The sequence below is a fragment of the Aquisalinus luteolus genome (assembly GCF_009712425.2).
Classification (GTDB): Bacteria; Pseudomonadota; Alphaproteobacteria; order Caulobacterales; family Parvularculaceae; genus Aquisalinus; species Aquisalinus luteolus.
In genome coordinates this window covers 510,243-566,504 of sequence record NZ_VCJR02000001.1, presented here as the reverse complement: position 1 = coordinate 566,504, position 56,262 = coordinate 510,243, and the positions used below count along the sequence as shown (strand labels likewise).

The 56,262-nt window shown below is 60.1% G+C and carries 55 protein-coding genes, 1 tRNA gene and 1 pseudogene (2 of these 57 running past the window's edge); 20 read left to right on the top strand and 37 right to left on the bottom strand.

Translation table 11 applies throughout. The annotated features are described in order from the left end of the window. Positions 1-319: the start of an alpha/beta hydrolase gene (locus tag FF098_RS02595; protein ID WP_166426280.1), read on the bottom strand. The gene continues 638 nt to the left of window position 1, outside the view; 319 of the gene's 957 nt are visible here — the first part of the coding sequence; its start codon is at positions 317-319; its stop codon lies off the left edge, out of view. A gap of 163 nt (positions 320-482) precedes the next feature. Here FF098_RS02595 and FF098_RS02590 point away from each other — a divergent pair, with 163 nt between their 5' ends. Then, positions 483-1,898, top strand: a complete 1,416-nt coding sequence (locus tag FF098_RS02590; protein WP_155136949.1) for a sensor histidine kinase — start codon at positions 483-485, stop codon at positions 1,896-1,898. A gap of 51 nt (positions 1,899-1,949) precedes the next feature. Here the strand turns inward: FF098_RS02590 and FF098_RS02585 are convergent, their stop codons facing one another. From FF098_RS02585 to FF098_RS02555, 7 genes and pseudogenes are all read right to left on the bottom strand, one after another. Then, a complete protein-coding gene (locus tag FF098_RS02585; protein ID WP_155136946.1) occupies positions 1,950-3,398 on the bottom strand; it encodes a class I SAM-dependent methyltransferase in 1,449 nt (482 codons plus the stop codon). Positions 3,399-3,628: 230 nt separating this feature from the next. Next, positions 3,629-4,495 carry an HpcH/HpaI aldolase/citrate lyase family protein gene (locus FF098_RS02580; RefSeq protein WP_155136943.1) on the bottom strand — a complete coding sequence of 289 codons (867 nt, stop codon included), beginning with the start codon at positions 4,493-4,495 and terminating at the stop codon, positions 3,629-3,631. Beyond that, positions 4,495-4,968, bottom strand: a pseudogene (locus FF098_RS02575) (MaoC family dehydratase); the annotation flags it as partial. The pseudogene FF098_RS02575 and the gene FF098_RS02580, both read right to left, overlap by 1 nt. A gap of 88 nt (positions 4,969-5,056) precedes the next feature. After that, positions 5,057-5,305 carry a hypothetical protein gene (locus tag FF098_RS02570; RefSeq protein WP_166426279.1) on the bottom strand — a complete coding sequence of 83 codons (249 nt, stop codon included), beginning with the start codon at positions 5,303-5,305 and terminating at the stop codon, positions 5,057-5,059. Between the two features lie 110 nt (positions 5,306-5,415). Then, positions 5,416-5,865, bottom strand: coding sequence for a phage holin family protein (locus FF098_RS02565; RefSeq protein ID WP_155136934.1), 450 nt, complete (start codon positions 5,863-5,865; stop codon positions 5,416-5,418). Positions 5,866-5,882: 17 nt separating this feature from the next. Then, positions 5,883-6,221 (bottom strand): Pumilio-family RNA binding repeat-containing protein, encoded by a 339-nt coding sequence (locus FF098_RS02560; protein ID WP_155136931.1) that lies wholly within the window; start codon positions 6,219-6,221, stop codon positions 5,883-5,885. 163 nt (positions 6,222-6,384) lie between these two features. Further along, a complete protein-coding gene (locus FF098_RS02555; RefSeq protein WP_155136928.1) occupies positions 6,385-7,851 on the bottom strand; it encodes a TolC family outer membrane protein in 1,467 nt (488 codons plus the stop codon). Between the two features lie 232 nt (positions 7,852-8,083). Here FF098_RS02555 and FF098_RS02550 point away from each other — a divergent pair. Both FF098_RS02550 and FF098_RS02545 read left to right on the top strand, forming a co-directional pair. Beyond that, a tRNA-Met gene (locus FF098_RS02550) sits at positions 8,084-8,160 on the top strand. A 167-nt stretch (positions 8,161-8,327) separates the two neighbouring features. Then, positions 8,328-8,936: a trimeric intracellular cation channel family protein gene (locus FF098_RS02545; RefSeq protein ID WP_155136925.1), complete on the top strand. Its 609-nt coding sequence runs from the start codon at positions 8,328-8,330 to the stop codon at positions 8,934-8,936. A gap of 63 nt (positions 8,937-8,999) precedes the next feature. Here FF098_RS02545 and FF098_RS02540 read toward each other — a convergent pair whose 3' ends face one another. Then, entirely contained in the window at positions 9,000-10,376 is a 1,377-nt protein-coding gene (locus tag FF098_RS02540; protein ID WP_155136922.1) for an NAD-dependent succinate-semialdehyde dehydrogenase, read from the bottom strand. 142 nt (positions 10,377-10,518) lie between these two features. Between FF098_RS02540 and FF098_RS02535 the strand changes: the two genes are divergently transcribed. After that, positions 10,519-12,351 (top strand): ABCB family ABC transporter ATP-binding protein/permease, encoded by a 1,833-nt coding sequence (locus tag FF098_RS02535; RefSeq protein ID WP_155136919.1) that lies wholly within the window; start codon positions 10,519-10,521, stop codon positions 12,349-12,351. A 382-nt stretch (positions 12,352-12,733) separates the two neighbouring features. On the opposite strand, the gene FF098_RS02530 is transcribed toward FF098_RS02535, so the two are convergent. The 5 genes from FF098_RS02530 to FF098_RS02510 form a co-directional block, all read right to left on the bottom strand. Further along, complete coding sequence (locus tag FF098_RS02530; RefSeq protein WP_155136916.1) at positions 12,734-13,840, bottom strand: NAD(P)/FAD-dependent oxidoreductase; 1,107 nt, start codon at positions 13,838-13,840, stop codon at positions 12,734-12,736. Between the two features lie 10 nt (positions 13,841-13,850). Next, positions 13,851-14,219 (bottom strand): YkgJ family cysteine cluster protein, encoded by a 369-nt coding sequence (locus tag FF098_RS02525; RefSeq protein ID WP_155136913.1) that lies wholly within the window; start codon positions 14,217-14,219, stop codon positions 13,851-13,853. A gap of 98 nt (positions 14,220-14,317) precedes the next feature. Continuing rightward, positions 14,318-14,701, bottom strand: a complete 384-nt coding sequence (locus FF098_RS02520) for a hypothetical protein (RefSeq protein WP_155136910.1) — start codon at positions 14,699-14,701, stop codon at positions 14,318-14,320. Between the two features lie 23 nt (positions 14,702-14,724). After that, positions 14,725-15,489, bottom strand: coding sequence for a monofunctional biosynthetic peptidoglycan transglycosylase (mtgA, locus tag FF098_RS02515; RefSeq protein WP_155136907.1), 765 nt, complete (start codon positions 15,487-15,489; stop codon positions 14,725-14,727). A 6-nt stretch (positions 15,490-15,495) separates the two neighbouring features. Then, positions 15,496-15,909: a DUF1761 domain-containing protein gene (locus FF098_RS02510; protein ID WP_155136904.1), complete on the bottom strand. Its 414-nt coding sequence runs from the start codon at positions 15,907-15,909 to the stop codon at positions 15,496-15,498. A 159-nt stretch (positions 15,910-16,068) separates the two neighbouring features. Between FF098_RS02510 and FF098_RS02505 the strand changes: the two genes are divergently transcribed. Next, complete coding sequence (locus FF098_RS02505) at positions 16,069-17,004, top strand: hydrogen peroxide-inducible genes activator (RefSeq protein ID WP_205967348.1); 936 nt, start codon at positions 16,069-16,071, stop codon at positions 17,002-17,004. A 317-nt stretch (positions 17,005-17,321) separates the two neighbouring features. On the opposite strand, the gene FF098_RS02500 is transcribed toward FF098_RS02505, so the two are convergent. Beyond that, entirely contained in the window at positions 17,322-18,566 is a 1,245-nt protein-coding gene (locus tag FF098_RS02500) for a mechanosensitive ion channel family protein (protein ID WP_205967347.1), read from the bottom strand. A gap of 68 nt (positions 18,567-18,634) precedes the next feature. After that, on the bottom strand, positions 18,635-19,723 hold the full coding sequence (locus FF098_RS02495) for a DUF6607 family protein (protein ID WP_229714503.1): 1,089 nt from the start codon (positions 19,721-19,723) through the stop codon (positions 18,635-18,637). A gap of 157 nt (positions 19,724-19,880) precedes the next feature. Between FF098_RS02495 and FF098_RS02490 the strand changes: the two genes are divergently transcribed. Further along, positions 19,881-22,016: a TonB-dependent hemoglobin/transferrin/lactoferrin family receptor gene (locus tag FF098_RS02490; RefSeq protein ID WP_155136898.1), complete on the top strand. Its 2,136-nt coding sequence runs from the start codon at positions 19,881-19,883 to the stop codon at positions 22,014-22,016. An 11-nt stretch (positions 22,017-22,027) separates the two neighbouring features. Next, positions 22,028-22,603: a cytochrome b gene (locus tag FF098_RS02485; RefSeq protein ID WP_155136895.1), complete on the top strand. Its 576-nt coding sequence runs from the start codon at positions 22,028-22,030 to the stop codon at positions 22,601-22,603. Positions 22,604-22,612: 9 nt separating this feature from the next. Here FF098_RS02485 and FF098_RS02480 read toward each other — a convergent pair whose 3' ends face one another. From FF098_RS02480 to FF098_RS02450, 7 genes are all read right to left on the bottom strand, one after another. Beyond that, entirely contained in the window at positions 22,613-22,981 is a 369-nt protein-coding gene (locus FF098_RS02480) for a YbjQ family protein (RefSeq protein ID WP_155136892.1), read from the bottom strand. Positions 22,982-22,993: 12 nt separating this feature from the next. Next, the gene (locus FF098_RS02475; protein ID WP_155136889.1) at positions 22,994-23,203 is read right to left on the bottom strand and encodes a hypothetical protein; all 210 of its coding nucleotides are present in this window, start codon (positions 23,201-23,203) and stop codon (positions 22,994-22,996) included. 56 nt (positions 23,204-23,259) lie between these two features. After that, entirely contained in the window at positions 23,260-23,853 is a 594-nt protein-coding gene (locus FF098_RS02470; RefSeq protein ID WP_155136886.1) for a DUF6265 family protein, read from the bottom strand. A 19-nt stretch (positions 23,854-23,872) separates the two neighbouring features. Beyond that, a complete protein-coding gene (locus tag FF098_RS02465; protein WP_155136884.1) occupies positions 23,873-24,529 on the bottom strand; it encodes a hypothetical protein in 657 nt (218 codons plus the stop codon). Then, a complete protein-coding gene (locus FF098_RS02460) occupies positions 24,526-24,858 on the bottom strand; it encodes a PadR family transcriptional regulator (RefSeq protein WP_155136881.1) in 333 nt (110 codons plus the stop codon). The genes FF098_RS02465 and FF098_RS02460 overlap by 4 nt, the downstream gene beginning before the upstream one ends. 147 nt (positions 24,859-25,005) lie before the next feature. Then, positions 25,006-25,941 carry a glycine--tRNA ligase subunit alpha gene (locus tag FF098_RS02455; protein ID WP_155139337.1) on the bottom strand — a complete coding sequence of 312 codons (936 nt, stop codon included), beginning with the start codon at positions 25,939-25,941 and terminating at the stop codon, positions 25,006-25,008. A 51-nt stretch (positions 25,942-25,992) separates the two neighbouring features. After that, the gene (locus FF098_RS02450) at positions 25,993-26,880 is read right to left on the bottom strand and encodes a hypothetical protein (RefSeq protein ID WP_155136878.1); all 888 of its coding nucleotides are present in this window, start codon (positions 26,878-26,880) and stop codon (positions 25,993-25,995) included. A gap of 117 nt (positions 26,881-26,997) precedes the next feature. On the opposite strand from FF098_RS02450, the gene FF098_RS02445 reads away from it, so the two are divergent. After that, positions 26,998-27,639, top strand: coding sequence for a flavodoxin family protein (locus FF098_RS02445; RefSeq protein WP_229714501.1), 642 nt, complete (start codon positions 26,998-27,000; stop codon positions 27,637-27,639). A 198-nt stretch (positions 27,640-27,837) separates the two neighbouring features. Next, positions 27,838-28,752: an EamA family transporter RarD gene (gene rarD, locus FF098_RS02440; protein WP_155136876.1), complete on the top strand. Its 915-nt coding sequence runs from the start codon at positions 27,838-27,840 to the stop codon at positions 28,750-28,752. 12 nt (positions 28,753-28,764) lie between these two features. On the opposite strand, the gene FF098_RS02435 is transcribed toward rarD, so the two are convergent. Together FF098_RS02435 and FF098_RS02430 are read right to left on the bottom strand one after the other, a co-directional pair. After that, complete coding sequence (locus FF098_RS02435; protein WP_155136873.1) at positions 28,765-30,450, bottom strand: hypothetical protein; 1,686 nt, start codon at positions 30,448-30,450, stop codon at positions 28,765-28,767. A gap of 163 nt (positions 30,451-30,613) precedes the next feature. Next, a complete protein-coding gene (locus FF098_RS02430) occupies positions 30,614-31,267 on the bottom strand; it encodes a TlpA family protein disulfide reductase (protein WP_166426278.1) in 654 nt (217 codons plus the stop codon). Positions 31,268-31,340: 73 nt separating this feature from the next. On the opposite strand from FF098_RS02430, the gene argH reads away from it, so the two are divergent. From argH to FF098_RS02415, 3 genes are all read left to right on the top strand, one after another. Continuing rightward, entirely contained in the window at positions 31,341-32,747 is a 1,407-nt protein-coding gene (argH, locus tag FF098_RS02425) for an argininosuccinate lyase (protein WP_155136867.1), read from the top strand. A gap of 119 nt (positions 32,748-32,866) precedes the next feature. Further along, the gene (gene lysA, locus FF098_RS02420) at positions 32,867-34,138 is read left to right on the top strand and encodes a diaminopimelate decarboxylase (RefSeq protein ID WP_155136864.1); all 1,272 of its coding nucleotides are present in this window, start codon (positions 32,867-32,869) and stop codon (positions 34,136-34,138) included. A 54-nt stretch (positions 34,139-34,192) separates the two neighbouring features. Then, a complete protein-coding gene (locus tag FF098_RS02415) occupies positions 34,193-35,335 on the top strand; it encodes an FG-GAP repeat domain-containing protein (protein WP_166426277.1) in 1,143 nt (380 codons plus the stop codon). On the opposite strand, the gene FF098_RS02410 is transcribed toward FF098_RS02415, so the two are convergent. Then, positions 35,332-35,718 (bottom strand): DUF5658 family protein, encoded by a 387-nt coding sequence (locus FF098_RS02410; RefSeq protein ID WP_155136860.1) that lies wholly within the window; start codon positions 35,716-35,718, stop codon positions 35,332-35,334. The genes FF098_RS02415 and FF098_RS02410 overlap by 4 nt on opposite strands. A 190-nt stretch (positions 35,719-35,908) precedes the next feature. Between FF098_RS02410 and FF098_RS02405 the strand changes: the two genes are divergently transcribed. Next, on the top strand, positions 35,909-38,452 hold the full coding sequence (locus tag FF098_RS02405) for a TIGR02302 family protein (protein ID WP_166426276.1): 2,544 nt from the start codon (positions 35,909-35,911) through the stop codon (positions 38,450-38,452). 5 nt (positions 38,453-38,457) lie between these two features. On the opposite strand, the gene FF098_RS02400 is transcribed toward FF098_RS02405, so the two are convergent. The 3 genes from FF098_RS02400 to FF098_RS02390 form a co-directional block, all read right to left on the bottom strand. After that, entirely contained in the window at positions 38,458-40,881 is a 2,424-nt protein-coding gene (locus FF098_RS02400) for a response regulator (RefSeq protein WP_155136855.1), read from the bottom strand. 103 nt (positions 40,882-40,984) lie between these two features. Continuing rightward, positions 40,985-42,973: an ATP-binding protein gene (locus tag FF098_RS02395; protein WP_155136852.1), complete on the bottom strand. Its 1,989-nt coding sequence runs from the start codon at positions 42,971-42,973 to the stop codon at positions 40,985-40,987. A 10-nt stretch (positions 42,974-42,983) separates the two neighbouring features. Beyond that, complete coding sequence (locus tag FF098_RS02390) at positions 42,984-44,564, bottom strand: carboxyl transferase domain-containing protein (protein WP_155136849.1); 1,581 nt, start codon at positions 44,562-44,564, stop codon at positions 42,984-42,986. Positions 44,565-44,713: 149 nt separating this feature from the next. Between FF098_RS02390 and FF098_RS02385 the strand changes: the two genes are divergently transcribed. The 3 genes from FF098_RS02385 to FF098_RS02375 all read left to right on the top strand — a co-directional run bounded on the left by FF098_RS02385 (position 44,714) and on the right by FF098_RS02375 (position 46,716). Further along, entirely contained in the window at positions 44,714-45,892 is a 1,179-nt protein-coding gene (locus tag FF098_RS02385) for an acyl-CoA dehydrogenase family protein (RefSeq protein ID WP_205967346.1), read from the top strand. 6 nt (positions 45,893-45,898) lie between these two features. Beyond that, on the top strand, positions 45,899-46,501 hold the full coding sequence (locus FF098_RS02380; protein ID WP_205967345.1) for a TetR/AcrR family transcriptional regulator: 603 nt from the start codon (positions 45,899-45,901) through the stop codon (positions 46,499-46,501). 62 nt (positions 46,502-46,563) lie between these two features. Then, positions 46,564-46,716 carry a hypothetical protein gene (locus FF098_RS02375; RefSeq protein WP_155136843.1) on the top strand — a complete coding sequence of 51 codons (153 nt, stop codon included), beginning with the start codon at positions 46,564-46,566 and terminating at the stop codon, positions 46,714-46,716. 48 nt (positions 46,717-46,764) lie between these two features. Here the strand turns inward: FF098_RS02375 and FF098_RS02370 are convergent, their stop codons facing one another. Next, positions 46,765-47,148 (bottom strand): hypothetical protein, encoded by a 384-nt coding sequence (locus tag FF098_RS02370; RefSeq protein ID WP_155136840.1) that lies wholly within the window; start codon positions 47,146-47,148, stop codon positions 46,765-46,767. Between the two features lie 91 nt (positions 47,149-47,239). Between FF098_RS02370 and FF098_RS02365 the strand changes: the two genes are divergently transcribed. Continuing rightward, positions 47,240-47,431: a hypothetical protein gene (locus FF098_RS02365; protein WP_155136837.1), complete on the top strand. Its 192-nt coding sequence runs from the start codon at positions 47,240-47,242 to the stop codon at positions 47,429-47,431. Positions 47,432-47,437: 6 nt separating this feature from the next. Here FF098_RS02365 and FF098_RS02360 read toward each other — a convergent pair whose 3' ends face one another. Continuing rightward, a complete protein-coding gene (locus FF098_RS02360; protein ID WP_155136834.1) occupies positions 47,438-47,920 on the bottom strand; it encodes a peroxiredoxin in 483 nt (160 codons plus the stop codon). Positions 47,921-48,006: 86 nt separating this feature from the next. Here FF098_RS02360 and FF098_RS02355 point away from each other — a divergent pair, with 86 nt between their 5' ends. Continuing rightward, positions 48,007-48,648: a YqgE/AlgH family protein gene (locus FF098_RS02355; protein ID WP_166426275.1), complete on the top strand. Its 642-nt coding sequence runs from the start codon at positions 48,007-48,009 to the stop codon at positions 48,646-48,648. Positions 48,649-48,661: 13 nt separating this feature from the next. On the opposite strand, the gene FF098_RS02350 is transcribed toward FF098_RS02355, so the two are convergent. The 4 genes from FF098_RS02350 to FF098_RS02335 form a co-directional block, all read right to left on the bottom strand. Next, the gene (locus FF098_RS02350) at positions 48,662-50,830 is read right to left on the bottom strand and encodes an EAL domain-containing protein (protein WP_155136828.1); all 2,169 of its coding nucleotides are present in this window, start codon (positions 50,828-50,830) and stop codon (positions 48,662-48,664) included. A 149-nt stretch (positions 50,831-50,979) separates the two neighbouring features. Continuing rightward, positions 50,980-51,576, bottom strand: a complete 597-nt coding sequence (locus FF098_RS02345) for a GNAT family N-acetyltransferase (protein ID WP_155136825.1) — start codon at positions 51,574-51,576, stop codon at positions 50,980-50,982. Positions 51,577-51,642: 66 nt separating this feature from the next. Beyond that, entirely contained in the window at positions 51,643-53,046 is a 1,404-nt protein-coding gene (gene thrC / locus FF098_RS02340) for a threonine synthase (protein WP_155136822.1), read from the bottom strand. 30 nt (positions 53,047-53,076) lie between these two features. Further along, complete coding sequence (locus tag FF098_RS02335; RefSeq protein WP_155136819.1) at positions 53,077-54,150, bottom strand: strictosidine synthase family protein; 1,074 nt, start codon at positions 54,148-54,150, stop codon at positions 53,077-53,079. Positions 54,151-54,358: 208 nt separating this feature from the next. On the opposite strand from FF098_RS02335, the gene rpmE reads away from it, so the two are divergent. After that, positions 54,359-54,577 carry a 50S ribosomal protein L31 gene (gene rpmE, locus FF098_RS02330; protein ID WP_155136816.1) on the top strand — a complete coding sequence of 73 codons (219 nt, stop codon included), beginning with the start codon at positions 54,359-54,361 and terminating at the stop codon, positions 54,575-54,577. A gap of 83 nt (positions 54,578-54,660) precedes the next feature. On the opposite strand, the gene FF098_RS02325 is transcribed toward rpmE, so the two are convergent. Together FF098_RS02325 and FF098_RS02320 are read right to left on the bottom strand one after the other, a co-directional pair. Beyond that, the gene (locus FF098_RS02325) at positions 54,661-55,209 is read right to left on the bottom strand and encodes a DUF1465 family protein (protein ID WP_205967344.1); all 549 of its coding nucleotides are present in this window, start codon (positions 55,207-55,209) and stop codon (positions 54,661-54,663) included. A gap of 310 nt (positions 55,210-55,519) precedes the next feature. After that, positions 55,520-55,726: a DUF1192 domain-containing protein gene (locus FF098_RS02320; RefSeq protein WP_155136813.1), complete on the bottom strand. Its 207-nt coding sequence runs from the start codon at positions 55,724-55,726 to the stop codon at positions 55,520-55,522. A gap of 105 nt (positions 55,727-55,831) precedes the next feature. On the opposite strand from FF098_RS02320, the gene FF098_RS02315 reads away from it, so the two are divergent. Next, positions 55,832-56,262, top strand: partial view of an NAD(P)H-quinone oxidoreductase gene (locus FF098_RS02315; RefSeq protein ID WP_155139330.1) — the 5' end (the start) only. 544 nt of this gene lie beyond the right edge of the window; 431 of the gene's 975 nt are visible here — the first part of the coding sequence; it begins with the start codon at positions 55,832-55,834; its stop codon lies off the right edge, out of view.

Sequence of the window (56,262 nt, the reverse complement as noted above, 5' to 3'; positions counted from 1 at the left end):
CCGCGCTGGCATTGTCTTCTGGAGAACCGCAAACAAAGGCGCCTGCGTGAATATACAGGATTACAGGTCCAGCCCTGTCAGATGCAGGCGACTTGCACTGCAAGCCCTCGACACCGCCAAGGGTGATCGCACTCATGGAATAGGGAAAGTCGATTTCCTCAAGCGTCTGGCGCCAGCCACTATTTATGATACGGCGCCCGAGCCGGCGCATCACCGGATTTCCGATGGTGTCGAAGCCGCCATAGCTTTTGAGAGAACCGTAAAGCCCCTTCGCCTCGCTGCTGATCGCCGGGCTGACCTTGACCGATTTTCCGAACATTAGCCCCCCACGAGCCTCTAGAAATCCATACCTGCCTTTCATCGCGAAAATTGTGTAACAAATGGTAACTACAACCGCCGAAATTTCCGCCTATTTCCGAAAATCGTGGCTTAAATAAAATTCAAGACTTGTGTCCTATAGGTTGTCCTGAATTGGAAACGGTATGGACACTGTCAAACCAGCAAAGAACCGGATAACGGCGACATTCGCCGACCCTGAGCTTGAAAAGGCTTATCAGGGATATTCACGCATGTTCTTTGCCGACAAGGATCGGCTGATGCTGTATGCGGCAGTCGCGATCTATGGCCTGTTCGTCTTTCTCGACTTTTTCGTGCTGCAGAACGCGCGCACCGAGATCATCTCCATCCGGCTGCTCATGATGGTCGGCGCGATTGGCATCATCTGGATGACGCGCCTGGAGATCGGCAAGAAATACTTCCAGGAGATCGCCTGTTTCCTGATGACCATGGCCGGCGTATCGATCGCCTTCATGATCTGGCTGGAGGGCAGCGTTTCCCCACCCTATTATGTCGGCCTGGTGATGACCGCGATGATCATGACCAATCTGGTTCGCATCTATTTCATGCTGTCGATCGGTGCGCTGTCCCTGATCTATCTCAGCTTTGCCCTCGCCGTCGCCCCCATGGGCTGGACGAATTACGTCTATGCGGCACATTTTTTCACTGCCAGCTCCTTCGTCCTGATCATCATATCCAGCTACATCATGGAGATCGGACGGCGGGACGAATACATCCAGTATCGCGAGAACCAGAACTTCGCCGGCCAGCTGCAGGACATGTATGACGACGCCAAACGCTCCATCAAGCGCAAGAATGCCGTCCTCAATACCTTGACCCATATCTTCAAGACACCGCTGCACCAGATCATCGGCTATGCCCAGATCCTGGAGCAGGAATCCCTCGGGCCGCACGAAGCGACAGAGTACAAGGAATTTTCCAGCAATATCCATGCGGCCGGCCAGGGCCTGTTGCGGACGGTGCAACGTATACTGACCTATTCGCGCCTTGATTCCGGCAGCATCAAACTCAGCCGCCAGTCGACGACGACGGCAGAACTGATCGACTGCGCCCTGTCGCGTCTGGTGGATGATATCGAGACAAAGAAGCTGGAGCTAGAAAAGCCAGAACGCCATTTCCGGATAAAGGTCGATGGCGCCCTGATGGAACAGGCCGTTTATGAACTACTGGCCAATGCCGTTGAGGCATCACCGGAGAAGGGCACGATCAGGATCTCTACGGAGGAAACAGACGAGACCGTCAGTCTGGTCATCACCGATCAGGGCACGGGTATCGATCTTGGCAAGCTGGACGAGATCGAGAACACGCTCGAGCGGACAGAGGAATTCCTCGGCGTCAGCGACAAGATCAGCCTCGGCATCACGCTGACGAGCAAGATCGTACAGATCCACACCGGGAAGCTGTCTTTTGTCCATGCCGGGGATGGCGGGACCGTTGCAAGACTGACCCTCAACCGGCAAGAAAACGAAGCAGCCTTCAAGGAACCCGCAGGGGCAACGGGCACTGACAGGCAGGATGCTGCCCTGAAACAGGCATCATGAAAAAGCCCGGCATCGACCGGGCTTTTTCGTCACTTGAAACCAGCCGCGTTTCTAGGCTGGCTTGGTGATCTTCAGCATGTAGACAGCGCCGGATTCATCCATGTCGACATCCACTTCCGCGCCCTTGCAGCCCGCAGACATATCCAGCATCTGCTGTCTGTTGCGGAAATAGAGCGTCCAGTCGAGGATGAATTCCATTGGCCAGTAGGTCCCGTTGGAAGCGTCATTGACGTTGCCGATCAGCAGCGTGCCGCCTGGGCGCAGGTAATCGTAAAGCTTAGCGCAAAGGCGACGCGACAGGCCGGGATTGAGGTAGTCGAGCAGGCCTGCGGAATAGATCAGGTGCTGTTGCGGGATATGCCGGAACGTGCTCATCGGGCGCAGCATCTCCGTGAACGATGTATGCATGCCGGAAACGATGACATTGGACTGGCTCGGCGTCAGGCTGCGATAGGCAGTCGTGATCGCGTAATCAAGCGCCTGCTTTTCCTGGTCGACCAGCGTGAAGGAATATCCCTCCCCCGACTGATAGGTCGTCTCGAGGAAGCGCTGCACCTCACGCGCCGGGCCGGAGCCGATGCTCATGACGTGATAGAGATCGCTCTTGTCTTCCTGCTGGTTCAGCCGGTCGAGTGCCTCGGAGATATATTCCATGCGCGAGACGATCGGGCGACCGCTGATCAGACCCAGAATATGCAGATAGCGGCTGTAGATCGAGGTGCCTTCCGGACGATGATCATACATGTAGTTCATGATCTGGAAGTCGCCGGGATAGCCCATCGGTTTGAAATAGCTGCGATGCCAGTTGCGCCCGCCAACGAGTTCACGCGTGACCAGTCTTTCGGTAAAGGTCTTCAGATCCTGCTTGGCCTTGGCATCGTCGATGAAAGGCAGGACCAGTTCATTGCCGCGGAACCAGATATCGGACCAGCCAGCCTTGCTGCTCTGTTCAAGTTGCTCGCAAAGCTCATGCGTCTCGACCTCGGACAGGCCATCTTCATACGGAGCGATATGCGTATCGATGAACTGGCGCTGGTCGGCGATATAGTCGAGCACTTCGGTACAATAGACCTTGTACTCCATCGGCACCTTGTAGGTGATGGCGGGCTTTTTCGACTTCGCCTTTGTCCGGGCGAGCGCCATGGAATTCTTGCGGGCAATCTGGTTGATATCGATGCCGCGCTCGTCAAACAGCACGCGCAGCTCGGTCTTGTCTACGGCGCCGCCAGCGATCACGACCTTGCATTCGAAAAACGTCTCACCGCCCTGTTTCAGCTCCAGCATCTGCGCTGTACGGATTTCTGTCACGCACAGACCTTCAGGGACACTTAGCGTCAGCCCGGTGGAGGAAATGCTGGATACGGTAAAATCTATGTTCAGGAAACTGGCGCGCGGCACTGCGCCCTTGAACAGATCCTCAGCAGCGTAAACGGGTGCAGAAACGCGCACCTCGTCAGAACCGCTTCCTTGCAATTCCTGATAATGTTTGATGCTCGACATGACTGATTACTTCTCCACAAGAGAGGGCCTGAAATCTTCTTGCGGATTCCCCTCATAGGCCCTGGTTCACCCAATAATGTGGATAATGAAGGATTAACCTTGAAAAGCAAACAAAAACGATCCGCGTTAACCCTTTTTCAAGGATTGTGTGGATTTTCCGTTAACCTTGATTAACAAGCATTTATATGTGTTATATTTTGATACAAGCTGTGTTCCGCATGGAACGTATTTTAACTTTTTCCGCTGCCTTCGGCCTTGGCGAGTATCTTCTGTGCAATGCGCAAATGCGGCATATCGAGCATTTTTCCATCAAGGGATGCAACGCCGCTTCCGGATTCCCTCAATAGGGTAATGACTTTCTTCGCCCACTCGATCTCCTCCGGCGTTGCCTGGAAAGCCTCATTGATCGGGTTGACCTGCGCCGGATGAATTGCCGCCTTCGCCTCGAAACCGTCGCGGCGGGCCTTCTGGCAGAGGCTGGTCAACCCTTCCTCATCCCTGAAGTCGGCAAACACAGTGTCTATGGGCACGACGCCAGCGGCACGCGCTGCGATCAGGCACAGATTGCGGGCCAGCCTGAACGGCTCAGTGTAATCGCCATTGTCGTAATTGACGGTCGCGCCGATCTCTGCCGACAGATCCTCCGCCCCCCACATCATGCCGGCTAGGCGCGGCTGCACCCAGCCGGGATTGGTCAATGCCAGCACACCCTGCGGCGTCTCGGTAACGATAGCGATGATCTTGGTACGCCCGATCGCCTCTTCCGTTTCATGACTTGAGATCAGCGCATCGAGCGACTTGATGTCGTCAGCACTGTTGCACTTGGGCAGAACGATGCCATCGGGCCGCGCCGGCACGACAGCTGCGAGGTCTTCCTTTATCAACTCAGTGTCGAGGCTGTTGACCCGCACATAATATTTACACAGGGACCGGTCTGCATTCTTCAGGGCCGAGCGCGTTATCTGCCGCGCTTCCGCCTTGCGCTCGGGCACGACGGAATCCTCCAGGTCGTAGATCAGGATATCGGCGCCGGAGCCGGCTGCCTTTTCGATCTTGCGCTCGCTGTCACCGGGAACGAACAGAAGGGACTTGAACATCAGGCTGTCTCCGCCGGTTTGGCACGCATCAGTGCGGCACGCTCACACAGGGCCACAACGTCGCCCTTCTGATTTAACGCTTCATGCTTGAAGGTAACGATACCCTGCCCCGGTCGCGACTTGCTTTCCCGAACAGATAGTACGGTTGTGCGTGCACGGATTGTGTCGCCATGAAAGACGGGCGCGGGAAACTTTACCTCGCTCATGCCGAGATTGCCGATGGTCGTGCCCAGTGTTGTGTCGCCAACCGTCATGCCGATCAGGAGACCGAGCGTGAACAGCGAGTTGACCAGTGGCTTGCCCCATTCAGTCCTGGAGGCGAAATCCGCATCGATGTGCAGCGGCTGCGGGTTCATCGTCATCAACGAGAACTGCATGTTGTCGTATTCGGTGATCGTGCGGGACAGGGCATGATCGAAAACCATGCCTTCCTCGAATTCTTCCAGCCACAGACCGGCCATAGGCGACTCCCTTGATTCTACCCGCTTCTAGCACAGGCAAAGGGGCGTATCACACCCCTCAAGGGATTGGAATTGCAGGCCATGGCGGCAAGCGCAGAGGTCAGCTCGTCTCAGTGCCGTCCGGTGTGGTCTTTTCAAGGGGAATGCGCAGAAAGCCCGGCAGCCATTGCTGGGCCTTGCGGATCTTCTCTTCCATGTGGGGATGGCGGCTACGGAAATGGCGCAGCCAGAAAGCGAAAGCGGCGTTGGTCGTAATCAACATGCTCAGGCCGATCAGGATCAGCACGATCCCGAACGGAATTGGCGATGGCATCACGACGAGACCAACGAGGATGAAAAAAATGGCCACAAATGTCGCGGCTATATGAAGAAACTTCGAAAACATTGTCGTGCAGTGTCCTGCAAGTTTGTCCGAAAACCGGCGAGCGAGCTGACCTCGCAGGGGACGGGTCACGCTCATCAGTCGGACTCGTGTGCCTCCATCATGCCCATGACAGCCCCCGCAGCAACAGCCGCCGCCACCATACGCACCGGATGTTCCTTGAACTGCTTTTCCAGCAGACCGCCCCCGATGCCCTGCAACAGCAAGGCTTCGTAATTGGCCCCCTGTGAAGAGGCAGAAGAAGACGACAGGGAGGATGGTCTGGATTTGCTGCTGGCGGCGTGCCCGTGATGGCCAGCCTGAGCCTGGGCCGCGAAAAAGAATATACCTGCCAGTAACAACAGGAAAATGCCACCGCACAACACAGCCAGCCCCTGCCCGATCAGCGGGGACAGGGAAAGAACAATGGCGACGGTCACGAACAGGCTGGCCATCGCGGCAAACAGTCCGGCATAGACCAGAAGCGCCCCCCGCGTCGCTACGCGGGCGGCGTCCTGTTTCGTCGATCTGATCAAACCATTCAGCATGGGAACCGATCTATCCGTTACTTCAAAATTGCGCGGCCGAGGATCATACCTGCGGCAACGGCGAGGCCGAGTGACGCGACAGGGTTATCGCGAACGGTATCGCGCAGCGACTCGGTCTGTTCTTCAGCCTCGTGCTTGAATTTCTTGGCCTTGTCGCGGCTCATCTTGATGACCTTGTCGGTTGCTTCTTCAACCTTGTGCTGGGCATTGTGCACGCTGGCCGACCCGAACTTGCCGGCGTCCTTCTGCAGCGTGTGCATATCCTTGCGCAGGGTATCGATATCACCGCGCAGCTCCTTCAGCAGCGCTGCAAGATCTTCTTCGTTCCTGGTGGAAAGCTTGTCTGTAAAAGCCATAAGTCACCTCCGTTTGCTATGCAGGGAAGCGATGCAGAAAACAGCGCACCCCCGCCGAATAATACACTTGAAACACACAATGTTCGGGGTCAGTTCCATTGCGTGACTATAAGCTCTTATAGCAAAGCCTTTGTTTATGCGGCGTTAAGACCTGATCGCGCTCTTAGTCCCGCTCTGGTCCGGTGCCGAACCAGCGCCGGGCTACGTCGTCGCGATTGGCGTCGGGGTCGTAATACACGACGTCCAGTGCCAGCGCTTCTGCTGTCAGCAGGCCGGTGGCTTGAAGCAGGCGGAAAGCAGCAAGGTAATAGGCTTCCCGCGCCTGCAGTCGTGACAGGCGAACACGGAGCAGTTCCGCTTCGCCATCAAGCACATCCAGCGTCGTGCGCTGACCCAGACGCCCCTCCAGTGTCAGCCCTTCAAGGGCCAGTTCGGCTGCTGACAAGGCGGGGTCTGTTGCCTCCCATGCAGCGCGCGCTGCTTCAAGTTGCAGCCAGGCCGACTCCACCTGTTCACGTAACTGGCGCTCAGCCTCCCGAAGCCGCCAGCGATCGGCGCTGTGGGCTTCCCGCGCCTGACGAATACCGGAATAGGTCGCGCCGCCCTGATAGAGCGGGATGGTGATCTGCGCGCCTAGCGTCGCATTTTCCGACTGGTCGCCTTCGATGAACTGGTTCTGGGCATAGCCATAACTGGCCCGCGCGGTGACCGTGGGGGCGAGATAGCCCTTGGCAACCTTGACTGCATGGGCCGACGCCCGCTCCTGCTCGCGAGCCGCGACGATGGACGGGTTCCCGTCCATGGCGATCTCCAGCGCCTCATCCAGTGTCGCTGGCATGGGCGGCAGCGGCGGGGTCGTCTCCAGTGTGCCCGGCATGCGGCCAGTGATCCGCTCGAACCGCGCCCGCGCCGTCGTCAGCGTTGCACGGGACCGGATCAGGTCGGCATTGGCCTGTGCTGCCCGCGCTTCCGCCTGGGCGATATCGGTGCGAGTCGCTTGGCCATTGTCGAACCGGGCCTCGGCAAAATCCCGCTGCCCCTGCAGGGAGGTCAGCGACGCCTCGGTAAATCCGATGGCTTCTTCCGCCGTGATCACACCGAGATAGGCGCTGATCGCATCATAGAAGAGCTGCTGCTCCGTCGCGACCAGCTCGGCCTGCGCTGCATCGATCTGTGCTTCAGAGCGCTTGATGGAGTTCTTGACCCGGAAGCCCTGGAAGATCGGTTGCTGCAGCTCCACGCCGATCTGCCGCGTGCCGGTGCCGCCATTGCCGGTCAGCGCCTCGTTAATCAGCTCCTGCTGTTCACCGTCACCCATATCCGGCGGAATGCCGCCCTCACCACCGCCAAAGAGTTCAGAAAGATCGCGGCCCGGGTCGTAATTCCCTTCGGCAGTCTCATAGGAAAGCTGCCCGTTCAGGGTCGGCCGCCCCTCGGCCCGCGCCTGGGCACCCAGTTCGTCGGTCGCACGCAACTGGGCCCGCCCCGCTTTCAGGGCCGGGCTCGTCTCATAGGTCAGCTCCAGCACTTCCCGCAGTGTCTGCGCCTGCGCAGGCACGAAGCCAGTTGCACCTGCGATTACGGCGCAAGCCACTGAAGTAAAAAGAGTTTTTTCCGTCGCTCGTGCCATTGTCCTGCCCCGGCATTACATAGGTGCCCCGACCCTACACGCTGCCCGTAAGCATGCGATTAACGGCCCTTTACTGTATGCTACTTAGGCGAATGACCGCCTCGCCGCCAGCTTCCCGGGTGCAGAACGGCTATGCGCCATTCGTCAGTTGACAAAGCCAGCGGGATCGCCTTTATACCGTCGCTCTGTCCGGCAGCGCCGGAACAGGCCGTTAAGGCATTGGGCCCTTTGGGGTGGAGTAGCTCAGTTGGTGAGAGCGCAGGATTCATAACCCTGAGGTCGGCGGTTCAAGCCCGCCCTCCACTACCAGCCTTCGCTCTTACGAGCTTCGGCTCGGCAAGCCAGCCATCATCCAGCCATGTCAAGCTCGTAAGAGCGAAGGCTGTCGCGCCGAAGCGCAGCGTAGGCGGACGCGGCACGCGCTGACTTATGAGTGGGAATCCCCTACTTTGCGCAAGCAGCTTCCGGACACGCCCATGCCCTTTGACCTTTTTCTTGAAATCGCCGACCGCGTTGGGGTCTTCGTCTTTGCCCTGTCCGGCGGGATCGCGGCGGTGCGCCGGGACATGGATATTTTCGGCGTGGTCGTTCTCGCCTTCCTGCCCGCCGTTGGCGGGGGCACGCTGCGCGATCTCATCCTCGATGTGCCGGTCTTCTGGCTGGAGGACAATCTTTCGCTCCTGCTCGCCGGCCTTGGCGGCATCACCGCCTTTTTCCTGCACAAGACGATAGAGGACTTCAAACCGCTGCGCTGGGCCGATGCGGCCGGACTTGCAGTCTTCGCTGCGACAGGCGCGGCCAAGGCAGCAGAACTCGGCCACTCCTTTGCCATCGTCATCGTCATGGGCGTGATGACGGCAACGGTCGGAGGGATTGTCCGGGACATCGTCGCGGGGCGCGAGAACCTGCTGATGAAAGAGGAGATTTACGCGACCGCCGCCCTGCTCGGCTCGACCGTTTTCGCCGGGCTCTATTTCACAGGCTTCAATGACCGCATCTGCCTGATCGCCTGCATCGTCAGCGCCTTTGCCCTGCGTGGCTGCGCCATCATCTTCCCGCTGTCCCTGCCCAAGGCACGGCAGTAAGGCATGGAAAAAGCCCCGCCGCAGGTGCAGGGCTTTTTCTTGACGCGATGGAAAATCCGTATTTCAGAAGACGGAGATCGCCTTAATATTCACGAACTCCTTCATACCGAAGCCGCCATGTTCGCGGCCATAGCCGGAATTCTTCACACCACCGAAAGGCATGTTCGGCGTCGCGATGCTGAACCCGTTAATAAACACCATGCCGGTGTCGAAGTGATCACGCGCCAGCTCGATCGCCTTGTTCTCGTCTTTTGAGAAGATGCCGCCGCCAAGGCCATAGCGGCTGTCATTGGCGATGCGCATCGCGTCTTCATCGTCCTTTGCCCGGATCACGGAGGCAACCGGTCCGAACAGCTCGTCATCATAGGCCGGATGACCCGGCTCGACATTGTCGAGCACCGTAGACGGATAATAGAAGCCCTTGCCGTCCGGCACTTCTCCGCCGCAACGGATACGCGCGCCATTCTTGACGCTTTCCTCGACCTGTCCGGCGAGAGTGTCGCGTAAGTCTCCACGCGCCATGGGGCCCAGCTGCGTCTCATCATCCGTCGGGTCACCCATCTTGATCGAGGCCATCTTCTCCACGAACCTGTCGACGAAGGCATCATAGATCTTGTCGGCCACGATGAACCGCTTGGCATTTACGCAGGTCTCGCCATTGTTGAAGATGCGGCCCTTCACGCAGTGCTCGACAGCAAGATCAAGGTCGGCATCTTCCAGCACCAGATAGGCATCATTGGAACCCAGCTCGAGCACCATTTTCTTCAGCGCCTTGCCGGCCACCTCGCCGACATGCTTGCCCGCGCCTTCGCTGCCGGTCAGGGTAACGCCGCGCACCAAATCGTTTTCGATGATCCTGTCCGACTGGTCGTGATCGATCAGCAGCACGGTGAACAGATCCTCAGGCAGTCCAGCCCGCTCATACAGCTTTTTCAGGAACAGCCCGCTACCGGTGCAGGATTCGGCATGCTTCAGCAGGATGCCATTACCCGCCATCAGGCTGGCGATGGAATAGCGCACGGCCTGGTAGGCCGGGAAATTCCATGGCTGGATACCATAGACGACGCCGACGGGGCTGTAGGTGATGATACCTGCCTTCGCACCATCGACCTCGCGCTCCTCATCCTGCAGGGCCTTAACCCCGGTCTCAGCGGTATATTCGCAAATACCAGCACACAGTTCGATTTCGGCTGCGCCATCGCCGACCAGCTTGCCGGTCTCGTTTGTCATCAGCTGCGCAAATTCATCGCTGTTGTCGCGCAACTCCTTGGCGATGTTCTTTATGATGGCGGCCCTGTCTTCGAGGGTGCGATGGCGCCATTTCAGAAACGCCTCGTGACAGCGCTCGACGGCGGCAAAGGCCTCCTTGTCGGACATGCGGTCGTAGGTATTGAGAGTTTCGCCTGTCGCCGGGTTAACGGTAGTGAGAGTGTCGCTCATTATAGTCTCCTGAAATATCGGTTGTTTATCCAATACTTCAGGGAGACGCTCGTTCCGTCACGGGCGCGTTACCGTCAGGCCATGGGGACGCCTTTGACAGCTGCCCCTTCCCTTTTGCGCCCGTACATCCTACCTCACCCCCATGCCAAGGGGATCCAAACGAGAATACGGCCTGCATGACGGCGAGGCGAGTTCGCTGAAGGAGCAGCTTGCCTCCGTGCGCGCGCTGCTGCCGCATCTGTGGCCGAAGGACAAGCCGAGCTACAAGCTGCGCGTCGTTGCCGCCTTCATCGTCATCCTCTTGGGCCAGGTCGTCTCCCTCGGCGCGCCGATCCTGCTGGAGGAAGTCGTCAACGGCCTCGACCAGTCGGACCCCGCGGTTATCGCCGTCGCAACAATCCTCTCCCTCATTATCGGCTATGGTATCTTGCGCCTGCTCAGCGTTGCCGTACCGCAGCTGCGCGAATTCCTGTTCGCCCGCGTCGGTCAGAACGCCCAGCGCGAGGTTGCAATCGACGTCTTCCGCCATCTCCACGCGCTGTCGCTGCGCTTCCATCTGGAGCGGCGCACCGGCGGGCTGTCACGCATCATCGAACGCGGCATCCGCTCCATCGACTTCCTGTTCCGCTTCCTCCTGTTCAACATCATCCCGACCTTCATCCAGCTCGCCATCATCGCCGTCCTGTTCTCCATCCGCTACGACCCGGTCTATGCCGTCATCGCGGCAGTGACAGTCATCGTCTATGTCTGGTTCACGATCTCTTCGACTGAATGGCGACTGAAATTCCGCAGGGAGATGAACCAGCAGGACACGGAGGCGAACACCCGCGCGGTCGATTCCCTGCTCAACTACGAGACGGTGAAATATTTCAACAATGAGCGCTGGGAGGCGGACCGCTATAACGATGCCATGGCGCGCTATCAGGAAGCGGCCATCCGCTCCAACAACTCCCTCGCCATCGTCAATATCGGCCAGGCGCTGATCTTCAATGCCGGCATCGTCGCGATCCTGCTGCTCGTCGCCCGGTCCATCGCAGCAGGCGAGATGGAGGTCGGGGTCATCACCGGTGTCTCACTGATCATGATGCAGCTCTATCAGCCGCTGAACATTCTCGGCTTCGCCTATCGCGAGATCAAGCAGTCGCTGATCGATATGGAAAAGATGTTCAGCCTGCTGAACGTAAAGCAGGAAGTCGAGGACCGGCCCGATGCCCGCCCGCTGCAGGTCGATGGCGCGGCCATCGCCTTCGACAATGTCCATTTCCGTTACGAGGAAGACCGCCCGATCCTGAAAGGCGTCTCCTTCACGGCCCGCCCCGGCGAGAAGATCGCCATTGTCGGCCATTCCGGCGCGGGCAAGTCGACCATCAGCCGCATCCTCTATCGCTTTTACGATATCGACGAGGGCAGCGTGACGATCGACGGGCAGGATATCCGCGATGTCACGCAGGACTCACTGCGCGCCGCCATCGGCATGGTGCCGCAGGACACGGTGCTGTTCAACGAGACGATCGGCTACAACATCGCCTATGCCAAGCCCGGTGCGACGCAGGACGAGATCGAACAGGCCGCGCAGATGGCGCAGATCCACGACTTCGTCACCGGCCTGCCCAAGGGCTATGACACCGTCGTCGGCGAGCGCGGGCTGAAACTGTCAGGCGGCGAGAAACAGCGCGTCGCCATCGCCCGCACCATATTGAAGAACCCGCCGATCCTGATCCTCGACGAGGCGACCTCGGCCCTCGACAGCGTGACCGAGCAGGGCATCCAGACCGCCCTGCGCAATGTCGCGGAGAGCCGTACAACCCTCGTCATCGCCCACCGCCTGTCGACCATCATCGACGCCGACCGCATTCTTGTGATGGATGACGGCCAGATCATCGAACAAGGGACCCATGCGGAGCTTCTTGCCAAAGGCGGTGATTATGCAGAGCTGTGGCAGCGCCAACAGGAAGACCGGCAGGCAGCGGAGTAAATCGTTTAACAGCGTAAAGCACTCGTCTCATGTCGAATGCTTTCGACTCCGTATCTGGCCAAGCCACCACCAATGCGGAAAGACTATTACAAACACCCAAACAGCAAAAATAGCTTCTGAAAAGAATCTATGTTCAGCGATTTCTGTATCGGCGAATACATATCGTAGTGATGCAGCGTAGATAACGCTGATAACGACAAGGGAGGTCATCCAGAGACCAATACGCCAAACGGTTTTCATCTCGCCTTTACCTTCAATCTCTTCAAGGTCTGTAAGGACAGACCTGTCCTTACAGACCTTGTCGGCATTTTGATTTCAGGGGACTGAGGATGTCAAGGCCGCGGCTTTGCCGCGCCGCGTAGCGGGTGCCGCCTTGACATCCTCAGTCCCCTGAAATACCCGCCACATACTCCCCAATCGCCATGCTCGCCGTCAAGCCCGGCGATTCGATGCCGAATAGCTGGATCATTCCCGGCACGCCGTGGGCCGCCGGCCCCTCTATGCGATAATCCGCCCACACGCCGGGCGTCGTGATCTTCGGCCTGATACCTGCGTACGACGCGTACAGCTTGTCCTTTTCCAGCCCCGGCCAGAACTTCACCGCGTCCTGCCAGAACTGGTCCCGGGCCCCCTCATCGACATCGTAATCGCCGAGCTCCACGCCCCAGACCACGTCCGGCCCCAGCCGCCCCTGCCCGCCGAGGTCACGGGTATAGTGCGTGCCCTGACTGTCCGCCGTCGGCATGGGATAGATCAGCCGCTCGAACGGCGCCTTGCCGGAATAGGTGAAGTACCGCCCCTTGGCGTATCGCGTCTCCGGCACCTTGTCCGCCGGGAAGCCTTCGATCAGCTGCGCCACTCGGCTCGCATGCAGCCCGGCGCAGTTGACGACCAGCGCCGCATCCAGCTTCACACCCGCCTCGCCGCCGACATTGATTTCGACGCGCTCCTCCCGGACACGCCCGCCAACAACTGGCGCATTGAACACGGCCATGCCGCCCGCATTTTCGATATCGCCCAGCAAGCTGAGCATATAGGTATGGCTGTCGAAAATGCCGGTCGAGGGCGACCAGATCGCCGCTTCGCAGGCAAGCGCCGGTTCCATCGCCTTTGCTTCCTCCGCACTCATCAGCTGCAGATCATGGACGCCATTGGCCTCCGCCCGCGCCATCAGCGCCTTCAGGCCCGGCACCTCGGCGGGCGACGTCGCGACGATCAGCTTGCCGCAGTTCAGATACGGCACGCCGCGCTCCGCGAGATAAGGATAGAGCACCTCCTTGCCGCGCACGCATAACTGCGCTTTCAGGCTGCCCGGCTCGTAATAGATGCCGGCATGGATGACTTCGGAATTGCGCGAGGAGGTTTCGGTGCCGAAGGCGTCGTGCTGTTCCAGCACCATTACCTCGCGCCCAGACAGCGCCAGCGCGCGCGCCACGGCGAGGCCGACGACCCCCGCCCCGATGACGACGCTGTCGACGCGCTCGCCCATCAGCGGGCGCCTAGCTGGTCGTGGCGATCCATTCGTCGTCGTCCTGCACTTCGCGTTCGAACATCAGGAAATCGTAATAGCCGCAGCGGTTCTGCGTCGGGAAGGTGCGGCAGATTTCAGGGCGCGCCTCATAAATCGTGCAATTGCGCGTCTCCAGGTCGATAAACTGGCAGATCGTGTCGAAATGCTCGTCCTCCTGATGGCGCAGCACGAGCGGGCTCTCGTCATCGCCCTTCTTGATAAATTTCTTGCGAGCCTTTTCCCATGACACATCGAAATATTTTGCCAGCCGGGTGATGTCTTTGTCCGTCACCGGAATATGCGCATAGGAGCAGCAATAGGCGGGACATTCGAGACAATCATACTTCTTCTTGGCCATCACAATACTTTCGGGGAGACTTTCGAGGCATCACACAGGCGTCAAGCATTATGCCGCGCTGCACCCATGGTCAAGAAGAAGGGCGTCTAGCGCGGTATCTACCCATCCAGCCTGTCGTCGAGATCGCCGCTGCCGGTCTTGCCGAAGAAGGATGAGATGTCGAACCAGACTTCCTCTGTATACCCGTCTTCGGTGACGAGCGTGACGACATCCACCGGCGTAGAGCCGCAATAGGTCATGTACTGGTCGGCCTTGCGCGCGCCCGGATATTTGGTGGCGAGGTAAGCGTTTTCCTTGGCGATACCATCCTGCGTGGTCTGGGCGAAGATCGGTACGACCTGCGCACAGCCATCCTGTGACGGTGCCGCCGTGCGGGCCGGCCCGCGCAGATCGACCGGTGCGGGCGCCTGCCCCTGCATTGGCGTGACGCAAGCTGAGAGCGCCAGCAACAGGGCACCGCCCGTGAAAATTGATCTGATCATTACTGTCTCCCTTCTCTCATCATTCAGTCTAGCACACATTTATCGAGGCCCTCATTGCGGACCACCGCCATGCGCGCGCGGATCGTGCCGGCCTGGCGCGAGACATACGGCCCCGGCGGATTGGCCGACCACTTGTTCGGGCTCGGCAGCACGGCGGCGAGCAGCGATGCCTCATAGGCCGTCAGTTCGGCCGCCGACTTGCCGAAGCGTCCCTGCGCTGCAGCTTCGGCCCCGAACAGCCCGTCACCCCATTCGGCGACGTTGAGGTAAACCTCCATCACCCGCCGCTTGGGCCAGATCAGCTCTTCCAGCCCTGTAAAATACGCCTCCGCCAGCTTGCGCACCGGGTCGCGACCATTCCACAGAAAGGCATTCTTCGCAGTCTGCTGAGAGATGGTCGAGGCCCCGCGCCAGCCGGACCCGGCCTGAACATCCTTCCACGCCAGCCTGATCTGCTCCATATCAAACCCGAAATGTTGGCAGAATTTTGAATCTTCGGAGGCAATCACCGCCCGTACCAGATGCGGCGAGATTTCATCGAGTGGTACCCAGTCATGGCGCACCTCCTGCCCCTGCAGGGCGCGCCAGCCCATCTGGGTGGTGCCAGGCACGGGCACGACGAGGTAGAGCACGGTCCAGAGGATCGACAGGAACAGACCGCCACCAACAAGGCGCAATACTGTTTTTCCCACCAGGGGCCAGTCGAGATAGAGCGCGCCCGACTTCCGTCGGCGCTGCCGCTTGCGCGCGGTCGCCCGTCGCCTTATTGCCCCCTTGTTATCTGCCATCACACATCAATCCCGACGCATCGCCGTCAGCACCAGCGCCGACGCGATCCAGGCAAGTATAAGGTGACCGGCATCGATGACAAACGCGATCACATTATGGGAGGGCAGGTTTACGGGATCGTAAGCCAGCACCGGCACGGCGAAGAGCAGCGCCACGATCAATGCCGTCGCGATCGTCCCGCCGATATCCGGCCAGCCGCGCCATTGCAGCACAAGTCCCAGCCCGATCACCTGCGCGAAGGCCAGCAGCGGGCTGACCATGCGCCAAAGCGGTGAGCCGGAATGGGCTGCCGCTTCGGCAAAGCCATGGGAAACGATCCATTCATCGCCGAAGAAGTACGCATACCAGCCAAAGCTGATCACGTTGAAGATGACACCGGCGACGATGACCGGGATCAGGGGAAGACCGAAGATGCGCAAGGACTGTGCCTCCTTTCAGACAGCACCTGATGCTAGGGCGCTTTTTATGTCAGACAATATAGGGCGGCAGCATCCTCAGTTAAGCTGCAACTGTTTTTCGATGGCAGAACTTATCAAGAGATATACATTGATAGGAAAAACCACTTCGGAGAACTGATTTTGGCGACCGATCCATTCCTGACACTGAAGCAATTGCAATGCCTTCTGGCTGTCGAAGAAACCAGTCATTTCCGGCAGGCGGCGGAGCGGATCGGCATCACCCAGCCATCGCTTAGCGCCCAGATACAGAATCTTGAAAATGTGCTGGGCCTGCAGCTCGTCGAGCGCAACCGCAGTGGTGTCACCCTTACCCCCGCCGGACGGGAGGTCGCCGACCATGCCAGCCGCATCACCGACGAAGTCCAGAGCATCATGGATTTCTCCGCCGGGGCGCGTCACGGCCTGTCCGGCACCATCCGGCTCGGCACCAGCCCGACCGTCGGCCCGTATCTCCTGCCCGGCGTCGTCGCGACGCTGCACAAGCATCACGCCGGCCTCAATCTCTATATTCGCGAAGGCGCCACCCGCGACCTCGAGTTCGAGCTTTCGCGCGGCATTCATGATGTGATCCTCACCCAGCAGGGATCGGACAATCCGGACTTCGTCAGCGCACCGCTTTTCCGCGAACCCCTATATGTGGCGCTGGCCGCCGACCACCCCCTTGCTGATCACGAGACGCTCGCCCCGGAGGACCTCAAGGGAATGGACGTCCTGTCGCTCAATCCGCACTATCACCTGCATGACCAGGTGATGCGCCTGTGTGAAACCTTTGGCGCCCGCCTGTCCCGGGATTATGAAGGCACCAGCCTCGATGCCCTGCGCCAGATGGTCGGCATGGGCATGGGGTTGAGCTTCCTGCCGGCTCTCTACGTTCAGTCAGAGATCCGCACACGAAGCGAAGTTGTCATCAAGCGCATGAAGGGGCGCAGCCTGACCAGGTCCCTTGCCCTGATGTGGCGCAAGCGCGCCGGTCGCGGCGAAGCCTATCGCAGGATAGCCGACATCATCCGCGATATCGCCAGCCGCAAGCACAAGGATCTGACGTTGATAGGCTGATAGCTTATTCCTATCAAAAATTATTTTACTTGGTTATTGTTCCTATCGTGGTGTCGCTTATCTCCTTGTTGTCAAACGCTTAACGCTTTAACGAAAGGAGATAAACACATGGCCCGTTTTCTGGGGGCTGGTATCGCAGGCATGGTCCTGACCGGCTATGCCGTCGCGCTGGCACCCCTGCTCTGACGGTTTTCGAAGGCGGAGAGTAAACCCGGTTAGTCCCTGATCCCCTCACAAGCCAGGGACACTTCACCCAGCAGGTGCGCCTTGTCATCCTGACGCCCTGCGATCCCACCCTCGACCGGTTTTCCGTTTTCCTACTGCTGCCGGCTATCCTCGTGGCCGGCAGCTTTTTTTTCGTCAGTACCCTCTCCATCTTCAGGGTGCTGGATCTGATCGGAGATATTCCTGTCCTTGCCGCTATCGGCGGATGGTCGCTCTTCCTCTGTGATGGCAATATCGCTTTGGTCGATCTGCAGCTGGCCACGACGGCGCGGCAGCGCACCCGGGCATTCAGCCTGCAACCAGGAAATCATCTTCTCACGGATCTCGCAGCGCAGATCCCAAGCCGTGGGTGAGTTCTTCGCGCTCATCAAAGCACGCAGTTCCATCGTCTCTTCGCTGGTCTCGATCACCTGCAGCACCTGCACATCACCATCCCACAGCTCTGACTCGTCGAGAAACTCCTTCAGCTTCTCTCGCATCCTGCCGACAGGCGCGGTATAATCCAGATGCCAGACGACGCTGCCGATGATCGACGCGGTCTCGCGCGTCCAGTTCTGGAAAGGCTTTTCGATGATCTGCGTCAGCGGCACGACGAGACGCCGCCAGTCCCAGATTTTCACGACCACATAGGTCGAGGTGATCTCCTCGATCCAGCCCCACTCGCCTTCCATGATCACCGCATCGCCGATGCGGATAGGCTGGGTCAGCGCGATCTGGATACCTGCGAGCAGGTTGGACAATACGGGCCGCGCTGCAAAGCCGATGACGATCCCGGCGACACCGGCGGATGCGAACAAAGACACGCCGATGGCCCGCACGCTGGGGAAGGTCATCAGCATGGTCGCGACCGTGACCAGCAGGATGACCATGGTCATCATCTGGCGCAGCACCCGCATGCGCGTCGCGATACGCCGTGCCTCCAGGTTATCCTCGGCATTGATATCATAGCGCGACATCCGCGCATCCGTCAGGGCACGGAGCACGAGTATTACCAGCCAGCCGCAAACTCCAATGAGGAACAGGTTTACCATCCTGTCGACAAAGATACCGACCGCTTCCGGCATGGTGATCAACGGCAGGGTCAGCTCGACGGCAAGTATCGCGACAGCGATGGTCGCCACGACGCGCGAGCGGTGCAGGATACGCGTCAGCATCTGCTGCTTGCCGCGCCGGGCCGCCTTCGTCGCGAGAGTCCACACGACGGATTTGATGAAGACAGCAACCAGGACGGCACCAACCAGGACACCTGCGCCGACAAGATTAGACATCTCCATGCCGTCAATGGCGTTGGCCAGAGGCTCAAAAGGATCCCCGTCACCTGGCTGTGTCTGTATCATGGCCTATCCCTTTTGCTGCAATGCAAAAAGAATAGGCCTCAATCATCTCCAGTCAAATCGGCGCGGCCCTAGTAGGAAGCCGTGCCGTCCTCCTTGCCGACTTCTGCGAGGCGCTCCTTGACAGTGCCGATCTGCGTCGTCGTGTATTCTTCGATCAGCGCCTCGGCCTGTGCGCCTGCCTCGGCAACGCTCAAGGTGCCTTCCTCGACCTCGCCTGCGAGATTGAGCAAGGGCATGTACAGCGCCTCCGGCTCGCCCTGCACGGTCAGGCCGAAAGCATCGAAATCCTGCTCCAGCGCCGTCCACGCATCGCGCACGATCGCCCAATACTCGGCCGTCGCAGCCCAGTAATCGTCGGCAATACCGACATCGAAATCGTCATACTTGTTGTAGGTGTTGATACCAACTTCCCGCGCGAGAACCTGTGGTTCTCCATTGCGCAGGATGAGTTTGGAATTGTCCTGCTCATGCACCCAGCCATTCGGCGTGATCGCGTGGCGGTTGGTTGCCAGGATGGCGTCATAGTCATCCCGTGTCGTCGCATCACGACGGGGCAGCGGGCGCATATTGGGCGGCGATGTCCAGCTGGAAACGCCGTTTTCGTGCGTCCACTCCGCCAGCGCACCATAGCGCGGGCCATCATCGACCTGATAGACGAGCTGCGCCCATTTTCCGTCACGCTCGGCAGCGGAGAATTCGCGTTTCTGCCAGGCATTCCCGCCCACATACTCCGGGATCGAGGCCGGCTCATAGATCCAGTCCTGCCGCCAGTGCTTGATCGGGAACTTCTGCTCTCCGCCGACGACGAGGATATGCTGCAGGCTGATGAAATCCTCATCATTGCGAATCACCCGAACGACCTCATGGCCGCCGGACAGTTTCGGCTCCTTCAGTTCATATCCAGCCACAAACGGCACCGTTTCGGTGAAATCGAAACTGACCTTGTAGTCCCCGGCCATCGCCAGGATCGCAGCCCTGTCCTGCTCTTTTTTCTGCTCTTCGGATGTGGGACTGGCTGAGGCCCGTGTCGTCGAAGCCTGAAGAGAAGATGCGGTTTCCGGACTGGCAGGCTGCGTTGCACAGCCCGTTGCCAATGCTGCGACGGCGCAGAGCCCGGCAAATTTCAGTCTGGATGAGATAGATGAATGTCTGATCACGGCTTGTCCCCTGAAAGTCATATGAATGGTTGGTGTTTGCCAGCAGCTACACCAATCTCGCATTATTTGCAAATCATTCTAAGAATCATTTGCATTTTGAATTTTGCCTGTTATGAAACTGATAATCGTTCGCAATAATTATCGATGAGGGGTCATCATGAAAAAGCTTCTGCTCACCACCACCGCCCTGGCACTGGGTGCCGCCCTGTCCAGCCTTCCCGCCACGGCTATCGCCCAACAGGCCGCCGAGTCAGCAGAGACGGTAACCGGCAAGGACCAGACCGTTACCGACCTTGCCTATGCCGGGGAGGTCTTCACCATCACGGCAACGCGCAACCCGATGCCAGCCTTTGACTATCCGGGGTCGGTCTCAGTCATCACCACGGAGGAAATCGAGGACAAGCTCGCCTCCTCCATCTCGGACCTTTTCGACGAAGAGCCAGGCATCCGCTTCGATGGTGGCCCGCGGCGCACCGGCGAGACGCCGTCGATTCGCGGTATCGAGGGCGAAGGCGTGGTCATCCTGTTCGATGGTGTTCGTCAGAGCTTCATTTCAGGCCATGATGGCCGGTTCTTCATCGAGCCGGACCTTGTCGCCCAGGCAGAAGTCGTGCGCGGCCCCAGCTCCGCCCTCTACGGGTCAGGCGCCCTTGGCGGCGTCATCGCCCTGCGCACACTCGATGCTTCAGACCTTCTCGGTGATGGCGAGCAGTTCGGCTATCGCCTCGGCGCTGGCTATCAGGACGTCAATGGCGAGAGCCGGATTGGCGGCACCGTCTTCGGGCGCTCCGCTGACGGACGGTTCGATGGCCTCGCCTCCCTCACCCGCCGCGAAGCCGGCGATATCAGCCTTGGCAACGGGCTGGAACTGACTGCCGACGATAAACTCCTCTCCGGCCTCATCAAGGGCTCGGCCCAGCTGACAGAAGCCTTGCGCCTTGAAGCAAGCTGGACCGGTTACACCGATGATGCGGTAGAGCCGAATAATGGCCAGGGTGCCAATGAAGGTGACCTGGTAGAAAAGGAAATCCGCAGCGATAGCTGGCGCAGCGCCCTCTCCTTCAACCCGGCTGGCAATGATCTCATCAATGCGGGGCTTATCGTCTATGCCAACGAAGCCTCAGTCGATGAAGACGAGGTCGACAGCGACCGCACGATCGGGCGCACGGTCGAAAGCACCGGTTTCGTTTTCGACAACCGCAGCCGCTTCACCCTGTCCCCTGCCGCCAGCCTAACTTTCACCTATGGCGGTGAATATTATGAAGACGAGCAGACGGGCACGGATAATGACACCACTGACGGGACACGCGGGGGCGTGCCGGATGCGAGCGCCGAGACAACCGGCCTGTTTGCGCAGGCTGAACTGGAGATCGAGACCGGCATCGGCCAGTTCAGCTTCATCCCGGCCATACGCCATGACAGCTTCTCGTCAAGTTCGCCCGCTGATGATCTGGAGATCGAGGATGATGCGACATCTGCCAAGGCCGGGCTTGCCTGGCGCCCAACGGAATGGTCGCTGCTCTATGCCAATTATGCCGAAGCCTTCCGCGCACCATCCTTCAACGAATTGTTCGCTGACGATATCCACTTCGTCATCCCCCTCGGCCCGGGTGTCGAGGCGGAGAACTATTTCATCCCGAACCCTGACCTTCAGTCGGAAGAATCGACCAGCTGGGAGATTGGCGGCGGTGTGCAGTTCGCTGACCTGTTCGCGCCGTCCGACAGCTTGCAGGTGAAGGCGGGGTACTATTCCTCCGACGTGGACAATCTGATCGATCTCAATGTCGATTTCGCCTTTTCGCCGGGCTGCTTCGCGCCGGGCGCCGGAGCATGCAACGCAGGTACGTCCAACTATGCCAATGTCGCCAATGCCACGCTGGAAGGCTGGGAACTGGAAGCCGATTACGACAATGCGCGATACTTCGCCTCCATCAACTTCTCCAGCATCGATGGCGAGAACCGCGATACCGGCGACTATGTCGGCATCCTTTCGCCCAACCGGCTGAACGTGAACTGGGGCGTGAAATTCCCGGAGATCGACACGAAGATCGGCCTACGGACGGAACTCGCCGCAGACCATGACAAGGTCAACGATCCGGCGCAGGAACGCGATGGCTATCTCGTCAGCGATATCTATGCCTCCTGGGCACCGGCTACCGGTTCCCTTGCCGGCCTGCGCGTGGATGCCGGGTTCGACAATGTTTTCAACGAGGAATATGAGCGCAGCTTTGCCGGCGTTCTCGCCCCCGGTCGCAATGGCAAAGTCGCAATCCGCTGGACAGCAACATACTAGGAGGCAGGCAGATGGCATCGTTGAGAGATACGAAAGGCAGCTATGGCTGGATATCCATCGCCCTGCACTGGGCGGGGGCAGCCTCCATCATCGCCTTGTATCTGCTGGGCGATGCCATCCACGATGCGCAGGGGCGCGAGGCCCGCATCGCGGCGATCTGGCTGCATGTCGGCATTGCGATGCTGCTCTACGCGATCATGGCCGGATGGATCGTCTGGCGGCTTTCCCAGCGCCGCCCGGAGCGCGTGCAGCAGGCAAAGCCCCTGTCCGCGTTGTCCACAACCATTCACTGGCTCTTGCTGGCGTTGATTGTCTTCCAGCTGATCAGCGGCCCGGTCACGGTGTGGACTATTGGTGTACCGATCAAGGTGTTTGACTGGTTCGCCATTCCCGGACCCTTCGGACGCATGCCGGAAGCCCATGACTTCATCGGCATGCTGCACGGATGGGCGGCAAGGATCATCCTCTTCGCCGTCATCGTGCATGTTCTGGGAGCACTGAAACACGCCATCATCGATCGCGATGGCACGCTGATGCGCATGCTGAAGGCGGGCTCGCCACTGAAGCACCGTCACCCGCAGGGCTGAGCTGTATTATCAGGCTTTCGTCATGAAGGCCTGGGCATCCGGCGCCTGCGCCGCAGCACCGGCAGGCGCAAGCTTCACCGCCGTGCCGAAGGCAAGGATTTCTGCTGCGCCCTGCGTAACGGTCGACGTCGTGAACCGCATACCGACGATCGCATCGGCGCCGAGACTTTCTGCATGCTTGACCATACGGTCATAGGCCTGCTCGCGCGCCTCGGCCATCATCTTGGTATATTCGTTGACTTCCCCGCCGACGATATTGCGCAGGCCCGCGACGATATCATTGCCGACATGGCGGGCACGGATGACATTACCCCGGCAGATGCCGATCGTCTCGGCAATGGCGCGGCCCTGAATGGTTTCTGTAGTAGCGACGATCATTTTCTCTCCCTCTTACTCATTGACATTATCTTCGTAGTGACGGTTTTCCTTGTCATCCAGCTTCTGGCGCAGAACGGAAAACAGAAGGAAGCCGACAAAACCGAGCACGACAAGGCCCAGCAGACCGAAGGGGAAGACCGCGATCATCCCGACAAGCAGCGCCAGCACATACACACCGGCAGCAATGCAAACCCCGACAAGGGCCATATTTCCAAGAGACATGTTCGCTCCTCCCTTTTTGAAGAGATAAGAAGCAAGCAGACCTCGTTCAAGAGAGTTTATTGGCGCTTGAATGGGACAACGAGGATTTTGCCCTCATCGGGACCGCCTGTCATTTCGAAATAGACAACAAAATTGTCTTTCGAGAGGCGGTGAAATGTTATGCCGTCAAAAAAAAGCGTGTCATCCGTAATTGCGACAAGTTTACTTTCAACTGATTGATCTGCCGGCTCCCACCCCTCGAATTCATAGCCAAAATGCTTCACCCGATAGAGAAGCGTTCCTTCAACTTCAGCGAAGGCGGAGATTTCATACAGGCGGAACTCGCCATCCTTATGCGCCCTGACAAAACCCGGCATGTGCGACATGGCCTCGGGGTAGATATGATGCTCTACGGTAACGCCTTCCTCGCTCTCGATCTGGGTGTATGTGCCTGACCAGGAGCCTTCCAGCCAGGCGGCATCCTCGATCGTTGCCTTGACAGGCTGCTGATCCGCAGAAAGATGCATGACCAGGGGAGATGGGGTTTCCGTGTCGCCCTGTGCCAACACCACGTCTCCTGCAAGGACTGGTTTCGCGTCCAGTACAGATGACACGACAGTCAGCGAAACGACACAGGCGGATGCCATCATGACAGTGCGGATCAGGTTCATGGTTCTCTCTCCATTTGCTTCATGTATTCGCCGCAGGACCGTCACTCGGTCGGACATGGCGTTCAGGATTGAATCTGCACACTGAATACATTGCCACACCGGCGATGACTGTCGTCAGTATGTGGAAGCAACGATGCAGCAGTCCATCGGTCGGGTCCGGGCGTATCATGAAATAGACAGCGAGTGCGCATCCGCACAAAACGGAAAGCAGGGGCGCAGTGCCCAGCCATTTCCACAAGACAGGCCAATATGCGGCACTCGCGCGCAATGTGACCAGCCAGGCGATCAGGCCGGATACCGACAGGAAAATATAACTCCAACGACATGCATGCAGCGCACCTAGACCAAGCAAATCGCCTGTCGCCTGCGACAGGGGCCATGCATAGACGTGAGCGATCCCTCGCTCCCACAAAATCACGAAGGCGATAGACAACGCCAGCAAAAGCACGTGTCCGGTATCGATCCTGCCCAAGGCCAGTTCCGCGTTACGCAGGGCGAGGGCCGGCATTGATCTCAATACTTCGTAGACATATACCGCATCGCGGTGCAGCGGATTTTTCGCATCGCTTTTGCTCTCGGCGATCTCCTCGATATCACCGAGAATTGCCTCGGCATCTTCCGTGGGAAGGATCGTCTTCAGCAAGAACTGTGCGATGTGTACTGGTGCCTGTCTCATCCGGGGGCTTTCTGTGGCCACCCGGCGATGCCACCCAGCATTCCATGGAGAACGCGTGCTGATTGTTCCAGACTGGCCAATCCCTCGGACGTGATTTCAAAATATTTCTTGGCACGTCCACCACGCTGGGGCGTGGCCTCCCCCAGCCGGCTTCTTACATAACCCTTCGCCGACAAGCGGGACAGTGTCGTATACAAGGCCCCGACGCTGGACGTGCGCCCGGTACGGCTTTCAATCTCATCATTGATGCTGACGCCATAGGCATCATCTCCCAGCCTGACGAGGGCTGCCAGTACGATGATCTCGAATTCGCCCAGATAATTTGCCATATCGACCCCAATATCCTCTTCAATGTAGAGGATTAAGAGACCCGCTGTCAATTTAATTCTACATTGTAGAAATAATCATCTCGACTTCCGGCGCACCATGCCCTTGGCTGGCTACCACTTTCTTCGGACGGATTGAAAACGTGTTCCCTACTCAGCCGCGTAATCGACGATGCCGGCGCCTTCACCGCGGCCCATCGGGCTTGCCAGCCATGCCTCGCAGCAGGCTTTCGCCAGCGTGCGCACGCGCAGGATATAGGACTGGCGCTCGGCGACGGAGATGACGCCGCGGGCATCGAGCAGGTTGAACAGATGGCTCGCCTTGATGCACTGGTCGTATGCTGGCAGCGCGTAGGAGACGCCCTTGTCCCTGCCTGCCTCGATGATGCGCAGACAGGCCGCTTCGGCTTCCTTGAACTGGTCGAGAAGATCGTCCGTGTTCGCCAGTTCGAAATTATAGCCCGAAAACTCCACCTCCTGCTGGTGGAACACATCGCCATAGGTCACGCCTTCATCGTTGAAGGCAAGGTCAAACCCGTTGTCGACGCCCTGCACATACATGGCGAGGCGTTCCAGGCCATAGGTGATCTCGCCGGTTACCGGCTTGCAGTCGAAACCGCCGACCTGCTGGAAGTAGGTGAACTGCGTCACTTCCATGCCGTCGCACCAGACTTCCCAGCCGAGGCCCCAGGCGCCCAAGGTCGGGCTCTCCCAGTCATCCTCGACGAAGCGGATATCGTGCACGGAGCGGTCGACGCCGATCGCATCGAGCGAGCCGAGATAGAGCTCCTGAATGTTTTCAGGGCTCGGCTTCAGCGCGACCTGGAACTGATAGTAATGCTGGAACCGGTTCGGGTTGGCACCATAGCGCCCGTCGGTGGGCCGGCGGCATGGCTGCACATAGGCAGCTTTCCACGGTTTCGGCCCTAATGAGCGCAGCGTCGTCGCCGGGTGGAACGTGCCCGCGCCCATTTCCATGTCATAAGGCTGAAGGATGACGCAGCCCTGATCCGACCAGTAGCGCTGCAGTGTCAGGATCAGGTCCTGAAAGGACAGCGCCTTCGGCTTGTTCTCGTTTGCGGGCATCGGTGCGTTGGTCACGGGGCTCGTCCTGTTTCAAATTCACGTTCTGCGTTGCTACTGCCCTCTCCCCTGCCGGTCAAGCGCGGGCCGGTTTTCGGCGGGGCAATCGCCAATTCCCCAGTCAACGACGATTTCTCCCGGTTTTGTAGGTGGCTCTTGTGCCTTAGAGATGGAAGGCATTTTCGCTTCCAGTTCGGTCAACTTGCTTTCCCATCGCCCCCTCTCCGTATCATCGGTGGCGCACGCCAGCTTGTGGCGTACTTCACGGATTTCAGCCTCATATCTCCGCTGACAGGTCTGCTGAGGATCGGATTGGAAATACCCGCAACTTTCGGGTGCTTCGCCCCGCAAGGTCGGCGCCAACTCCGCCACATCAAGTGTGAGAAAATGATTGATCTCGTCCCAGATGGCGTCAGGGGCCACGAATACACGGGCTTCTGCCGTCCGGATTTCTCTTCCAATGCCCGGTCTAGCTCGAAATGGTTCACCATCTTGATTCAGGGGGCGGAAATAGAGCCCGCTTTTCAAATCAAGCAGACAGAATGCAGTTGGCGCCTTTTCTGCAAGGCTCTGCGGCACATCGGTAATGATTGCTTCTACAAACAGGTCAATCGACGCTTCATCCGACATCTCCACATTTTGCTCTGCCAGCTTCAGGGAGAGCAGGTCGCGCAACTTTACATCTGCCGCATCCGGTCGCTCTGTCTCAAAGCTTGGATTAGATAGTCCGAAAGGTTTCTGACACTGTGTGGTTTCGCCCCAAACCAAATACTCAGCCCGGAAACCAATATTCGCCCGCGGTGCGATGACGGAACTAGTATCGAATTGCCCTTGTCTAAATTTTGAAGACGAGGCTTGCCCAAACCGTATGGATTCATTGTGCTGGCTGGCAGCACACGCCGCCAGCAGCATCACAGCCAACATTAACCAACAAAACCGCATCAGTCCCTCCAGCCTCCCCGGGACCCAGACAACCACTACCCGCGAGAAAGCGCAACAAGCAACCAATAGCTCTATCCCGTGTTGGCTGAGCGACTGGAGACACCACAGGAGACGCCGATGGCCGAAAACTTCCTCACCCGCGACACGATGAAAGCGCTTTATCTCAACTGCTCGCTCAAATCCTCATCCGACCAGTCGAACACCGAGGCACTGATGAAGGAATCCATGGCAATCCTCGGCGATCAGGGCGTCGAGACTGAGCTGGTCCGCATCGCCGACAAGAACATCGATGCGGTGATGGACCCGAAGCATGAGGATGACTGGATGGGCGAGATCTACCCGAAAATCCTCGACGCCAATATCCTCGTCATCGGCTCGCCGATCTGGATCGGCAACATGGCCTCCCATGCGACCAAGGTGCTGGAGCGGCTCTATGCCCATTCCGCCGAAACCAATGACAAGGGCCAGTACGCCTATTACGGCCGTGTCGGCGGCGCAATGGTCACCGGCAACGAAGATGGCGGCAAGCATGTCAGCCGCGATCTTCTATACGGCCTGCAGCATGTCGGCTTTTGCATCCCGCCACAGGCCGATGCCTATTGGGTCGGCGAGGCTGGTCCCGGCCCGTCCTATATCGAGGCCGGCGGCAATGACTTTACCACGAATATGTGCCGGACGATGAGCTGGAACCTCATCCACTTCGGCCGCATGCTGAAGGAAAATGGCGGCGTCCCTGCCGAGGGTAATACCAGCAAATAGCGACTAGCCTTCCCCATATCCTGAGAACATTGCGCCATCATATGTGATCGCCTTAGGTCCCTGCGCGACTTCACAGACCGGCTGGCGCACTCTATGAGGCCTCCATCGGTCCCCTTCCTGTAGTTTGACTGCTGTTTTCGGGACGTGGCGAGAGACCGGCTGTGCCAAGGGCCGGTGGCGCAGGACCCGGAGGCAGGCATGACGCCAGACGAAAACAATAATGATGTCAGGACAGGACTGATCGCAGGCCTCGCCGCCTACACGATGTGGGGCTTCCTGCCGATCTACTTCAAGGTCCTAGGCCCCGTCGCCGCCACCGAGGTGCTTGCCCACCGCATCATCTGGGCGGTGCCGGTCGGCGCGCTGATCCTGACCTTCCGCAACCAGTGGCCGGAAGTGCGCAAGGCCTTTTCCGACTGGCGCGCCCTGCGCGGCATGGGCATCACCGCCGCATTCATCGCGGTCAACTGGGGCGTCTACATCTGGACGGTGCAGACGGACCGTATTTTCCAGGCGAGCCTTGGATATTACATCAACCCGCTGATGTTCGTCCTCGTCGGCGTATTCGTGAACCGCGAAGTGCTGCGCCGTGGCCAGATTGCCGCCGTGGCGCTTGCCGCCATCGGTGTCAGCGTGCTGACGATCTATGGCGGCGTCTTCCCGTGGATATCCTTTGTCCTCGCGATCAGCTTCACTTTTTATGGCTATCTGCGAAAGACTGTGCAGATCGGCGCCATGCCGGGCCTGTTCATCGAGACGATCTGGCTGGTGCTGCCAGCCATAGCCTTCTGGCTCTGGCTGGAGATGCAGGGCACCTCGGCGTTTACGCCGGATGCGCCGGGCACGATCGGGCTCCTGCTCCTTGCAGGTCCCCTCACCGTCATTCCGCTCCTGTTCTTTGCGATCTCCGCGCGGCGCCTGCGCTTGTCGACTATCGGCTTCATGCAGTTTCTCGGGCCGACCCTGCAGTTCTGTGTAGGACTATATTATGGCGAGACTTTTACCACTGCCCACGCCATCTGCTTTGGCTTCATCTGGGTCGCAGTGATCGTTTTCAGCCTCGACGCACTCGCCGCCGGCCGGCGCCCGAAACGGGTCGCCGAACCGGCCTGAGTCTTCGCAAGACTATTCCTCGTGCGTCACCGTCAGGGCGAGCGTCGAGGGAATCATCTGGGGTGATGTCTGGGACAGAAGCCCCAGCGTCATCAGCGGCACCGGGCTTTCCGGGGCAATCGCGATCTCCAGCGTCCCGCCTTCGATCACGAAAGCCGTCAGCGACGCCGCATAATCCTCGACCTCCGGCACTATCTGCGACGCCTGTGAGGAGCCGAGCGCGATCAGCGCCGGCAGGCTTTCGCGCAGCTCTTCCGGCGTCTGGTCTGTCTCGTGGGCGGCAATAGCCATGATGCCATCAAGCAGCTTTTCGTCATCAAGGCGGATCGTCATGCCATCAATGGCAAGGGCTGCAAGCACCAGCGGGTTCTGGGTCGTGATCGCCGTATCGATCTGCTTCAGAGTCAGCCCTGAAACCGCATAATTCGCATCGATTGCCGCAAAACCCGGCATATCGACATCATAGCTCATCGCCGCAGCGCCCTTGTCGGGGTCATAGGTCCACAGGAACTCGCCCTCTGACGGCAATTCATCGAGGCCATGTTCGCGCAGGATACCCAGCATCTCGGTCTCGCTCTCATCGACCAGCGCGGTCATGTCGGCGACCGACCCGCGCGATGTCGCCCGGATCTTCGAAGGGATCAGCCAGGCGAACTCGACCGGCTCCATCATCGTATATTCCGTGTAGGCATACCGCTTGCCGTTGATCCAGCTCTCCATGTCAGCGGCCTCGAATTTGCCGAAGGAAAGAAGCCCCTCCTCGTCGATTGGCGGCAGCTCCTCGTTGGCGGCGGCATCAAGCAGGCCGGACAGGTTCATGCCGTCCCACTTGCCGGCGGACATGACGATGCGCTGCTCGGCCGGGAAGAACATGTTGCGGAACGGAGAGTTCGTCAGCATTGCCATCGGACCTGCCGCCCCTTCCGCACTTTCCACCTCGGCCATCATGGCCTCGACATCCTGCTCGATCGTATATTCAAGGTTCTTGAACATCATCGGCCCCATCGCGCCGCGCGCGAGGTCTGACAAGCGCAAATCATCAACGGAAAAGCCGATGCTTGCAGTGTCATCGCCGACCCCTTCGGCAACGAGTTCCTTGACGAAGAACCCGTCAAGGCTGAAGCCCTCGCCCGACAGGGGATCCTCGCCCGCCATGGCACTATCCATCTGCATACGGTCGAATTCAACCGCGGCAACATCGATCGTGCCATCGAAATCAAGGTCCTCGTGGCCAAACAACGAGACATCATACAGACGTACCTTGCGGAACACCTCCTGGAGGCCGGTGACAGTCTCCTCTGCCCGCAAAGCCTCGAGGTAGTCGAAATTCACATCGAACAGTTCGGCCCGGCCAATGGTGAAAACGCGCCCATCTTCGGTATTGGAGATATCCGTCAGAACCAGCGCACCGAGATTGTCGTCGAAAGCTGCATTGCCGACCTGAAACGGCGCCTCGTCAGCGCTGTCCATCAGCGCATTGAAACGGGCAAGATCGCCGGAATCTGCGTCAGAGATGCGAAACGGCTTGTCGATCGGCGAGCCGGCGGTGATGTCGATCAGCGCGGCACCGGCCGCATTTTCCACGGCAGACCCGGCACGGGTTCCCTCGCCCTCATCATCATTGCCACAGCCGGCGACGACGAAAAGCGAAGCACAGGCACTGGCCAGCAGTGTGCGGCGGAAAATTCCAGTCTTCATGAGTAAACTCCCTCGAGCCCCTCTCCGGCGACCCTTCGCCAGAATCAGCGGGCAAGTCTCCAACGCCACGCCTCCAGCATCACGGAGGGTGGCGCCCTTCAGCCACACTTGTTGCGTGAATCAGGCTGGAAGTCCAGTAAACCCGGGCAATCAACCGTTCACTTCAGCCCTTGATCTCCCTGCCCGCAATAGCGGCATTGATCAGGTTGACGGCATCGTCGCTGGCCCAGTCCGCGCCGCCGACCAGGCGTCCAAGTTCATTGCCCTTCGCATCATAAAGAACGGAGACCGGCAGCGCGGTCGAGCCGCCCATGGTCGTGGCGAAGCTCAGCAGCGGATCGGAATAAAGCGCCAGCGTATCTATGCCGTGCTCATCGAAGAAGCGCAGCGCCTTTTCCTCGGCCCGCGGTTCTGCGGCAATCGCTACCACCTGGAAATCGTCCCCGCCCATCTTCTTCTGCAGGGCGTTCAGCGATGGCATTTCCTCAAGGCATGGCGCGCACCAGGTCGCCCACAAATTGACCAGCACGACCTGTCCGCGAAAATCGGCAAGGCTCACCTGCCCCTCGGGCCCGGTAAACGCTACCTGCGGCGCCTTTCGTGGCGGAAAAGCCGGGGTGAAATCCGCCATCTCGCCGCCGACCCGGTGGCTGCCGACCGGCACTGTGCCCGGACGCGGCGCATCGGACGGAATCATCGCGCTGATCGAGATGAAGGCGAGAAATACAGCCCCGAGACCCATCCAGACCAGCAACAGAAAGCGTGGCTGGAGATATTTCGAGAAGGCGCTTGGCTGTTTGTTTTCAGATTCCGGCATTTCCTGACCCATTATGCCATTTCACCCCGAGAAGGCTCTATCATGGCGCTGTCATTTCGCTATATAGGACGCCATGAACGAGAAAAAGACCGGAAACCAGATGTGGGGCGGGCGCTTCGCCGCAGGCCCCTCCGCAATCATGGAAGCGATCAACGCCTCCATCGATGTCGACCGCCGCCTGTGGCGCGAGGATATCATGGGCTCGCGCGCCCATGCCCGCATGCTCGCCGCGCAGGGGATCATTTCAACCGATGACCTGAAAGCCATCGAAGGCGGGCTGGAACAGGTCGCCGCCGAAATCGAGGACGGGTCGTTCCCCTTCTCCGCCGCGCTGGAAGACATCCACATGAATGTCGAGGCGCGCCTGAAGGAAATCATCGGCGAGCCTGCCGGGCGCCTGCACACCGCGCGCTCGCGCAACGATCAGGTCGCGACCGATTTTCGCCTGTGGGTGCGCACCGCCTGCCTGCGCATGGATGCGCTGCTCACCGACCTGCAAAAGGCGCTGCTCGGCCAGGCCGAAAAGCACGCTTCAACGGTGATGCCCGGCTTCACCCACCTGCAGACGGCCCAGCCCGTCACCTTTGGCCATCATTGCATGGCCTATGTCGAGATGTTCGCCCGCGACCGGCAGCGCTTCACCGATGCCGTCAACCGCATGAATGAATGTCCGCTCGGCACGGCGGCACTCGCCGGCACCTCCTTCCCCATCGACCGGGACGCAACCGCCGCGGCGCTCGCCTTCGACCGCCCGACCGCGAACTCCCTCGACACGGTTTCGGCCCGCGACTTCGCCGTGGAAGCCGTCTCCGCCGCCGCGATCAGCGCCATGCATATTTCCCGCCTCGCCGAGGAAATCGTTATCTGGTGCTCGGCCCAGTTCAATTTCATCCGCCTGCCGGACGACTACTCCACCGGTTCGTCCATCATGCCGCAAAAGCGCAATCCCGATGCGGCGGAGCTGTGCCGTGCCAAGGTCGCCCGCATCATCGGCGATCTCAACGGGCTGATGATCATGCTCAAGGGCCTGCCGCTCGCCTATTCCAAGGACATGCAGGAAGACAAGGAACAGACCTTCGATGCATTCGATGCGCTGGAGCTGTGCCTGCGCGCCATGGAAGGCATGATCAGCGGCATGAGCGTGAATGAAGCCCGCATGCGCGCTGCCGCCGGTCACGGCTTTTCGACAGCGACCGACCTTGCCGACTGGTTGGTGCGGGAGTTGAACCTGCCCTTCCGCGATGCCCACCATGTCACCGGCGCCCTCGTCGCCATGGCCGAGAAAAAGTCCTGCGACCTTGCCGACCTGTCGCTCGACGACATGAAATCCGTGCACGATGCAATCACCGACGATGTCTTCTCCGTGTTGACCGTCGATCATTCCGTCGCCTCGCGCACCTCCTATGGCGGTACGGCCCCTGACAATGTCCGGGCACAGATCGCCCGCTGGAAAGAGCTGATGAAAGGACCCGCATCATGAAACAGCTTCTTGTTATCCTGACCGCCTGCCTGCTGATCGCCGCCTGCGGCAAGAAACCGGATCTCGACACGCCGCCGCGCCCGGGCGAAATGCAGGACCAAAGCGAATAAGGCTCGCTCATGCATCATTTTGAATATCGCGACGGCGTCCTCCACGCCGAAGACATTCCGCTCGACCACCTCGCCGGAGAGGTCGGCACGCCGTTCTATTGCTATTCCGCAGCCACGCTGCGCCGGCACTATTCGGTCTTTGCCGATGCCTTCAACAGTCAGGACACGCTGGTCGCCTTTTCGGTCAAGTCGCTATCCAACATCGCCGTCCTCTCCCTGCTGGCAAGGCAGGGCGCAGGCGCAGACGTTGTCTCCGGCGGCGAGCTGTTCCGTGCCCTGAAGGCCGGTATTCCGGGCGAGAAGATCGTCTTTTCAGGCGTCGGCAAGACCCGCGCGGAAATGGCCGATGCGCTAAAGGCCGGGATCTGCCAGTTCAACGTGGAATCCGAGGCTGAACTCATCGCACTGGACGAGGTCGCCCGGTCGATGAACGTGAAGGCGCCCATCGCCCTGCGGGTGAACCCGGACGTTGCCGCCGGCACCCATGACAAGATTTCCACCGGCCGCAAGACCGACAAGTTCGGCATCTCCTGGTCGATCGCAGCGGATGTCTATGCCAGGGCCGCGAAGATGGATGGCATCGATGTGTCTGGCGTTGATGTCCATATCGGCTCGCAGATCACCGACCTTGCCCCCTTCGGCGCGGCCTTCTCCAAAGTTGCTGCGCTCGTCAGCACACTGCGTGATCAGGGCCATGATATCCGCCGTCTTGATCTCGGTGGCGGCCTCGGCGTGCCCTATCACCATCAGGACGGCACGCCCGCCCCGCCCCACCCGCTCGACTATGCCAAGGTGATCCAGGAAACCGCGAGCCATCTCGACGTCCAGCTGATCTTCGAGCCGGGCCGCATGATCGCCGGCAATGCCGGCATCATGGTCGCGCGCGTCACCTATCTGAAGGAAAACGAGGGCCGACATTTCGCGATTCTCGATTGCGGCATGAACGACCTGATCCGCCCGGCCCTTTATGATGCCTGGCACGATATCATCCCGATCACCGAACCCGCCGAAGGTGCTGGCACGAAGCTTATCGACATTGTCGGCCCGGTCTGCGAGTCGACGGACCGCTTTGCCCGCAATCGCGAGATGCCGCCGCTGAAACCGGGCGACCTCGTCGCCTTCCTCACCGCCGGTGCCTATGGCGCCGTGCAGGGCAATGAATACAACACTCGTCCGTTGGTGCCGGAAATACTGGTCGATGGCGGCAAGCACGCCGTGATTCGCCGCCGCCCGACCTATGACGAGATGATCGCCCGCGAAACGGTTCCGGACTGGGTGTAAGAGCTGGTCTTCCGGCGACACTTCCCCCAGAGTTCGGGAAAGAGGAGTATGCCCATGCATCGCACCGTTTCTCTCATGGCCATCGCAGTGGCGCTCATCCCGTCACTGGCGTCTGCGGAGCAATTCACCACACCCGTGGGTGAAGCCCGCATCCTCATGACCGAAGACTACTTTCTCATCTTCGGCGGAGAGGACGAGCTGACCGCCGGTCTCGGCATGGCCGATTTCGACGGTGACGGCGACACCGACATGGCGGTGATCAATGGCCGCCACTGGCCGGGGCAAGACGTCGTGATGTTCAACAATGGCGCGGGCCGCTTCCCCGCTGCCGCCGATGCTGGCGCTATGCGCACGACCGGCTATGGCGCCAGCCCGGCTGATGTTGACGGCGATGGCGACATCGACCTCGTCATCGCCCGCGATCTCCTCTCCCCTGCCGTCTATCTCAATGACGGCACTGGTGACCTGGGCCAGACGGTCGAATTCGGCGAGCCGGGTTCTGCCCGCGACATCGCCACGGGTGACTTCAACGGCGATGGCATCATCGACGCTGTACTGACAGACAGGGGCGACGGCAGCTTCATCGCCTACGGGCCCCTGCTCGATAATCCGCAGACTGAAGTGATCTTCGAAGGCGATGCCGTCGGGGTCGAGGTTGCCGACCTGAACGCCGATGATCTCGACGATATCATTTTCACCATCCGCGGCGGCGCGACTCTCGCCGTCCTCCTCAATCAGGGTGGTGGTTTTGCCGACGCCATTATGCTCGGCGCAGAGGACCAGCAGTCCCGAGCCGTCGCCGCAGCGGACATGGACAGCGATGGCGACATGGATCTCGTCGCCGCCGTGCTCACCGGCCCAAACCGGATTTTCTGGAATGAGGGTGGCAGCTTTGACAGATCTGAAGCTATCGGCCCGGAGGATGAAGCCTCGGCAGCCGTCGCCATCGCCGATATGGACCAGGACGGTCGCCCGGACGCAATCTTCGGTAATGAAGGGAAGAACAGCCTCTATCTGAACCGGGAGGATGGCTTCGAAATCATCACCATCGACGGAGATGGAGGCGACACCTATGACATCAAGGCTGTCGACATTACTGGCGATGAGTATCCCGAAATCCTCATCGCCAATTCAGGCAGTCCCAATTTCATCTACTGGAACCGGCCTGCCCCCTCCCCGGAACAGGCAGAAGACTAAAGCACGCCTATCACGTGGAAATTGTTCCACACGGTGATCGCGGTCAACAGCACGGCGACCGAGAACATGCCCAGCACCAGCCGGTGCGGAAACCACAGGATCATGGCAGACGCGATCAGCTGCAGGCTCAGCTTGGCCAGCACCCAGCCATTGTCGAGAGACTCCATCAACACGCGCAGGAACGGGTTCGCTTCCGTGCCGGCCTGCATCTGCAGCCCGGCCAGCGTCGACATCACGTCGAGTGCGCCAATAACGTTGTAGAGAATGGCGATGATGGCCGAAGCAATGAACAATCTGCGATCGTTCCGGGCGTCGCGGGCGTGGTGGGCGATCCTTTTCCAGCGCTGCCAGACGGTTTTCCTTGTTCTTGTTGCTGCAGTCATCAGATCGAACCCCGCTCGTTCGTATTGTTAACAAAAGGTTTACGGGGGTTAAGGACTGCAAGAGCCGGGCCGGATCGTGCCGCACGCCACACGATCTTTTCCACTATGTGCCTAATTGCCTGAAAAACCATACGAATCTGACCGATAAGATAATCGACCCGGGGGCCGGTAGACGCTAGGATCGATGACCATGATCAAGTCAAGGATAACACGGCAGGAACGGGTTGCAGAGGCCCGGATTTACAGGGCGCAGCTGACCCTGTTTCTCGAAAAGCTGTGGCCGGCGCTGCTGCCGGCGCTTGGCATGGTTGCCCTGTTCCTTTTGCTGACACTGTTCGAGCTGTGGCAGTTCCTGCCGTGGATCGCCCATTACGCCGTTCTGGCGGCACTTGTAGGTATCGGCGCATTCCTTCTGATCCGCGACTTGAAGGACCTTGAATGGCCCCGCCGGGGTGAGGCGCTGGACCGGCTGGAAAAGGATGGAAAGATCCCCCACGCCGCCCTGCGCGCCCGTGAGGACAGGCCGTTCAGCCAGACCGATGAAGACAGCCCCCTGTGGCGCGCGCACCTGTCCCGGATGGAGCAGCTTTCCAGCAAGGCCCGGCTCGACAAGGCAAAGGCCACGGCAGACCGGCTCGACCCGTGGAATCTGCGCTATGGCGCCCTGCTGCTGCTCGTCGTCGGCACATTCATCGCCTGGGGCGATTTCACCCCCCGCTTCTGGAACGCGGTCTCCCCACGCCCTGCAGGTTCGATCCCCGCGACCGTCGATCTGTGGATCGACCCGCCAGCCTATACCGGGCGCGCGCCGGTCATCCTTGTCCAGTCCAAGGCCAATCCCGAAGGCAGCCAGCCGGGCATTGCCGTGCCGCAGGGCTCTACCCTCCATGCCCGCATCAACGGTGCTGACCGCCGCGGCCCGGGCAGGGCTCGGCTCATTGTGGAAACGGACAATATCGGCCGCGCCAGCACCGACCTGTCCCGCAGCGAAACAACCCTGACCGGCGAGGCCAGCCTCAGCGAGAACGCCGCCATCACCCTGACCGTCAATGGCCGCAAGGCAAGCTGGCCGGTTGTCGTCGCCCCCGACCAGACGCCGAAAATCAACTTTGCCGAAGACCCGTTGGCGACCGAGGAAGGCCGCGTGCGGCTGGTCGTCGAACTCGACGATGACTATGGCATCACCGAGAGTTTCGCGGTCATGAGCCTCGATCCCGATCAGGACCGCCCGCTCGACACGCCGGCGATTACCGCCGACCGCGCTACTGACGAAGAGATCGTCCCCGTCTCCGGCCTGACCGGGGCCTATGGCGTGCGCTCGGCCGAACTGACCCTTACAGACCACCCCTGGGCCGGGCTCGATGTGAATATCCGTATACTGGGCAAGGACGGCGCCGGGCAGGAAGCTACAACGGAAACGGTCAGCGTCACGCTTCCCGAACGCGATTTCTACAACCCCCTCGCCCGCGCCATCATCCATGAGCGCCGCAACCTCGCCGTTGCGCCGGACAGCTGGACGCAGACGAGCCGCAGCCTCGACGCTCTGACTTTCGCGCCCGACCGGTTCTTTGATCGCCCGACAGAATACCTTCTGCTTCGCGCCGCCTATTGGGGCGTCATCAATGGCCGCGGCGAGAATGTCAGTGACCTGATCGAAGAGTTCTGGCCACTGGCCCTGCAACTCGAAGACCAGGCGCTCGAGCTTGCCCGTCGGGCGCTGGCCGCCGCCCAGCAGGCCCTGCGCGAAGCGCTGGAGCGAGGCGCCAGCCAGTCTGAAATCCAGCGGCTGGTCGAGAACCTGCGCACCGCCATGCAGAACTATATCCAGGCGCTCGCAGAGTCCGGTCAGTCCATGGCCAGCCGTCAGGGCGAGTCGCAGGAGCTGGAAGCCCGCGACCTCGACGATATTCTCAACTCGATCAACGAGCTGTCGGACAGCGGCGCCAACAATGCCGCCCGCCAGCTCCTATCCGAGCTGGAACAGATGCTGCAGAACCTGCAGATCACGCAAGGCGGCAGTGGCTCCCAGTCCGGCCAGCAGCAGGCAGGTGGCCAGCAACAGGGCGACGGGTCCGGCGAAGGCGGCCAGCAGGGTGCGGGCGGCGAAACGGCCCAGCGCACCGGCGACCTGATTGGTCGCCAGCGCGACCTTGCCGACGAGACCTTCGAGGCCCAGCGCCAGCAATTCGATCCGGAAGGCACGGGCAGCGGTGCACAGTCAGCCGCCCAGTTGCAGCAGCAGCAGGAAGAACTTGGCAGCGCCGTCGATGACTTGCTCGAGGATCTGGACAATGCCACCGCCGAAAGCGGGAACGGGACTGGCGAAGACATCGCCCGCTCCTTCCGCGAGGCACGCGAGCGCATGGCAGAGGCTGCTGAAGCGCTGGAGAGTGGAAATCTGGGCGCTGCAGGTGCCTTCCAGCAGGATGCGCTCGATGCCCTGCGCGAGGGGGCCGATGGTATCTCCGACCAGATCATGCAGGCCCAGCAGGGCGATGAGGAAGGCGAGGACGGCCAGAGCACCCGTGGCGGACGCAATGGCGCACAGGCCCAGGTCGATCCGCTCGGGCGGCCCTATGGTGCCCCTGCCCCGTCGACCGATATCGGCATTCCTGACCTGTCGGACCCGGAACGGGCCCGCGAGCTCATTTTGGAACTGCGCAGGAAACTGTCAGAGCCCGGACGGACCGAGGAAGAAATCGATTATCTGGAACGGTTGCTCGAACGGTTCTGATCCGCTCACGCTGACCGCACCATCCGTACAGGCTGGCGACGGCTCGCCTGTCCCCAGGTCATGATCGTCTCACCCAGCACGTCCTTCTTGATCGGCTTGGTCAGGAAATCATCCATTCCGGCAGCAAAGGCTGCTTCCTTGTCTTCCTGACGCACATTGGCCGTCAGCGCGACAATCGGTACAGGCTGCAGTCCCTGCTCGGCTTCGATCTGGCGGATGCGTTCGGATGCCATGTGGCCATTCATGACTGGCATGGAGATATCCATCAGTACCAGGTCAATCGCGCCCGGATCGGTTTCATAGATCAGCACTGCCTGCTCGCCATCACCAGCGATAATGAGCTCTATCGGCATATCAGCCAGGAAGTTCTGGACGACGAGCTGGTTGACGACATTGTCTTCCGCCATCAGCACCCGCATGGAACCGGTGATTTCAGGCTTGGCCTGCACATCCGGCTTCAGCAGCGGGCTGATCTCTGCCGTCTGGTCAGGGGACGTTTCAACCCTGCCGTTGAACAGGATGCCAACGATCATATCCATGATCTGGGATGTGCGGGCCGGCTTGGTGATCCAGCCATCCACATGTGCGCCGTTAGCCTTTTCCAGCTTCGAACGGTCATCGACAGACGACAACATGATGATCGGCAGATTCTTGAACCTGTCATCGGCCCGTAGCTGGCGAACAAGGCCGAGACCATCCGTATCCGGCATCAGGTAGTCAGTGACCATCAGATCAAATCGCTTGCCGGTCCGTTCAGCTTCTTCGAGACGGGCCATCGCCTCAGCGGAGCTGTCGACGCATTCGTGCTGCATGCCCCACAGGCTGACTTGCCCTGCAATGATCTTGCGGTTGACGGGGTTATCATCGACCAGTAGCAGGCGCACTTCGCTCAGGTCGATGTCGCGTTGCGGTCCGGCCTTTTCGACCGTTTCATCCACGGGCAGCGACAGGGTGAAGGTAAAGACCGACCCCTTTCCTACTTCAGACGTGGCAGATATTTCCCCGCCCATGATCTCGACAAGGGACTTGCTTATGGTCAGCCCCAGTCCCGTGCCCTCATGGCGGCGGGTGGAAGACGTATCGGCTTGTGAGAATTTCTCGAAGATCGTCTGGATCTTGTCCTGCGCGATACCAATGCCAGTATCCTTCACGGAAAACCGCAGATCGGCCTTTGCGCCAGATACTGCGCCGGTAACGCTGATCAGGATCTGCCCGGCATCGGTGAATTTTACTGCATTGCCGGCAAGATTGGTCAGCACCTGGCGGATGCGGCTGGCATCGCCCACAAACCCTTCCGGAAGGTCGATATCGTAATCGACGGCAATCTCGATATCCTTGGCCGCTGCCTTGCTGCCCAGCAGCGAGGAGACATCCTCGACCGTGCGGCGCAGGTTGAACGGTTCAGGGTGTATCGTGAACTTGCCTGCTTCCAGCTTGGAGAAGTCCAGAATGTCGTTGATGATTGCCATCAGCGACGTACCGGAACTGGAAATGATCTTGGCCAGTTCCTTCTGGCGGTCATTCAGCTCCGTTTCCAGCAGCAGCGTCGTCATGCCGATAACCCCATTCATGGGTGTACGGATTTCATGGCTCATGTTTGCGAGAAAGTCTGACTTCGCCCGGCTGGATGCTTCGGCGATTTCCTTGGCCGCAAGCAATTCGGCGTTGAGCGTGCGCAGGCGTTCCGTCTCTTCCATCTGTTGGCGCGAGAGGCGTTGGTCGAACATCGCGGCGACGAGTGCCAGAATGACAAGACCTGCAGAAGTGAAGAAGACACTGACGGCCAGCACATCACGGCTCAGCCAGGCTTGCGCGTTTTCGTTCGGTATTGGAATCACGGTCAGCGCCGTCATGCCCGTAAAGTGCATGGACACGATCGCGAGGACCAATACGAGGGCTGCCGCCACAAGCCTTGCCGACGAGATTGCATGGCGAACAAGGCGGAAGCTGCCGATGCAGAAGGCGCAGCCAAGTATGATGGAGGCAACAACATATATCATGTCGAACCTCAGCATGGCGCCTGCGCCATAAGCTGCCATGCCCGTATAGTGCATGGCGGAGATGCTCAGCCCAAGGATTATACCCGCGAATACATAGCGCAGCTTGTGCTTCAGATATACCTTTGCGGAAAATGCCGCGATGTTCATCACCACCGCGATGACGAATGACAGGATGGTCAGGGACAGGCTGAGGCCGTTTTCAATGACAGCTGAATAGGCCAGCATTGCGACAAAGTGCGTGGACCATATGCCGGCAGCACTGACAAATCCTGTCATCAGTAGCCAGCGCATGCGTCCACTGCCGGTCCTGTCATGGGTCCGCTGCAAGAGACTTATCGTCGTCAAACTCGCGATTAGACAGATCAGCGCCGCCCCGATGACAAAGCGCCAGTCATGCTCCTGCGTGATGCAGGTCAATAAATTCAGCATATCAGTCAATCCTCAACGCGAGGATTGTTAGCGGTAAATGCTGAAGAAACTCATAATGATTTAAAGCACTTATAGTTACTAATAGTTGCGCGGGAGAGAATAATTAACCCTCTTCCCCCGGCGTGATGCCCACCAGGACAGCCCCCGCCTTCACGATATCTCCCGGTTTTACGGCGACCGTTTCAACTGTGCCTGAAACCGATGCGTTAAGCGTAATAAGCAGCTTCATGGACTCCAGAACGAGTACGGGCTGACCAGCCACAATCTGCTGACCGGCCTCGACCAGCACTTCCGAAACGGCTCCCGGCATGTCGGAAACGACATCGCCGGAGCCGCCCGCGGCAAGCCTCGCTCGGGCGAACTCGGCAGACGGCAGTATGGTGAATTTCCGCACCCGGCCCTTTGCGCCGATAAACAAAGTCTCATCTTTCTTGAAGAACGAGACCGCCGTGCGATAGCCCTCGCCGAACATCATTGCCATGGAGCCTTCCAGCTTTACACCGACTTCATGGGTCTCGCCGCCATCGGAAACAGTGTACCTCGTACCGCCCCCGTCTGCAGAGGACCGGCTGACGATCATCTCAACCGCCTCGCCGCCATCGGGCTCGACCATCGCAAAGGACCGCGCCGGGTTGCCCGCATTGGTGAGCAATCGGAAGCCGGTGAAAGGCTGGCTTTGTTCCTCGATCGCCTGCCAGATCGCCGCTGCCCGCATCGCCATGATGGGATCGGCGGACGCATCCGGTTGCCAGCCATCGGGGAACGTCTCGGGCAGGAAGCTCGTCGTCGCCCGGCCCTCGTAGAAATCCTCCGCCAGTACGCAGTCGCGCAGGAAGGCGGTATTGGTTTCCACACCGATCACCGCAGTCGTCTCCAGCGCAGCCGCCAGCCGGTCGCACGCCTCGCGCCGTTCGGAGCCATAGGCGATGACCTTGGCGACCATCGAGTCATAATATTGCGAAATCTCGCTGCCGGCCTCGATGCCCGTATCGATGCGGATATCCGTCGGCCAGTGGATCAGGTGTACCTTGCCGATATCCGGCAGGAAGTTCTGGGCCGGTTTTTCCGCCGTCACCCGTGCCTCGATAGCGTGGCCGCGCGGATAAATCTCGTGCTGCTCGTAGGGCAGCTCCTCACCCGCTGCGATGCGGATCTGCAACTCGACAAGGTCCAGCCCGGTGATATATTCCGTCACTGGATGTTCGACCTGCAGCCGCGTGTTCATCTCCAGGAAGGACGGCTCGTCATCGCCCGCATCCATGATGAACTCGACCGTGCCGAGACTGTCATAGCCGATGTTCTTGGCCAGAGAGATCGCCCGCTCGAACAGTTTCTCGCGCACAGCATCAGGCAGGTTCGGCGCGGGTGCCTCCTCCAGCACTTTCTGGTTATTGCGCTGGACCGAGCAGTCGCGCTCGAACAGATGGATGATATTGCCATGCTTGTCGGCGGCAATCTGCACTTCCAGGTGACGTGGACGGGTGATCAGTTTCTCGATCAACAGCCGGTCATCACCGAAGGATGACTTTGCCTCCTTGCGGGCCATGTCGATGGCGCTTTCCAGCTCCGAACGCTCGAACACCCGGCGCATGCCCTTGCCACCGCCCCCGGCGGATGCCTTGACCATCAGCGGGAAACCGATCTTCTCGGCTTCCGCGATCAGCGTCGCGTCAGACTGGTCATCGCCATTATAGCCCGGCACGCCCGGCACACCCGCCTTCTCGGCGATCCGCTTCGATTCGATCTTGTCGCCCATCTGGCGGATCGCTTCGTCGTTCGGCCCGATGAAAGTGATGCCCGCATCGGCCAGTGCCTTGGCGAATTTCGTGTTCTCCGACAGGAAACCATAGCCAGGATGGACGGCATCGGCACCGGAAATCTCCACCGCACGGATGATATTCTCGATCTTCAGATAGCTCTCTGAGGGCTGAGACGGGCCGATATGCACCGCTTCGTCCGCCAACTGAACATGCAACGCGCCGCGGTCGGCATCGGAATAGACGGCGACGGTGCGCAGGCCCATGGACCGGCAGGTATGGATGATGCGGCAGGCGATCTCGCCACGATTTGCGATGAGGACGGATTTTATCATTGCTCTCTCCTCACATCCGATAGACCGGACGCTTGCCGGTATCTTTTTCAAAGTCAGCGACGAGGCCGAGGCAGAAGCCGAGCACATCGCGGGTCTGGCCCGGCTCGATAATGCCGTCATCCCACAATCGCGCAGTCGAGTAATAGGGCGAGGACTGTTCCTCGAACTGGTCGAGAATGCCCTGCTCGATTTCTTTCAGTTTCTCGTCGGAGACGCGCCCGCGCTGCAGGTCGGTCAGCACGCCTGCTGCGGTCTCGCCGCCCATCACCGCGGTGCGGGAGTTCGGCCAGGTAAACAGGAAGTCGGGCCGGAAGCCCCGTCCGCACATGCCGTAATTGCCGGCCCCGTAAGAGCCGCCGACGACAACCGTCAGCTTCGGCACGCGGGCGTTGGAGACGGCGTAGACCAGCTTCGACGAGTGCTTGGCGATGCCGGCCCGCTCGGACTCAAGCCCGATCATGAAGCCGGTGATGTTCTGCAAGAACAGCAGGGGTATCTGCCGCTGGTCAGCAAGCTCGATGAAGTGAGCCCCCTTCACGGCGCTGTCGGCGAACAACACGCCATTATTGGCGAGGATCGCGACCGGGTGGCCATGCAATTTCGCAAAACCGCAAACGAGCGAAGAGCCATAATCCGGCTTGAACTCCTGGAAGCCGCTGTCATCGACAAGACGGCCGATCACCTCCTTGATGTCGAACGGCACTTTCAGGTCGTCGCCGATGATCCCGGCAATCTCGTTCATGTCGAGGCGCGGCGGACGGGCCTCATGTGTCACCAGTTTCTTCTGCGAGTTCAGGGCACTGACGATATCGCGCATCTTGCCCAGCGCCTCGCGCTCGTCATAGGCAATATGGTCGGATACGCCGGTCTCGAAGGTGTGGAGCTCCGCCCCGCCCAGGCTGTCTGCATCGACCTCCTCTTTGGTGGCAGCCTTCACCAGCGGCGGGCCACCGAGGAAGATGTGGCCATGGCCCTTCACCATCACCACCTCGTCCGACAGCGCCGGGATATAGGCCCCGCCCGCCGTCGCCGGGCCGAACACGACAGACAGCTGTGGAATGCCCTTGGCCGACATGCGCGACTGCTGCCAGAACGTGCCGCCGAAATGCTCCTTGTCCGGAAAGACGAGGTCCTGCTGGGAGAGGTTCGCCCCGCCGCAATCGACGAGATAGATCACCGGCAGGCGCAGCGCATCGGCGATTTCCTGCGCGCGGTAATGCTTCTTGACCGTCTCGGAATAGAACGTGCCGCCCTTCACCGTCGGGTCATTGGCGATAATCATGCAGGGCACGCCTTCGACGACACCCACACCGGTGATGATCGCCGCCGACGGTACCTGGTTCTCGTACAGGCCGTATGCGGCGAGCGGGGACAGCTCGAGGAACGCTGCGCCCGGATCGAGCAGCAGGTCGATCCGGTCCCGAGCCAAAATCTTGTCGCGCGACAGGTGACGCTCCCGCGCTTTCTCCCCGCCGCCCTCGGCGATTGTCGCCAGCCGCTCGCGGAATGTCGCCAGCGCCTTGTCGAACGCGGCGCGCTTCTTCTCGAAATCGGGGCTTGCGGGCATCACCGCACTGTCCAGAACCGGCATTCATCGCTCCCTGTTGTCGCACCCATCAAAGTGGGCCGCTTGTCGTTCTTGCCAACCTGCCTAACATTTGTTAGGTTGGCAAGCAAGATCAGCAGAAAAAGTGCGCGGGGCCCTTCATCGCCCAACAGCATTTGGAAGGAAACACTCCCATGGCAGACGGCATGACCCCATCAGAAGACCAGACCTCCAGCCCTTACTTCAAGCTGGAACACGAAATGCTGCGCGACCAGGTCGCGCGCTTCGTGCGCGAGGAGGTAAAACCCCATGCCGACAAATGGGAAGTCGAGGGCAAGATCCCCCGCGAGGTCCTGAAGAAGATGGGCGACAATGGCTTCTTCGGCATCCACTTTCCGGAAGAATATGGCGGCTCCGGCCTCGACACCATCGCGACGGCGATCTTCGCCGAGGAACTGGGCAAGTCGACCTTCGGCGGCTTTGCCATCACCCCCCTCGTCCATACCGACATGTCGTCGGTGCACATCAACAATGCCGGCAATGACGAACAGAAACAGCGCTTCCTGCCGGAGGTCATCGCCGGGACCAAGATCGGCGCCATCGGCCTGACCGAGCCGGGCGCAGGCTCCGACCTGCAGGGCATCCGCACGACGGCCAAGAAAGCTGATGGCGGCTGGATCCTCAACGGCTCGAAGCTCTTCATCACCAATGGCGTCTATGGCGACTTCGTCTGCGCCCTCGTTCGCACCGGCGACAAGGAAGAGAAGGCCTCCCGCGCCGCGACCATGTTCATCGTCGAAAAGGGCATGGAAGGCTTCAAGGTCGCCCAGAAACTCGACAAGATGGGCTGGCGCTGTTCCGATACGGCGGAGCTGGTCTTCGAGGACTGCTTCGTCCCGGACGAGAACGTCATCGGCGAGCCGGGCCGCGGTTTCTATGCCGCCATGAAGAACCTGCAGAACGAGCGTATCGTCATCGGCGCCATGTGCATGGGCGAGGCCCAGGCCGCGATCGAGCTGACCCTCGATTGGGTCAAGGGCCGCAAGGCTTTCGGCGGCGTATTGTGGGACAAGCAGGCGATCCGCCAGCGCCTTGCCATGCAGGCCGCGAAGGTCGAGGCCGGCCGCCAGCTGGTCTACCGCGCCGCGTGGATGGATTCACAGGGCATGGACTGCGGGAAGGAGGTCAGCATGCTGAAGGCCTATTGCGGCGAGCTCGTCAATGAAGTGCTCTATGACTGCCTGCAATTCCACGGCGGCTCCGGCTATATCGAGGAGACGCCGATCAACCGCATGTATCGCGACGTCCGCGTCCAGTCCATCGGCGGCGGCGCGACCGAGGTCATGCTGGAGGAAGTCGCCAAGCGGCTGTAATCTTCAGTGCCCGACGCCTCCTCAATCCCCGAGAAAAAATCGCCCGGCGCGGAAATGCGCCGGCGCATTCTAGATGCCGCCGCCCTGTCGCTGGCCGAGAACGGCTATCAGGCGACAACGCTGCGCGGTATCGCCGATGTGGCGGGGCTGAAGGCCGGCTCGATCTATTACCATTTTGCCTCCAAGGAACAGATCACTGTCGAAATACTGAACGAAGGCGTCGAATATGTCTCGGACGCGGTCTCGCGTGCCGTTGATGCCCTTCCCCCGGATGCCGAAGGGCGCACGGTCCTCAAGGCGGCGATTGACGCCCATCTGTCGGCTCTCTCGGCGCACAAGGCCTACACCCGCGCCTCGATCCGCTGTTTCTCCATGGTGCCGGAGGATATCCGCGAGCAAACCATCGAGACCCGCCGCGATTTCGACGGCATCTGGCTCGACACGCTGAAACGCGCTCGCAGCCACGGTTCCCTGACAGGTCACACAGACCTGCGAGAGGTGCACCGCATCATCCTCGGTGCGCTGAACTGGACCATCGAAAAGCGCGGCGGCCCGTCGACCAGGGACCACGCCCTTAGCGAGACGCTGCTGTCACTGCTCGCCTCCTAGAGACAAGTGACTGGAACGGTGCCCCGCCCCAGGCTGTTTGTATCTCACAAGGAGGTACCATCATGAGCACCGAAGATAAGAAAAAGACCGATGTCGACGAAGCGCTGGACGAAACGTTCCCCGCCAGTGACCCGCCCAGCTACATGCCCGGCGAGGCCGACCCCAAGGGGACGGAAGGCGACAAGAAGGACAAGAAAAAGTCTGATGACAAATAGCAAAAAGCCCGGCTCAGGCCGGGCTTTTTCATGATATCAACGCCCGTGTCAGTTCGGCGTGAACAGCCCCTGGAAGCCGACGATGATGGCGATGACGCCAAAGATCGCGACGAACGTGGTGAACGCGCTCGCTCCCGACCCGACCGGGTCTTCGGTGTTCCGCCCGGCCCTGACACGATCCATCAGCAACAGCACACCGGTGATGATCGCGACCACCTCGAAATGGAACAGGTGCGGTCCGGTCGTCAGATGCACGATCAGGAAATAGCCGCCGGTGACGAGCGCGACGATGCCGATCACCCAGCCGAACTGGGCGAGCTTCGCTGCCGCCTTGGCCAAGTCATCGCCGACATTGGGGATCTTGATGAGAAGCCCGATGGCGAGCAGGAAGCCGCCGAGAATATTGGAAAGGTCCAGTAACAGTGAAAGCATTGCTCTCCCTCCATGAAGTTCCGCAATGGAACACGCTGGAGCGCCAATGCGTTCACAAGGAGCACGAAATTACCGGAAAGAGGACGATCCCATGACGAAGAAGAAGCATTCCGACCAACCGCCGCCTAAACATAATCAGGCTCCAGTCAATGAAGACGCACCTCATCCGGAGACGAGCACGAAACCCGAAGCCAGCGAAGACAAGGACGAGGAACGCCACAACGCTCCGCATGCCGATGATTACGATCGGCTTGCGGAGGTCAGGAACGACAGGAAGGATTGAGCGTTCTTACAGCTGGCCCAGCATATAGTCGGCGGAGGACACTTCGAAGGCACCGCCCTCTTCCACGTTCAGCTCTTCAACGACACCGTCATTCACGATCATGGAGAACCGCTTGGAGCGCAGCCCCATGCCGAAGCCCTTGCCGTCCATGGCGAGGCCCAGCGCCTGGGTAAAATCGCCATTGCCGTCAGCAACCATTACGACCTTGCCATAGGCTTCCTGGTCCTTGGCCCAGGCATCCATGACGAAAGCATCGTTGACCGACATGCAGACGATCTGGTCGACGCCTTTGGCATCGAACATGTCTTTCTTTTCGACAAAGCCCGGCAGGTGCTTGGCCGAACAGGTCGGGGTAAAGGCACCCGGCACGGCGAAAAACGCGGTTTTCTTGCCTGCGAACAGCTCTGCGGTCTGGATGGCATCGGGTCCGCCGTCACTGGCCAGCATTACCTGAACGTCGGGGATGCGGTCGCCTTTTGCGATGGTCATATGGTCTCTCCTGTTGCACGCGATCAAGGCCTCCATGTAGTCTTGTCTGCAGGGGGCGTCCACCATGGATGGCAGGAGGTCGACAGATGACAGACGAGAATAGCACCAATAACGATCCCGACCGGCAGGATTTCCTGCACGGCCAGCTGCTCGTCGCCATGCCGAACCTGCGCGATGGCTGCTTCCGCGAATCGGTGGTGCTGATCTGCAGCCATGACGAAGATCACGCCATGGGGCTGATCCTGAACAAGACGATTTCCGACCTCACCTTCTCCGACCTGCTACTGCAGGTAAAGTTGAAGCCGTCAGACGATATCGACGACCGCCCGATCCATTTCGGCGGGCCGGTCGACACCAAGCGCGGCGCCGTTCTGCATACGGATGATTACCGGCATGAAGACACGATCGACATCATGCCCGGCGTTTGCCTGACCGCGAGCCGCGAGATACTCGAAGACCTCAACGAGCCTGACGGGCGCATGCAGGCAGGCCGTAATGCCCCGTCGCGCGCGCTCATCTGCGCAGGCCATGCCGGCTGGTCAGCCGGTCAGCTGGAGCATGAACTGGCCCAGAATGCATGGCTGAACATTCCGGGCGACCCGTCACTCATCTTTGCCGATGATGCCGATACCGTGTGGGATAGAGCCCTTGCCAAATTCGGCATCGACAAGTCGATGTTCTCGCAAGCCTGGTCGGAAGTGCGCAGTCCCGACACCCCCCTGAACTAGGAACTGAAAGAGCCTAGCGCAGGTCGGCGGTCACCGGCTGGCGCGGAACTTCTTCCTCTTCCGGCGCACCGCCTGCGGGTTCCGGCATGCCGAAATAATAGCCTTGCGCATAATCGCACTTCATTTCGCGCAGCATCCTGACGGCCTCTGCTGTCTCCGCCCCTTCCACGATGATCTGCGTGCCCATGCGATGGGCCATGTCGACCAGACCGGCGAGCAATGTGTGGCCATGGTCGTCGCGCAGGGCAGCTTCCAGAAGCGCCCTGTCTGTCTTGATGATATCGAACCGGAACTTGGACAGCTGCCCCAGCGTCGACTGGCCCGCCCCAAGATCATCCAGCGCGATCCGGGCCCCGGCCTGTCGCATGGACTTGGCGACAGCCAGCACCTTGTGCTGGTCGTGCAGCACGTGGGTTTCCGTCAGCTCCACCACCAGCGACCCGTCCGGCAGGTCGTGCTTGCGGATCGTGTTGCGCACCAGCTTGACCAGACGGTCATTGATCAGTGTATCGGCGGACACGTTGAACGACACGAACTGCCCTTGCGCCGGGCTCGACCCGACCCAGGCGGCAAGTTCCGCTGCGGCCTGTGACAGGATCACCGCTGTGATATCCATTTCCAGCCCGGCATCGATGGCCACTTCCATGAACTGGTCAGGCAGCATCGGTTTGCCACCGCCCGGCCTTCGCCAACGCGCCAGCGCCTCGAACCCGGCGATGTCCTGATCGTTCAGGCGCACGACAGGCTGGAACCAGGCCTCGAATTCGCCATTCTCCAGCCCCTCGCGGATCATTTCAGCGGTAATGCCGGGCGCAGCCGGTGTGGCACGCAAGGCAGGGCTTGCTGCCGCTTTCCGGACCGGCGCGACGAAAGCGATGATGCGATCGACAAACCCTTCCTCGTCCACCTGTCGCTCGCCCTTGATCGCCAGGCGGCGCCCCTCGCGGGTCGTCACCTCGAAATCGAAACGGCCTGTTTGCGGATCGCCACCGCCGAGGATTTCCTCGTCATACTGTTCGAGGCTGTCATGATCGATCAGCCCGCGGACATTCTCCGGCGACAGGGCCGAAATCTTGGAAACACCGAGGAGAGACGCCGTCTCTTCGCTGGCATTGATCTGCCCGGGTGCCTTCCAGTCCCACAGAGGCATGCCAGCGGCGCCGAGCGCTGCACGCAATTCGCTGACCTCGTTGCGCGCCGGCGCAGGCGGGGCCGGTTTCGGCTCGGGGCTCTTGTGCCCCCACAGGGCAGAAATGGGTGATTGGCCAGCCACTGCAGCGGATGGACGGGATTCTTCGTCCGGCACGGGGTCATCCTCGCCTGCCATGTCGGTGATCGCGTCGGGAAGGTCCGGTTCCGGCTCTTCCTCGTCATCGCTCATCGACATGACCGGCGCTGCGCCGACAACGGACGGCAGCGCCTTGTCCTTTTTCCTGGCATTGCTCTCGCCCTTGCCGCTGGCAGGAGACGCCTTCGCAGCCTTCGGCTGGCTTCCTGCCGGCAGAAGCGACATCAGCCCGGCCAGCAGAACACCGCCGGCGAGCATGCCATGGGGCACGGCCATCTCGATCCAGCTGGCAACACCATTGCTGCCCATGACGAAAAACACGACCAGCGAACAGGCGGCGATCAGCACGCCCGGCGCGATATGGAGCGAGCGGCGGTCACCGGTCGCAGCCTGCTGCATTGTCAAAAGCACTGCAAACAGGGCGAGCCCGCCCGCGGCAAGGCGCAGCGGCAGGTCCGCCGGATAGACACCCAGATAACCGGCAACGCCCAGCGCGATCGCGGCAACGATCGCCAGCAGGAAGACGACGCCGACAGCCACGTTCTCCTTGGCAGCACGCACCGTCGCCGTCAGGAAAAGAATGACCGATGACAAGAGCAGCGCGAACAACACCAGCCCGCCGCCATCCGGCAGCACATTCTCCAGACGGCCAAAGGCCATGGCCTCGATCAGGAAGGTCATGCCGGCGACGCTCGCCGCGATAGCGGCAATGGCGCTGCGGCGCAGCAGGAAGATCAGCAGGAACAGCGCGAAGCCCCCGCCAAGGGCGCCAAGGATGATACCCTCGGTCAGCATCACCTCGCGCGGGAAAGATGCCTTCAGCTCCGCCGACTGGCGAAAGAATGCGTCTAGCTGGAAATAATCAAGAAAGCCGTCCACGACAGAACCACCCATAACCCGTTCATACCTTGGGAAATTAACCCCTTCCGGTCAATGTTCCTTTTGCGGCACGGCATGCCACAGGGCGTCCCGCACCGTTGATTTCCATGCTTCTTTGCAAGATCGGCTCCAGCCCGGCTGGCGGGCGTGCCCCAGACCGGCAATCAGCTATCGATTTTACGGAAATCTTCCGGGTCGAGGCCGAACAACACATGGTCACGGCGCTTGCCGTTGATGCTCAGATAATTTCGGGCGACCCCCTCCTTGCGGAAACCGGCCTTGACCAGCAGGTTCTGGGACGCACGATTGTCCGGCAGGCAGGCCGCCTCGATGCGTTCCATCTTTAGCGTCTCGAAGGCAGACCGCACGGTCGCCTTCACGGCAGACAGGGCGTAGCCGCGACGGATGTGGTCCCGCCCGACCCAATAGCCGAGCGTTGCCGTCATCGCCGCCCGGCGGCGGATATTCGACAGGGTGCAGCCACCGACCAGCATGTCGTCCTGGGAGCGGAAAATGAAATAGGGCCGGCAGACCCCGGCCCTGATGTCGCGCGCATAAATGCGCAGGCGTTTGCGGTAGCTGGCCATGGAAAGCTCGTCCACGGCCCAGAGCGGTTCGAATGGCTGGAGATGGGAACGGCTGGCCGCGCGGATACCGGCCCAGTGCTCGTAATCGCGTTCCTGCGGGTAACGCAGATAGATGCCATCCTCGACCAGAATCGCGTTCGACGGATCATTCAAAGGGAAGTCGAGAAGGACCATACTGTTTAAACTGCTTTATCCCATTACCGTGCCGCGAATTGGCACGTTCACCACCCGTAAACCTTCTTAGTCCTTTCGAACGGAAGACGCAACAAAACGCTGAACTTCCTGCTGGTCCAGAGGCAAGACAGTCAGCTTTTCAGTACGTTCGTAAAGATCGGAGAGTTGCACCGGCGGGTCGGGATAGACGCCGCAGGCTTCCTTCACCGCGTCGGGAAACTTCGCCGCATGGGCGGTTGCGAGGGTCACGACGGGCCCGTCCAGCGTCCCGGCAGCCCGTGCCTTGGCGGTCGCCACAAGGCCGACCGCAGTATGCGGGTCGATCACCGCGCCAGTGGTCTCGAAGACTTCGCGGATCATCGCCGCCGTCTCTTCCTCACCTGATCGCTCAGCGGTGAAAAGTGCGCGGATATTATTCAGAACCTCACCCGGCACATCGAACCTTCCAGCCTGCTTCAGGTTCGCCATCATCGCGCGCACCGCTGCAGCGTCGCGGCCCGAGGCTTCGAACAGCAGCCGCTCGAAATTGCTCGATACCTGGATGTCCATTGAGGGCGAGATCGTCTGCGCCACGCCACGCGGTTCATAGGCACCTTCGGCCAGCGTACGCGCAAGAATGTCATTCTCGTTCGTCGCGATACACAGCATCTCGATCGGCAGGCCCATCTGCCGGGCCACGTAAGCCGCGAAGATATCACCGAAATTACCCGTCGGTACGCAGTATGAGATCGCGCGTGCAGGTCCGCCCAGCGCCACGGCGGAGGTGAAATAATAGACCGACTGCGCCACGATCCGCGCCCAGTTGATCGAGTTGATCGCACCGATGCGCATCTCTTCCCGGAATGGCCTGTCGGCGAACATCTCCTTTACCATCGCCTGGCAGTCGTCGAAGGACCCCTCGATGGCGATGTTGTGGATGTTCTCTTCCTCGACGCAGGTCATCAACCGGCGCTGGACTTCGGAAATGCGGCCGTTCGGATGCAGGATGAAGACATCGACATTGGCGCTGCCCTTCAGGGCCTCGATCGCCGCGCCGCCTGTATCGCCCGATGTCGCCCCGACGATCGTCAGCCGTTCGCCGCGCGCTGCGAGAACGTGATCGAACAGCCGTCCCAGCAGCTGCATCGCCACATCCTTGAACGCCAATGTCGGCCCATGGAACAGCTCGAGGATCCAGTCTTCCTCGGTGGTCTGGCTCAGCGGCACCACGGCGCGATGGGCAAAGCTCGCATAGGCCTCCTCGCACATGGCAGAAAGCACGTCGCGGGGGATATCCTCGCCGGTAAAGCGGGAAATGACTTCCGTCGCCACATGGGCATAGGGCTTGCCGGCAAACGCGGCGATTTCCGCCTCGGTGAAGCTGGGCCAGCTTTCCGGCACATAGAGCCCGCCATCAGAAGCGAGCCCTGCAAGCAGGACGTCGGCAAAGCTCAGACGCTCTGCCTGACCACGGGTCGAGATGTAGTGCATTTCAGTTTTCTTCCTGTAATCCGGGCCCGCTTAGCGAGATTCTGTCACGACAGGGCTGTCACATAGAAGAAATTTGTTCTCGGCAAAAGAACCCAGAAGGAATTTTCCGCCAATTCTTGCCCCCACCGTCAGGCCGGACAGGCGTGAGCCATCGTCGAGATACAGCGTCTCGACGGCGCCGGACGCGGGATCGATACTGACAAGCTGTGACGGCGCGGTCTTTTCAGCATTGCCCACATGGGCAGCAAACTGCAGCGGCTTGGGGATCGCGCCGACCAGCAATTTTCCGCCCGCGCCCCAGGTCAGGTTATCGGGAAAGCTGTCGAGGCGGATCACGCGCTCCGGCTGCAGGGTCCCCAGTTGCAGATCGCGGTCATATACCCGCACCAGCTTGCTGCCCATCTCCGCCAGATACAGTTCCTCGCCATCGGCGCTGACGGCGAGGCCATTGGCGAACTTCAGCCCGCGCGCAGCCTCGCTCCATGAATTGCCGTCATAATGCAGGATCGAGCCATTGCCGAGCCCTGCAACGAACTCCACGCCAGACAGGGGCGAACTGAAGCTGCTCGCCGTGCTGTTGGTTACATAGAAGGATTTGGGGCCGACAGCGACGATCGCATTGGGGCTCGTCAGCCGGGCGTCGTGCAGCGTGTCGATCAGGGCGAGATCGCCCTGACCCGTGATCGTATAGATCAGGACGGAGCGGTCGGCCTCGTTGATAACGAACAGCCGGTGGGTCTGGCCGTCGGCGTAGACGTCGATGCCCAGCGGCTCGAAATCCGTCGGCACTCCCCCCGTGCGATCCCGCCAAGAGGACGGGTCGAGTGGATTGTCAGGGTCGAAAGACTTTATCTCACCACGCACATCACCCGTATCGCGTCGCTCTCGCCGGTCCATCGAAGACAGCCAGGCAAGGCCGGAGACAGGATCGGTCGCAGCATCCTCCACCCCCGGCATACCGACGACCGGCATGCAGCTGGCAAGAGTTGCGCCTTGATCTGTCGATACGACGTTAGAGAAATAATTGAGATGGTTCAGCGTCAATCCGATCGCGCCCGCCGCAACGAGCACAAACGCCAGAAATGCAAGCGAGAGCTTGCCCATTTTTCCCCCATGACATGAATACGCTGAACTACTGCTCCCAGAAAACCCTATCCGCGGGTGCGCTGCAATGGGGCTGTCGTCGAACAGTCATAACTTTTTTGACAGAAACCGGGCGACCAGACCCACAAACCAGTTGCATTGCGCCGCCGCAGAGCGTATGTGGCGCTTTCAAATTTTGACGATTGCAGCCCCTGACGGGAGACCCGCCATGAAAAAAGACATCCATCCGCAATATCACACGATCAATGTCGTGATGACCGATGGCAGCACGTTCCAGACCCGCTCATGCTATGGTGAGGAAGGCGCGACCATCAACCTCGATATCGATCCGGCCTCGCACCCGGCCTGGACCGGTGGTCCTGCCCGCGTCAGTGACAAGGGCCGCGTATCCGCGTTCAAGAGCAAATTCGGCAATTTCGGCCTGTAAGCCCTTACTGCCATCAGAAACGAAAAAGCCTGCCATCCGGCAGGCTTTTTTGTTGTCTGACCATTTTCCGGAAAGGGCAGAAATCAGTCTTCGTTATTACCCGGGAAGGCGCGGTTCAGCGCTTCGATGCGGGATGCGGCGTCATATTGTGCCGGGGCGAGCGGCGGCTGATCGAACAGCTCGCCATCGATGCGCACGATGCGCTCATAGAGTTTCGCGGTCTCCGCGCGCAGCCTGACCAGTTCAGCCGGCAGGCCAGCCAGCTCCTTGCCGGACTGGATCTCGCTCTTGCGCTGATCGGAAGTTTCCGGGCTGCCGAGGCGATACTTGTCCTGGGCTGCCTCTTCATAGCTCATCTCGTCCTCTCGCACGGCCCGCATGACCAGGAGCCACGAGGCGATCTGCATCAGGCGCGTCGTCAGGCGCATGGAGATACCGGCATAGGAAAGCGCTTCGGACCGGTCGAGTTCGCGGGCGGCATCGCGCCCCTCCCCGTCGAGATAGCCGGCCGTTTCCTCAACGAGCTGCATGCCTTCGGCAAAGATGTTGGAAAACATCTTTGAACTGACGAATCGCATGGCAGCCTGATTGACGCGGGATGGCTCACCCGCCTGGCGTTGTTGTACAGACACTGCTGAATCTCTCCTGCTCGACGCTCACACAATACCCCAAATACACGCTCAGGCAATCTGCCCCCCTGTGCCATGACGGGAATGCGGAAAACTTTCCGGTTGGTGCTACAAAATATCCTTGGGTTGGAGAGAGCAATCGCCATGCCAGCAACCGGCAGGTGTGAAAATGCCCACGAACTCAGCCCAGAGGGCCAATCTTGCACGTCACAGGGGCACAGGTCGTCCCGCCTACATCAAGAGGGCACGCATTGCGTATGCTGCGTGACTTGAAATGATGCACCCCAAATAGCCACTGCCCGGGAATGAGACGCTATTTCCGGAAAAGCGCTTCCGCTGCCGACACAGCCCCGCCACGCTGTGCCAGTTCCTTTTCGGCACGCTCTATCGCACTGCGCAGGGTCTCGATGCGGGCTTTAATGTCCTCGACCGACAGTGCGGAGAGGTCCTGGGCCGCCACCTCGTCCAGCTGGCGCTCGCCGCGCGGGTCAGTGACCGATGAATTGAGAATGTCGTCCATAACTGCCTCCTGCGATTACGTCCCGCACCCCATGCTGGTATCAGTGCGCCCAACAACCATATCAGGCAAAAGCGTTCAACAGGGAGAAACACCATGACCGGAACCATGAAAGCGATAGAGATTTCCCAGCCCGGGGGCCCTGATGTGCTCAAACCCGTCGAGCGCCCCCGGCCCGAACCCGGCCTCGGCGAGGTGCTGATCAGGGTCGAGGCAGCCGGCATCAACAGGCCGGACGTGCTGCAGCGTCAGGGGCTTTACCCTGCACCGGAAGGTGCCAGCGACCTGCCAGGCCTCGAGGTTGCCGGCGAGATCGTCGCCACCGGCACCGGCGCGCCGGACAGCCTCATGGGCACGAAGGTCTGTGCCCTCCTGCCCGGGGGCGGCTATGCGCAATATGCCGTCGTCGACCACCGCCACTGCCTACCCGTCCCTGACAGCTTTTCGATGGTGGAGGCGGCAGCCATGCCCGAAACCTTCTGCACGGTCTGGACGAATGTGTTCCAGGATGCGGGGCTGACCTCGGACGAGCGCCTGTT

What these genes read in the sequence shown, in the direction of transcription:
- FF098_RS02590 (WP_155136949.1), top strand. Translation starts at nt 483, where the DNA reads ATGGACACTGTCAAACCAGCAAAGAACCGGATAACGGCGACATTCGCC.
- FF098_RS02335 (WP_155136819.1), bottom strand. Translation starts at nt 54,150, where the DNA reads ATGGGCAAGCTCTCGCTTGCATTTCTGGCGTTTGTGCTCGTTGCGGCG.
- FF098_RS02415 (WP_166426277.1), top strand. Translation starts at nt 34,193, where the DNA reads ATGCATCGCACCGTTTCTCTCATGGCCATCGCAGTGGCGCTCATCCCG.
- FF098_RS02485 (WP_155136895.1), top strand. Translation starts at nt 22,028, where the DNA reads ATGGCATCGTTGAGAGATACGAAAGGCAGCTATGGCTGGATATCCATC.
- FF098_RS02530 (WP_155136916.1), bottom strand. Translation starts at nt 13,840, where the DNA reads ATGGGCGAGCGCGTCGACAGCGTCGTCATCGGGGCGGGGGTCGTCGGC.
- FF098_RS02470 (WP_155136886.1), bottom strand. Translation starts at nt 23,853, where the DNA reads ATGAACCTGATCCGCACTGTCATGATGGCATCCGCCTGTGTCGTTTCG.
- argH (WP_155136867.1), top strand. Translation starts at nt 31,341, where the DNA reads ATGAACGAGAAAAAGACCGGAAACCAGATGTGGGGCGGGCGCTTCGCC.
- FF098_RS02395 (WP_155136852.1), bottom strand. Translation starts at nt 42,973, where the DNA reads ATGATAAAATCCGTCCTCATCGCAAATCGTGGCGAGATCGCCTGCCGC.
- FF098_RS02375 (WP_155136843.1), top strand. Translation starts at nt 46,564, where the DNA reads ATGAGCACCGAAGATAAGAAAAAGACCGATGTCGACGAAGCGCTGGAC.
- FF098_RS02405 (WP_166426276.1), top strand. Translation starts at nt 35,909, where the DNA reads ATGATCAAGTCAAGGATAACACGGCAGGAACGGGTTGCAGAGGCCCGG.
- FF098_RS02555 (WP_155136928.1), bottom strand. Translation starts at nt 7,851, where the DNA reads ATGGCACGAGCGACGGAAAAAACTCTTTTTACTTCAGTGGCTTGCGCC.
- FF098_RS02455 (WP_155139337.1), bottom strand. Translation starts at nt 25,941, where the DNA reads ATGCCCGCAAACGAGAACAAGCCGAAGGCGCTGTCCTTTCAGGACCTG.
- FF098_RS02320 (WP_155136813.1), bottom strand. Translation starts at nt 55,726, where the DNA reads ATGGACGACATTCTCAATTCATCGGTCACTGACCCGCGCGGCGAGCGC.
- FF098_RS02545 (WP_155136925.1), top strand. Translation starts at nt 8,328, where the DNA reads ATGCCCTTTGACCTTTTTCTTGAAATCGCCGACCGCGTTGGGGTCTTC.
- FF098_RS02390 (WP_155136849.1), bottom strand. Translation starts at nt 44,564, where the DNA reads ATGCCGGTTCTGGACAGTGCGGTGATGCCCGCAAGCCCCGATTTCGAG.
- FF098_RS02535 (WP_155136919.1), top strand. Translation starts at nt 10,519, where the DNA reads ATGCCAAGGGGATCCAAACGAGAATACGGCCTGCATGACGGCGAGGCG.
- FF098_RS02450 (WP_155136878.1), bottom strand. Translation starts at nt 26,880, where the DNA reads ATGCGGTTTTGTTGGTTAATGTTGGCTGTGATGCTGCTGGCGGCGTGT.
- FF098_RS02400 (WP_155136855.1), bottom strand. Translation starts at nt 40,881, where the DNA reads ATGCTGAATTTATTGACCTGCATCACGCAGGAGCATGACTGGCGCTTT.
- FF098_RS02345 (WP_155136825.1), bottom strand. Translation starts at nt 51,576, where the DNA reads ATGGTCCTTCTCGACTTCCCTTTGAATGATCCGTCGAACGCGATTCTG.
- thrC (WP_155136822.1), bottom strand. Translation starts at nt 53,046, where the DNA reads ATGCACTACATCTCGACCCGTGGTCAGGCAGAGCGTCTGAGCTTTGCC.
- FF098_RS02525 (WP_155136913.1), bottom strand. Translation starts at nt 14,219, where the DNA reads ATGGCCAAGAAGAAGTATGATTGTCTCGAATGTCCCGCCTATTGCTGC.
- FF098_RS02565 (WP_155136934.1), bottom strand. Translation starts at nt 5,865, where the DNA reads ATGCTGAATGGTTTGATCAGATCGACGAAACAGGACGCCGCCCGCGTA.
- rarD (WP_155136876.1), top strand. Translation starts at nt 27,838, where the DNA reads ATGACGCCAGACGAAAACAATAATGATGTCAGGACAGGACTGATCGCA.
- FF098_RS02465 (WP_155136884.1), bottom strand. Translation starts at nt 24,529, where the DNA reads ATGAGACAGGCACCAGTACACATCGCACAGTTCTTGCTGAAGACGATC.
- FF098_RS02410 (WP_155136860.1), bottom strand. Translation starts at nt 35,718, where the DNA reads ATGACTGCAGCAACAAGAACAAGGAAAACCGTCTGGCAGCGCTGGAAA.
- mtgA (WP_155136907.1), bottom strand. Translation starts at nt 15,489, where the DNA reads ATGGCAGATAACAAGGGGGCAATAAGGCGACGGGCGACCGCGCGCAAG.
- FF098_RS02480 (WP_155136892.1), bottom strand. Translation starts at nt 22,981, where the DNA reads ATGATCGTCGCTACTACAGAAACCATTCAGGGCCGCGCCATTGCCGAG.
- FF098_RS02580 (WP_155136943.1), bottom strand. Translation starts at nt 4,495, where the DNA reads ATGTTCAAGTCCCTTCTGTTCGTTCCCGGTGACAGCGAGCGCAAGATC.
- FF098_RS02350 (WP_155136828.1), bottom strand. Translation starts at nt 50,830, where the DNA reads ATGGGTGGTTCTGTCGTGGACGGCTTTCTTGATTATTTCCAGCTAGAC.
- FF098_RS02360 (WP_155136834.1), bottom strand. Translation starts at nt 47,920, where the DNA reads ATGACCATCGCAAAAGGCGACCGCATCCCCGACGTTCAGGTAATGCTG.
- FF098_RS02540 (WP_155136922.1), bottom strand. Translation starts at nt 10,376, where the DNA reads ATGAGCGACACTCTCACTACCGTTAACCCGGCGACAGGCGAAACTCTC.
- FF098_RS02490 (WP_155136898.1), top strand. Translation starts at nt 19,881, where the DNA reads ATGAAAAAGCTTCTGCTCACCACCACCGCCCTGGCACTGGGTGCCGCC.
- FF098_RS02520 (WP_155136910.1), bottom strand. Translation starts at nt 14,701, where the DNA reads ATGATCAGATCAATTTTCACGGGCGGTGCCCTGTTGCTGGCGCTCTCA.
- FF098_RS02385 (WP_205967346.1), top strand. Translation starts at nt 44,714, where the DNA reads ATGGCAGACGGCATGACCCCATCAGAAGACCAGACCTCCAGCCCTTAC.
- FF098_RS02475 (WP_155136889.1), bottom strand. Translation starts at nt 23,203, where the DNA reads ATGTCTCTTGGAAATATGGCCCTTGTCGGGGTTTGCATTGCTGCCGGT.
- lysA (WP_155136864.1), top strand. Translation starts at nt 32,867, where the DNA reads ATGCATCATTTTGAATATCGCGACGGCGTCCTCCACGCCGAAGACATT.
- FF098_RS02460 (WP_155136881.1), bottom strand. Translation starts at nt 24,858, where the DNA reads ATGGCAAATTATCTGGGCGAATTCGAGATCATCGTACTGGCAGCCCTC.
- FF098_RS02445 (WP_229714501.1), top strand. Translation starts at nt 26,998, where the DNA reads ATGGCCGAAAACTTCCTCACCCGCGACACGATGAAAGCGCTTTATCTC.
- rpmE (WP_155136816.1), top strand. Translation starts at nt 54,359, where the DNA reads ATGAAAAAAGACATCCATCCGCAATATCACACGATCAATGTCGTGATG.
- FF098_RS02370 (WP_155136840.1), bottom strand. Translation starts at nt 47,148, where the DNA reads ATGCTTTCACTGTTACTGGACCTTTCCAATATTCTCGGCGGCTTCCTG.
- FF098_RS02435 (WP_155136873.1), bottom strand. Translation starts at nt 30,450, where the DNA reads ATGAAGACTGGAATTTTCCGCCGCACACTGCTGGCCAGTGCCTGTGCT.
- FF098_RS02585 (WP_155136946.1), bottom strand. Translation starts at nt 3,398, where the DNA reads ATGTCGAGCATCAAACATTATCAGGAATTGCAAGGAAGCGGTTCTGAC.
- FF098_RS02500 (WP_205967347.1), bottom strand. Translation starts at nt 18,566, where the DNA reads ATGATACAGACACAGCCAGGTGACGGGGATCCTTTTGAGCCTCTGGCC.
- FF098_RS02365 (WP_155136837.1), top strand. Translation starts at nt 47,240, where the DNA reads ATGACGAAGAAGAAGCATTCCGACCAACCGCCGCCTAAACATAATCAG.
- FF098_RS02355 (WP_166426275.1), top strand. Translation starts at nt 48,007, where the DNA reads ATGACAGACGAGAATAGCACCAATAACGATCCCGACCGGCAGGATTTC.
- FF098_RS02560 (WP_155136931.1), bottom strand. Translation starts at nt 6,221, where the DNA reads ATGGCTTTTACAGACAAGCTTTCCACCAGGAACGAAGAAGATCTTGCA.
- FF098_RS02430 (WP_166426278.1), bottom strand. Translation starts at nt 31,267, where the DNA reads ATGCCGGAATCTGAAAACAAACAGCCAAGCGCCTTCTCGAAATATCTC.